This window comes from Streptomyces sp. NPDC052299 (assembly GCF_040679335.1).
GTDB lineage: Bacteria > Actinomycetota > Actinomycetes > Streptomycetales > Streptomycetaceae > Streptomyces.
The window spans coordinates 1-56282 of the sequence record NZ_JBFAUP010000004.1; the positions used below are offsets into that span (position 1 = coordinate 1).

At 71.4% G+C, this 56282-nt stretch carries 54 protein-coding genes and 1 pseudogene (1 of these 55 running past the window's edge); 27 read left to right on the forward strand and 28 right to left on the reverse strand.

What is annotated here, in order from left to right; all coding sequences use genetic code 11:
- The 5 genes from AB0L33_RS07780 to AB0L33_RS07800 form a co-directional block, all read left to right on the forward strand.
- Positions 1–1200 (forward strand): 2-oxoacid:acceptor oxidoreductase subunit alpha (locus tag AB0L33_RS07780; RefSeq protein WP_365678703.1); only part of this gene is annotated, 1200 nt, incomplete at its 5' end.
- Positions 1193–2251, forward strand: coding sequence for a 2-oxoacid:ferredoxin oxidoreductase subunit beta (locus AB0L33_RS07785; RefSeq protein ID WP_365678705.1), 1059 nt, complete (start codon positions 1193–1195; stop codon positions 2249–2251). The genes AB0L33_RS07780 and AB0L33_RS07785, both read left to right, overlap by 8 nt.
- 145 nt (positions 2252–2396) lie before the next feature.
- A complete protein-coding gene (locus AB0L33_RS07790; RefSeq protein WP_365678706.1) occupies positions 2397–3257 on the forward strand; it encodes an SDR family oxidoreductase in 861 nt (286 codons plus the stop codon).
- Positions 3258–3373: 116 nt separating this feature from the next.
- Complete coding sequence (gene rarD, locus AB0L33_RS07795; RefSeq protein WP_365678708.1) at positions 3374–4372, forward strand: EamA family transporter RarD; 999 nt, start codon at positions 3374–3376, stop codon at positions 4370–4372.
- The gene (locus tag AB0L33_RS07800; protein ID WP_365678710.1) at positions 4360–4818 is read left to right on the forward strand and encodes a VOC family protein; all 459 of its coding nucleotides are present in this window, start codon (positions 4360–4362) and stop codon (positions 4816–4818) included. The genes rarD and AB0L33_RS07800 overlap by 13 nt, the downstream gene beginning before the upstream one ends.
- Positions 4819–4866: 48 nt before the next feature.
- Here AB0L33_RS07800 and AB0L33_RS07805 read toward each other — a convergent pair whose 3' ends face one another.
- Both AB0L33_RS07805 and AB0L33_RS07810 read right to left on the reverse strand, forming a co-directional pair.
- On the reverse strand, positions 4867–5520 hold the full coding sequence (locus AB0L33_RS07805; protein WP_365678712.1) for a hypothetical protein: 654 nt from the start codon (positions 5518–5520) through the stop codon (positions 4867–4869).
- A 56-nt stretch (positions 5521–5576) separates the two neighbouring features.
- Positions 5577–6428: a sigma-70 family RNA polymerase sigma factor gene (locus AB0L33_RS07810; RefSeq protein WP_365678714.1), complete on the reverse strand. Its 852-nt coding sequence runs from the start codon at positions 6426–6428 to the stop codon at positions 5577–5579.
- 87 nt (positions 6429–6515) lie between these two features.
- Here AB0L33_RS07810 and AB0L33_RS07815 point away from each other — a divergent pair, with 87 nt between their 5' ends.
- The 3 genes from AB0L33_RS07815 to AB0L33_RS07825 all read left to right on the forward strand — a co-directional run bounded on the left by AB0L33_RS07815 (position 6516) and on the right by AB0L33_RS07825 (position 7763).
- Positions 6516–6974 carry a carboxymuconolactone decarboxylase family protein gene (locus AB0L33_RS07815; protein ID WP_365678716.1) on the forward strand — a complete coding sequence of 153 codons (459 nt, stop codon included), beginning with the start codon at positions 6516–6518 and terminating at the stop codon, positions 6972–6974.
- A 331-nt stretch (positions 6975–7305) separates the two neighbouring features.
- Positions 7306–7461, forward strand: coding sequence for a hypothetical protein (locus AB0L33_RS07820; RefSeq protein WP_365678718.1), 156 nt, complete (start codon positions 7306–7308; stop codon positions 7459–7461).
- Positions 7458–7763, forward strand: a complete 306-nt coding sequence (locus tag AB0L33_RS07825; protein WP_365678720.1) for a hypothetical protein — start codon at positions 7458–7460, stop codon at positions 7761–7763. Before AB0L33_RS07820 ends, AB0L33_RS07825 begins: the two co-directional genes overlap by 4 nt.
- 182 nt (positions 7764–7945) lie before the next feature.
- Here the strand turns inward: AB0L33_RS07825 and AB0L33_RS07830 are convergent, their stop codons facing one another.
- Together AB0L33_RS07830 and AB0L33_RS07835 are read right to left on the reverse strand one after the other, a co-directional pair.
- Positions 7946–8107, reverse strand: a complete 162-nt coding sequence (locus AB0L33_RS07830; protein ID WP_365678721.1) for a hypothetical protein — start codon at positions 8105–8107, stop codon at positions 7946–7948.
- Entirely contained in the window at positions 8104–8343 is a 240-nt protein-coding gene (locus AB0L33_RS07835) for a hypothetical protein (RefSeq protein ID WP_161206722.1), read from the reverse strand. Before AB0L33_RS07835 ends, AB0L33_RS07830 begins: the two co-directional genes overlap by 4 nt.
- Positions 8344–8449: 106 nt before the next feature.
- Here AB0L33_RS07835 and AB0L33_RS07840 point away from each other — a divergent pair, with 106 nt between their 5' ends.
- The 3 genes from AB0L33_RS07840 to AB0L33_RS07850 are packed head-to-tail and all read left to right on the forward strand — an operon-like array spanning position 8450 to position 9716.
- The gene (locus AB0L33_RS07840; RefSeq protein WP_365678723.1) at positions 8450–9277 is read left to right on the forward strand and encodes a helix-turn-helix transcriptional regulator; all 828 of its coding nucleotides are present in this window, start codon (positions 8450–8452) and stop codon (positions 9275–9277) included.
- Positions 9274–9483 carry a DUF397 domain-containing protein gene (locus tag AB0L33_RS07845; RefSeq protein ID WP_365678725.1) on the forward strand — a complete coding sequence of 70 codons (210 nt, stop codon included), beginning with the start codon at positions 9274–9276 and terminating at the stop codon, positions 9481–9483. Before AB0L33_RS07840 ends, AB0L33_RS07845 begins: the two co-directional genes overlap by 4 nt.
- A gap of 23 nt (positions 9484–9506) precedes the next feature.
- Positions 9507–9716, forward strand: a complete 210-nt coding sequence (locus tag AB0L33_RS07850) for a DUF397 domain-containing protein (RefSeq protein WP_365678727.1) — start codon at positions 9507–9509, stop codon at positions 9714–9716.
- On the opposite strand, the gene AB0L33_RS07855 is transcribed toward AB0L33_RS07850, so the two are convergent.
- Positions 9713–10177, reverse strand: coding sequence for a MarR family winged helix-turn-helix transcriptional regulator (locus AB0L33_RS07855; RefSeq protein ID WP_365678729.1), 465 nt, complete (start codon positions 10175–10177; stop codon positions 9713–9715). The two genes, AB0L33_RS07850 and AB0L33_RS07855, sit on opposite strands and share 4 nt — an antisense overlap.
- Before the next feature lie 87 nt (positions 10178–10264).
- Between AB0L33_RS07855 and AB0L33_RS07860 the strand changes: the two genes are divergently transcribed.
- Entirely contained in the window at positions 10265–11191 is a 927-nt protein-coding gene (locus AB0L33_RS07860; RefSeq protein WP_365678731.1) for a zinc-binding dehydrogenase, read from the forward strand.
- Positions 11192–11265: 74 nt separating this feature from the next.
- Positions 11266–12072: an HAD family hydrolase gene (locus tag AB0L33_RS07865; RefSeq protein WP_365678733.1), complete on the forward strand. Its 807-nt coding sequence runs from the start codon at positions 11266–11268 to the stop codon at positions 12070–12072.
- 3 nt (positions 12073–12075) lie between these two features.
- On the opposite strand, the gene AB0L33_RS07870 is transcribed toward AB0L33_RS07865, so the two are convergent.
- The 5 genes from AB0L33_RS07870 to AB0L33_RS07890 all read right to left on the reverse strand — a co-directional run bounded on the left by AB0L33_RS07870 (position 12076) and on the right by AB0L33_RS07890 (position 17264).
- Complete coding sequence (locus AB0L33_RS07870) at positions 12076–12669, reverse strand: TetR/AcrR family transcriptional regulator (protein ID WP_365678735.1); 594 nt, start codon at positions 12667–12669, stop codon at positions 12076–12078.
- 190 nt (positions 12670–12859) lie between these two features.
- Complete coding sequence (locus AB0L33_RS07875; RefSeq protein WP_365678737.1) at positions 12860–13804, reverse strand: ABC transporter permease; 945 nt, start codon at positions 13802–13804, stop codon at positions 12860–12862.
- Positions 13791–14726, reverse strand: a complete 936-nt coding sequence (locus AB0L33_RS07880; protein WP_365678739.1) for an ABC transporter ATP-binding protein — start codon at positions 14724–14726, stop codon at positions 13791–13793. The genes AB0L33_RS07875 and AB0L33_RS07880 overlap by 14 nt, the downstream gene beginning before the upstream one ends.
- Before the next feature lie 78 nt (positions 14727–14804).
- Positions 14805–16037, reverse strand: a complete 1233-nt coding sequence (locus tag AB0L33_RS07885) for a DUF2092 domain-containing protein (protein ID WP_365678741.1) — start codon at positions 16035–16037, stop codon at positions 14805–14807.
- A gap of 216 nt (positions 16038–16253) precedes the next feature.
- Positions 16254–17264, reverse strand: coding sequence for a polyprenyl synthetase family protein (locus AB0L33_RS07890; RefSeq protein ID WP_365678743.1), 1011 nt, complete (start codon positions 17262–17264; stop codon positions 16254–16256).
- Between the two features lie 156 nt (positions 17265–17420).
- On the opposite strand from AB0L33_RS07890, the gene AB0L33_RS07895 reads away from it, so the two are divergent.
- The 10 genes and pseudogenes from AB0L33_RS07895 (at position 17421) to AB0L33_RS07940 (ending at position 29888) form a co-directional block, all read left to right on the forward strand.
- Positions 17421–18920, forward strand: a complete 1500-nt coding sequence (locus AB0L33_RS07895; RefSeq protein ID WP_365678745.1) for a peptide MFS transporter — start codon at positions 17421–17423, stop codon at positions 18918–18920.
- A 9-nt stretch (positions 18921–18929) separates the two neighbouring features.
- A complete protein-coding gene (locus AB0L33_RS07900; RefSeq protein ID WP_365678747.1) occupies positions 18930–20924 on the forward strand; it encodes a CocE/NonD family hydrolase in 1995 nt (664 codons plus the stop codon).
- A gap of 116 nt (positions 20925–21040) precedes the next feature.
- Positions 21041–22272: pseudogene (gene fahA / locus AB0L33_RS07905) on the forward strand (fumarylacetoacetase).
- 166 nt (positions 22273–22438) lie between these two features.
- Positions 22439–23209 (forward strand): GntR family transcriptional regulator, encoded by a 771-nt coding sequence (locus tag AB0L33_RS07910; protein ID WP_365678749.1) that lies wholly within the window; start codon positions 22439–22441, stop codon positions 23207–23209.
- 44 nt (positions 23210–23253) lie between these two features.
- Positions 23254–23481, forward strand: a complete 228-nt coding sequence (locus AB0L33_RS07915) for a ferredoxin family protein (protein WP_018101329.1) — start codon at positions 23254–23256, stop codon at positions 23479–23481.
- Between the two features lie 13 nt (positions 23482–23494).
- The gene (locus AB0L33_RS07920) at positions 23495–24862 is read left to right on the forward strand and encodes an ABC transporter substrate-binding protein (RefSeq protein ID WP_365678751.1); all 1368 of its coding nucleotides are present in this window, start codon (positions 23495–23497) and stop codon (positions 24860–24862) included.
- Complete coding sequence (locus AB0L33_RS07925; protein WP_365678753.1) at positions 24859–25719, forward strand: ABC transporter permease; 861 nt, start codon at positions 24859–24861, stop codon at positions 25717–25719. The genes AB0L33_RS07920 and AB0L33_RS07925 overlap by 4 nt, the downstream gene beginning before the upstream one ends.
- Complete coding sequence (locus AB0L33_RS07930; protein ID WP_365678754.1) at positions 25716–26462, forward strand: ABC transporter ATP-binding protein; 747 nt, start codon at positions 25716–25718, stop codon at positions 26460–26462. The genes AB0L33_RS07925 and AB0L33_RS07930 overlap by 4 nt, the downstream gene beginning before the upstream one ends.
- Positions 26463–26473: 11 nt before the next feature.
- On the forward strand, positions 26474–29194 hold the full coding sequence (locus tag AB0L33_RS07935; RefSeq protein WP_365678756.1) for a fumarate reductase/succinate dehydrogenase flavoprotein subunit: 2721 nt from the start codon (positions 26474–26476) through the stop codon (positions 29192–29194).
- Positions 29195–29279: 85 nt separating this feature from the next.
- Positions 29280–29888, forward strand: coding sequence for a Uma2 family endonuclease (locus AB0L33_RS07940; protein ID WP_365678758.1), 609 nt, complete (start codon positions 29280–29282; stop codon positions 29886–29888).
- 21 nt (positions 29889–29909) lie between these two features.
- Here AB0L33_RS07940 and recQ read toward each other — a convergent pair whose 3' ends face one another.
- The 15 genes from recQ to AB0L33_RS08015 form a co-directional block, all read right to left on the reverse strand.
- Entirely contained in the window at positions 29910–31940 is a 2031-nt protein-coding gene (recQ, locus tag AB0L33_RS07945; RefSeq protein WP_365679416.1) for a DNA helicase RecQ, read from the reverse strand.
- A gap of 164 nt (positions 31941–32104) precedes the next feature.
- Entirely contained in the window at positions 32105–33769 is a 1665-nt protein-coding gene (gene nuoN / locus AB0L33_RS07950; RefSeq protein WP_365678760.1) for an NADH-quinone oxidoreductase subunit NuoN, read from the reverse strand.
- Positions 33766–35337, reverse strand: a complete 1572-nt coding sequence (locus AB0L33_RS07955) for an NADH-quinone oxidoreductase subunit M (protein ID WP_365678762.1) — start codon at positions 35335–35337, stop codon at positions 33766–33768. The genes nuoN and AB0L33_RS07955 overlap by 4 nt, the downstream gene beginning before the upstream one ends.
- A 4-nt stretch (positions 35338–35341) precedes the next feature.
- Positions 35342–37288, reverse strand: a complete 1947-nt coding sequence (nuoL, locus tag AB0L33_RS07960; protein ID WP_365678764.1) for an NADH-quinone oxidoreductase subunit L — start codon at positions 37286–37288, stop codon at positions 35342–35344.
- 14 nt (positions 37289–37302) lie between these two features.
- The gene (gene nuoK / locus AB0L33_RS07965) at positions 37303–37602 is read right to left on the reverse strand and encodes an NADH-quinone oxidoreductase subunit NuoK (RefSeq protein ID WP_018101339.1); all 300 of its coding nucleotides are present in this window, start codon (positions 37600–37602) and stop codon (positions 37303–37305) included.
- Positions 37599–38426 carry an NADH-quinone oxidoreductase subunit J gene (locus tag AB0L33_RS07970; protein ID WP_365678766.1) on the reverse strand — a complete coding sequence of 276 codons (828 nt, stop codon included), beginning with the start codon at positions 38424–38426 and terminating at the stop codon, positions 37599–37601. Before AB0L33_RS07970 ends, nuoK begins: the two co-directional genes overlap by 4 nt.
- Complete coding sequence (gene nuoI, locus AB0L33_RS07975) at positions 38423–39118, reverse strand: NADH-quinone oxidoreductase subunit NuoI (protein ID WP_365678768.1); 696 nt, start codon at positions 39116–39118, stop codon at positions 38423–38425. Before nuoI ends, AB0L33_RS07970 begins: the two co-directional genes overlap by 4 nt.
- Positions 39111–40514 (reverse strand): NADH-quinone oxidoreductase subunit NuoH, encoded by a 1404-nt coding sequence (gene nuoH, locus AB0L33_RS07980; protein ID WP_365678770.1) that lies wholly within the window; start codon positions 40512–40514, stop codon positions 39111–39113. The genes nuoI and nuoH overlap by 8 nt, the downstream gene beginning before the upstream one ends.
- Positions 40511–43018 (reverse strand): NADH-quinone oxidoreductase subunit G, encoded by a 2508-nt coding sequence (locus tag AB0L33_RS07985; protein ID WP_365678772.1) that lies wholly within the window; start codon positions 43016–43018, stop codon positions 40511–40513. Before AB0L33_RS07985 ends, nuoH begins: the two co-directional genes overlap by 4 nt.
- Entirely contained in the window at positions 43015–44379 is a 1365-nt protein-coding gene (gene nuoF / locus AB0L33_RS07990; RefSeq protein ID WP_365678774.1) for an NADH-quinone oxidoreductase subunit NuoF, read from the reverse strand. The genes AB0L33_RS07985 and nuoF overlap by 4 nt, the downstream gene beginning before the upstream one ends.
- Positions 44379–45194, reverse strand: coding sequence for an NADH-quinone oxidoreductase subunit NuoE (nuoE, locus tag AB0L33_RS07995; RefSeq protein ID WP_365679418.1), 816 nt, complete (start codon positions 45192–45194; stop codon positions 44379–44381). Before nuoE ends, nuoF begins: the two co-directional genes overlap by 1 nt.
- 29 nt (positions 45195–45223) lie before the next feature.
- Positions 45224–46546: an NADH-quinone oxidoreductase subunit D gene (locus AB0L33_RS08000; RefSeq protein WP_365678776.1), complete on the reverse strand. Its 1323-nt coding sequence runs from the start codon at positions 46544–46546 to the stop codon at positions 45224–45226.
- A complete protein-coding gene (locus AB0L33_RS08005) occupies positions 46546–47256 on the reverse strand; it encodes an NADH-quinone oxidoreductase subunit C (RefSeq protein ID WP_365678778.1) in 711 nt (236 codons plus the stop codon). Before AB0L33_RS08005 ends, AB0L33_RS08000 begins: the two co-directional genes overlap by 1 nt.
- The gene (locus AB0L33_RS08010) at positions 47253–47807 is read right to left on the reverse strand and encodes an NADH-quinone oxidoreductase subunit B family protein (protein WP_073964532.1); all 555 of its coding nucleotides are present in this window, start codon (positions 47805–47807) and stop codon (positions 47253–47255) included. The genes AB0L33_RS08005 and AB0L33_RS08010 overlap by 4 nt, the downstream gene beginning before the upstream one ends.
- An 18-nt stretch (positions 47808–47825) precedes the next feature.
- A complete protein-coding gene (locus AB0L33_RS08015) occupies positions 47826–48185 on the reverse strand; it encodes an NADH-quinone oxidoreductase subunit A (RefSeq protein WP_003967084.1) in 360 nt (119 codons plus the stop codon).
- Between the two features lie 770 nt (positions 48186–48955).
- On the opposite strand from AB0L33_RS08015, the gene AB0L33_RS08020 reads away from it, so the two are divergent.
- Positions 48956–49789 (forward strand): C40 family peptidase, encoded by an 834-nt coding sequence (locus tag AB0L33_RS08020; protein WP_365678781.1) that lies wholly within the window; start codon positions 48956–48958, stop codon positions 49787–49789.
- 117 nt (positions 49790–49906) lie between these two features.
- On the opposite strand, the gene AB0L33_RS08025 is transcribed toward AB0L33_RS08020, so the two are convergent.
- Positions 49907–51190 carry a geranylgeranyl reductase family protein gene (locus AB0L33_RS08025; RefSeq protein ID WP_365678783.1) on the reverse strand — a complete coding sequence of 428 codons (1284 nt, stop codon included), beginning with the start codon at positions 51188–51190 and terminating at the stop codon, positions 49907–49909.
- 97 nt (positions 51191–51287) lie between these two features.
- On the opposite strand from AB0L33_RS08025, the gene AB0L33_RS08030 reads away from it, so the two are divergent.
- Positions 51288–51806, forward strand: a complete 519-nt coding sequence (locus tag AB0L33_RS08030) for a GNAT family N-acetyltransferase (RefSeq protein ID WP_365678785.1) — start codon at positions 51288–51290, stop codon at positions 51804–51806.
- A gap of 3 nt (positions 51807–51809) precedes the next feature.
- Here the strand turns inward: AB0L33_RS08030 and AB0L33_RS08035 are convergent, their stop codons facing one another.
- Together AB0L33_RS08035 and AB0L33_RS08040 are read right to left on the reverse strand one after the other, a co-directional pair.
- The gene (locus tag AB0L33_RS08035) at positions 51810–54137 is read right to left on the reverse strand and encodes a zinc-ribbon domain-containing protein (protein WP_365678787.1); all 2328 of its coding nucleotides are present in this window, start codon (positions 54135–54137) and stop codon (positions 51810–51812) included.
- A gap of 170 nt (positions 54138–54307) precedes the next feature.
- Positions 54308–55000, reverse strand: a complete 693-nt coding sequence (locus tag AB0L33_RS08040; RefSeq protein ID WP_365678789.1) for a demethylmenaquinone methyltransferase — start codon at positions 54998–55000, stop codon at positions 54308–54310.
- Between the two features lie 145 nt (positions 55001–55145).
- Between AB0L33_RS08040 and AB0L33_RS08045 the strand changes: the two genes are divergently transcribed.
- Both AB0L33_RS08045 and AB0L33_RS08050 read left to right on the forward strand, forming a co-directional pair.
- Positions 55146–55655 (forward strand): SigE family RNA polymerase sigma factor, encoded by a 510-nt coding sequence (locus tag AB0L33_RS08045; protein ID WP_365678791.1) that lies wholly within the window; start codon positions 55146–55148, stop codon positions 55653–55655.
- An 11-nt stretch (positions 55656–55666) separates the two neighbouring features.
- Positions 55667–56282 carry the 5' portion of a hypothetical protein gene (locus tag AB0L33_RS08050; RefSeq protein ID WP_365678793.1) on the forward strand. Its footprint extends 272 nt past the window's final position, so only the first 616 of its 888 coding nucleotides appear in the window; the start codon lies at positions 55667–55669; its stop codon lies off the right edge, out of view.

Sequence of the window (56282 nt, forward strand, 5' to 3'; positions counted from 1 at the left end):
AGCTACGAGGTCGCCCCGGCCTCGCAGACCTTCCCCACCGGCACCTACCGCAACATCTCGGGGAACCTGGCCCTGTCCTACGGGCTGATCGCCGCGTCCCGCCAGGCCGACCTGCCCCTCTACCTCGGCTCCTACCCCATCACCCCGGCATCCGACATCCTGCACGAACTGTCCAAGCACAAGAACTTCGGCGTGCGCACGTTCCAGGCCGAGGACGAGATCGCGGGCATCGGGGCCGCGCTGGGCGCAGCTTTCGGCGGCTCCCTCGCGGTGACCACGACGTCCGGGCCGGGTGTGGCGCTGAAGTCGGAGACGATCGGGCTGGCGGTTTCGCTGGAACTGCCGCTGCTGATCGTGGACATTCAGCGGGGTGGTCCGTCGACCGGGCTGCCGACCAAGACCGAGCAGGCCGACCTGCTGCAGGCGATGTACGGGCGCAACGGTGAGGCCCCGGTGCCGATCGTGGCCCCGCGCACCCCGGCCGACTGCTTCGACGCCGCCCTGGACGCGGCCCGCATCGCCCTGACCTACCGCACCCCGGTCTTCCTGCTCTCCGACGGCTACCTCGCCAACGGCTCCGAACCCTGGCGCATCCCGGAGCTCGACCAGCTGCCCGACCTGCGCGTCCAGTTCGCGAACTCCCCGAACCACGAACTGGCCGACGGCACCGAAGTGTTCTGGCCCTACAAACGTGACCCGCAGACACTGGCCCGCCCGTGGGCGGTCCCGGGGACGCCGGGGCTGGAGCACCGTATCGGTGGTATCGAGAAGCAGGACGGCACCGGCAACATCTCCTACGACCCCGCCAACCACGACTTCATGGTCCGCACCCGCCAGGCCAAGGTCGACGGCATCCAGGTCCCCGACGTCGAGGTCGACGACCCGGCAGACGCCGACACACTGGTCCTGGGCTGGGGCTCGACCTACGGCCCCATCACGGCGGCGGTACGCCGCCTGCGCGCCTCGGGACGGAGTATTGCCCAGGCCCACCTGCGCCACATCAACCCGTTCCCGCGGAATCTGGGCGAGGTCCTGGCACGTTACGACAAGGTGGTCGTCCCCGAGATGAACCTCGGCCAGCTCGCCACCCTCATCCGCGCCACGTACCTGGTCGACGCACACAGCTACAACCAGGTCAACGGCATGCCGTTCAAGGCCGAGCAGCTCGCGGCAGCTCTTGAGGAGGCCATCGATGCCTGAGGTGAACGAACTGCTCCAGCTGGTGCCCAAGGCCGAGGCGAAGCAGTCCATGAAGGACTTCAAGTCGGACCAGGAGGTGCGCTGGTGCCCCGGCTGCGGTGACTACGCGGTCCTCGCCGCCGTGCAGGGCTTCATGCCCGACCTCGGTCTGGCCAAGGAGAACATCGTCTTCATCTCCGGCATCGGCTGCTCCTCCCGATTCCCGTACTACATGAACACCTACGGGATGCACTCCATCCACGGCCGCGCCCCCTCCATCGCCACCGGCCTGGCCACCTCCCGACGCGACCTCTCCGTCTGGGTCGTCACCGGCGACGGCGACGCACTCTCCATCGGCGGCAACCACCTCATCCACGCCCTGCGCCGCAACGTCAACCTCAAGATCCTCCTCTTCAACAACCGGATCTACGGCCTGACCAAAGGCCAGTACTCCCCCACCTCCGAACTCGGCAAGATCACCAAATCCACGCCGATGGGCTCACTCGACGCCCCGTTCAACCCGGTCTCCCTCGCCATCGGCGCGGAAGCATCCTTCGTCGCCCGGACCGTCGACTCCGACCGCAAACACCTCACCAGCGTGCTCCGCGCCGCCGCCGACCACCCCGGCACCGCACTCGTCGAGATCTACCAGAACTGCAACATCTTCAACGACGGCGCCTTCGAAGTCCTCAAGGACAAGGACCAGGCCCAAGAAGCGGTCATCCGCCTCGAACACGGCCAGCCCATCGTCTTCGGCACCGACGGCTCCAAGGGCGTCGTACGCGACCCCCTGACCGGCGACCTCCACGTCGTCGCCGTCACCGAGGACAACAAATCCCAGATCCTCATCCACGACGCCCACACCCCCAGCCCCACAACCGCCTTCGCACTCTCCCGGCTCGCCGACGCCGACACCCTCCACCACACCCCCATCGGAGTGCTGCGCAGCGTCCAGCGCCCGGTCTACGACACCACCATGGCCGAACAACTCGACACGGCCGTCGAACGCCACGGCAAGGGCGACCTCGCCGCACTCCTCGCCGGAAACGACAACTGGACGGTCGTCGGCTGACACCTTGGGCCGGAGCGCGCCGGATCTGCCCCTCACGGGCGGGGTCCGGCGCGCTTTTGCATGCCCTGACCAGCACACTTTCTTTTAGTTAGCGCATTCCGTAAGGTGGTGTAAGAACGAAGCGACCGAACGAGGAGAAACCCCCATGAGCATCGTCGTCACCGGAGCCACCGGAGCACTCGGCCGGCTCGTCGTGGAGCACCTGCTGACCACCGTCCCCGCCTCCGAGGTCGCCGCGGTGGTCCGCGACAAGGAGAAGGCCGCCGGTCTCGCCGCCCGGGGCGTGGAGCTGCGCATCGCCGACTACAGCCGCCCCGAGACCCTGGCGGACGCCTTCCGCCCCGGCGACCGGGTCCTCCTCATCTCCGGCAACGAGATCGGCAGCCGCATCCCCCAGCACGCCGCGGTCATCGACGCGGCCAAGGCGGCGGGCGTCGTCCAGCTCGCGTACACCGGGATACTCGGCGGGCCCGAGGCGGACTTCACGCTGGCCGACGAGCACCGGGCGACCGAGCAGCTGATCCTGGACTCCGGCCTCCCGTACACCTTCCTGCGCAACGGCTGGTACACGGAGAACCAGACCGAGAACCTGGCCCCGGTCCTGGCGCACGGCGCGGTCGTCGCCAGCGCGGGTGACGGACGCATCGCCTACGCCTCCCGCGACGACTACGCGGCCGCCGCCGCTGCCGTCCTGACCGGCGAGGGCCACCTGAACCGCGCGTACGAGCTCAGCGGCGACACCGCCCTGTCCTACGCCGACTACGCGGCCGAGGTCGCGAAGGCCACCGGCAAGGAGATCGTCCACAAGGACGTCCCGGCCGCCGTCCACCAGGAGATCCTGACCGGCGCCGGGCTGCCCGAGGGCTTCGCGGCAATCCTGGTCGACGTGGACCAGGCCGTCCGGCGCGGGAAGCTGGCCGGCACCAGCGGCGACCTGGCCCGCCTGACCGGCCGCCCGACGACGCCGGTGTCGGAGACCGTCGCCGCCGCGGTCGCCGCGCTCTGAGCCGCACCCCACCCGGTGTCATGACCGTCTGACGATACGGGTATGACACCGGGCGCGGGCGACGCTACCTTCATGTGGTTGACGGTCGTACGACCACCACCCACAAGGAGGGGCCCGTGGAAGGGACGAATGAGCAGCGGGCCGGACTCCTCTCCGGCTTCGCCGCGTACGGCATGTGGGGCCTCGTCCCGCTGTACTGGCCGCTGCTGAAGCCCGCCAGGGCGGTCGAGATCCTGGCCCACCGCATGGTGTGGTCGCTCGGTGTGGTGGCCGTCCTGCTGCTGGTCCTGCGCCGCTGGTCCTGGATCGGCCCGCTCCTGCGGCAGCCGCGCAAGCTGGGGATGCTCGGGATCGCGGCGACCACGATCACCGTCAACTGGGGCCTGTACATCTGGGCCGTGAACAGCGGCCACGTGGTCGAGGCGTCCCTCGGCTACTTCATCAACCCGCTGGTCACCATCGCCATGGGCGTCCTGCTCCTCGGCGAGCGGCTGCGCCCGGCGCAGTGGGCGGCGGTCGCCACCGGCGTCGCGGCGGTGCTCGTGCTGGCCATCGGTTACGGGAAGCCGCCGTGGATCTCGCTGATCCTGGCGTTCTCCTTCGCGACGTACGGCCTGGTCAAGAAGAAGGTCGACATGGGCGGCCTGGAATCGCTCACCGTCGAGACCGCCGTTCTCTTCCTGCCCGCGCTCGGCTATCTGATCTGGCTGGGCGCGCAGGGCACCTCGACCCTGACTTCCGAGGGCTTCGGCCACACCGCGCTCCTCGCCTCGACCGGGGTGGTCACGGCGGTGCCGCTGATCCTGTTCGGGGCCGCCGCGATCCGCATCCCGCTCTCGACCATCGGGCTGCTGCAGTACATGACCCCGATCGCCCAGTTCCTGCTGGGCGTCGCCTACTTCCACGAGGAGATGCCGCCGGAGCGGTGGGCCGGGTTCGCCCTGGTGTGGGCGGCGCTGGCCGTCCTCACCTGGGACGCGCTGCGGACCGCCCGGCGCAACCGGGCCCGGGCGCAGGCGGCCCGGTCGGCCGCGCCGGCCGCACCGGCGGGCGCGGAGCGGATCGAGGCATCACCCGGCGAAAGCGCGGGCGCCGGGACAGAATGCCGGTCATGACCCTTGAGTGGAAAGTCGTCATCGACGCCGCCGACCCGCACGCGCAGGCCGGCTTCTGGTCCCGGGCCCTCGGCTACGAGATCGAGGACAACAGCCCCCTGATCGAACGGCTCCTGGGAGCCGGGGCCGTGCCGGAGGCAGTCACCACCACGGCGCACGGCCGCCGCGCCTGGCTCGACCTGGCCGCTGTGCGGCATCCGGACGACCCGTACGACGAGGACAGCGGCGCCGGGCACGGACGCCGGCTGCTCTTCCAGCGCGTCGCCGAGCCGAAGACGGTGAAGAACCGCCTCCACCTCGACCTCCACGCGGGCCCGGAGCGCCGCGAGGCCGAGGTGGCGCGGGTGGTCGCGCTGGGCGCGAAGGTCGAACGCGAGGTCGAGGAGCCCGGGGGCCGGTGGACGGTGCTCACGGACCCGGAGGGCAACGAGTTCTGCGTGCAGTAGGGCCGGGCTGGGCGTCACCGCGGCTCGGGCGGCCGGGCACCGGAGGGCTCAGGCCGTCCGGTGCCGGGCCGCGCGCAGGCGCATGCCCCGGGCGCCGAGGGCGGCGAGCAGGAGCAGCACGACGCCCACGCTCGGGATGAGGACCGGAAACGTGATCGGCGCGTGCCCGCTCGCCACGTTCACCAGGTCCTCGGGGTCGCGCAGGACCTCGAAGCGGTCGCCGGGGCGGGTGGCCGGGCCGCACTCACCGAGGTTCTGGACCCAGAAGGTGTCCCCCCGCACTTCGAGCTTGCAGTTGTCGTTGTCGGAGCTGGTGTACGTGGAATGCGGACGGCGCACCTCGACGACCGTGGCCGTCACCCACTCGCCCCGCGCCTCCAGGACCGCGCTGCGGAACCCGTTCGGGGCCCCGACGGCGAGGACGACGCCGAGCACGAGCAACGCCGTGAAGCGCGCCCCCGAGTGGAGGCCGAGCGCACTCAGGACCACCACGGCGCCGACGCCGACCACCAGGCAGCCGACCTGGTAGTACGCGGGCGCGCTGTGCGCCACCTCGTACGCGACCCCGGCCCCCACCGCCGCGACTCCCGCGCCGAGCCCGATCACCGCCCCCACCACCCGCGGCCACCGAGGCGCCCGGAACGCCCCCCGCACCCGCTCGACGACCCCGGCCACCATCCCCGCCCCCGCCCCAGACGTCACCCGACTCGCCTACCCAGGAGCGGAGTTCACACACACCGTGGTTCCTCGGCGGCCCGTCACACCCGCCCCGGCAAGTTCATCCGCGCCAGTTCCGCCGGGTCCGCCTGGGCCGTGATCTCCGTGATGCGGTCGTCGGTGACCGTGAAGGTGAGGAGGGAGAGCGGGGTGCCGTCCGGGGTCCAGGAAAGGATCGCCGGGAGGCCGTTGGCGGTGGCCGGATGGCCGTGGGCCGCGGCGGCGGCCATGCGGGCCCGGGTGGCCACCTCCGTGGCGCCGAGGGTGACGAACGTGCCGTCCGGAGTGTGCGCGGTCAGCTTCACCTCGGGGTGCAGGACCTCCAGCAGCCGCTCGAAGTGGCCGTCCCGGGCCGCCGCCAGGAAAGCCTGGACCACCTCGCGCTGCCGCCGGTCCGGGCTCGCCGGCCGCTGCGCCCCCTGGACCTTCCTCCGCGCCCGGCTCGCCAGCATCTTCGTCGCGTCGGCCGACTTGCCCAGGATCGGGCCCACCTCCGCGAACGGCACCGCGAACACGTCGTGCAGCACGAAGGCGAGGCGTTCGTCCGGCCGCAGCGAGTCCAGCACCGTCAGCAGCGCGAGGCCCACGGAGTCCCCGATCGCCGCCACGTCCTCCGGCGCGGGGGCGTCGTCCAGGGTCACGGCGTACTCCGGCCCGTCGTCGTACGACACCTCCGGCCGCCTCCGGCCCGACCTCAGCACGTCGAGGCTGATCCGCCCCACCACCGTCGTCAGCCAGCCGCCCAGGTTGTCGATCGTGCCGGGCTCCTGGCGCGACAGCCGCAGCCACGCCTCCTGCACCACGTCCTCCGCGTCGGCGTGCGACCCGAGCATCCGGTACGCGACCGCCCTCAGCCGGTCGCGGTGCGACTCGAAAGCGTCGGCGAGCGTCATCTTGTTACCTCCGTGGCAGCGGCTCCGTCATAGGGGTGACGCACACCAGCGCCGCAAGGTAACCCTACGAAGGAGCTTTCCCCTCTCATGGAAAACCGCCTGAAGGACAAGAACGCCGCCAACCCCGACCTGTGGACCGCCGTCCGGCACCTCCACAAGGCCATTGCCGCCGGCGGCGTCGACCCTCAGCTGCTCGCCCTCGTCCATCTGCGCGTCAGCCAGATCAACGCCTGCTCGGCCTGCGCCTACGCCGCCGTGGCCGCCGGGAAGAAGGCCGGTGACACCGACGAGCGACTGCACAGCGTCGCGGCCTGGCGCGAGGCCCCCTTCTTCACCGACGCCGAACGCGCGGCCCTCGCCCTCGCGGAGGGCGCCACCCGGCTCCAGGACGGTGCGCCCGGCGTCACCGACGAGATCTGGGACGAGGCCAACGCCCACTTCACCGAGGCGGAGATCGGCGCCCTCAACCTGGAGATCGCCATGACCAACTTCTTCAACCGCATCAACCGCACGATCAAGGAGCCCGCCGGCAAGACCTGGGGCTGAGCGCGGGCCGCGCAGCCGTGTTCCGCCGCCACGTGCCGCCCGCGCACCGACCCGGGTGTGTGTCACCCGGGTCGATGCGTCGGCCGCCGCCCGCTCAGCGAAGCGCGACCGCGACACGTCTCGGGAAGAGACGGAAGGTTCCGCCCGTTCAACATCACCGAGTCTCTGTTCGCTTTTGCCCCCAGGTGATTCGCCATGCGCGCACAAGCGCGAAGGCTCGTCACGGCCTTCCTGGCCTTCGTTCTCCTCGTGATAGCGGCTGCCGCCCCGTCGTGGGCGGCGCCCCGGGACCAGCCGGCCGGGGCCGGGGCCGGCGTGGCCCGGGGCCGGCGTGGCCCGGGTCGAGGCCCGCACGGCCGAGGACCTGCCTGATCCGCCCAAGGCGATGACGCCGGCCGAGCGCCGCAAGCAGGTCGCCAAGGACAGGCACGAACTGTCGCCCATGATCACATTCCTGGCGCGAGCGAACTGGGGGGAATCCCCGTGACAGCATCACTGACGTGCAGGAAGACTCACTCTCTGGAAGCGGGATACGTCTACGCCTGGGAAACCGCGGAAGGTGTCACCGGACACGTTCTGATCGACCGGGATGAATCAGTCGCCCACCCCTGCACGCCGGAGGGAATAACCCTCGGCGACATGCTCCTCGACAAAAGAATCGGGAATGTGGAAAATCCCGACCCGGACCCGAAACTCCGCCGCGCTTTCCTGATCGCGGCATCGGTGATCTTCCAGGAAGGGGAGCGGCAGGGGCGACTGCCTGACGACGTCACGCGTACCTACTGGTAGGCGCCCACGTCACCACCCGAGAGGCCGAGCTCTCCCCGAGCCCGGCCTCTCGGCCTGCCACGAGGGGCGCGCAGTCGCGTCATTCCGTCCACAGCGGGCACGGGCGTCCCACCGGGGCGAAGACCACACCAAGCGTCGTACGCTCCGTGGCCTCCACCGGCACAGCCCCTCCCGCCGCGAACTCATGTGCGCTTGCCGTGTTCCGCCGCCATGTGCCGCTTGCGCAGCACCCGGGCGTCCGTCTCCCGGCTCCCGTCCCGCTCGCTCCGGGCGACGGCCTCCGCGAGGTCGAACTCCTGGCACGTACGGCACGGTTCGGGCTCCTCCGGGGCCGGGGCGCTCACGCGACCTCGCCCCGGCTGCGGGCGTTCTCCCTCGCGGTACGCGCGGCGAGCCGTTCGGCGGGGGTCGCGTCCCGGGTGTGCTCGGGCCGCACCTCCCACTCCGTGCCGCCCTTCGGCGACCGGAGCGTCCAGTAGGGGCCGGCGACTCCTCGGAACTCGCCCACGAGCGGCTGGTCCCACCGGCCGACGTCCACGACGATCGCCCCGATGGCCGGAACCTGTTCTTCTGCGGACATGGCAATCCCTCTCCGTAGTCGTTCCACTACCAAGCGGATTCAGCGTGACCTAGAGTGCGGATGTCCTCAACTTGCACGAACCGCACGGAGAGTTGGGCGCTGGGCCATGAATCGCAAGCAGTTGAACCCCGAGGATTCCCCGGTCGCAGCCTTCGGCGAGCGTCTTCGCAGGTTACGAGATGAGCGCGGCTGGACCCAGGACGAGCTGGGGGCGGTCATGGGGTATTCGGGGACCCACATTTCCGCCGCCGAAACTGGTCGTCGACCTCCAACTCCCCGTTTCGCGAACAGAGCTGACAGGGCGTTCGGCACCGGAGACATGTTCGAGCGCCAGGCCCGAGCGGCGCGAGACACGGCGCTCCTGGAGGGGTTCCCGGAGTACGTAGGACACGAGGCCCGGGCTGCCGAGATCCGGCTCTACGAAGTGGGCGTCATGCCCGGTCTGCTCCAGACCCCGGAGTACGCGACAGCCCTGGCAGAGGGCGCCGTGAAGCGGGGGGCGATCACGCCCGAACAAGCCCTCCAGCGAGTGGAGCTCGTTGCCGAGAGGCAGGCTTCCCTGCTGCGGCCGAACCCTCCGCTGGTCCTGGTGGTACTGGACGAGAGCTGCATCCGCCGCCCAGTCGGCGGGACCGACGTCATGAACGCACAGCTGGATCGCCTTCTCGAATTCGCGGAGCTGCCGAACACCGTCTTCCAGATCGCTCCATTCACCATGGGGGCCCGCCGCCCGTTCGACCTGCCGCTCTACATACTGACGATGCCTGATCGGTCACTGGTGTCCTATGCCGAGTCGGCGCAGCAGGGCCACCTGGAGCGGGAAAGCACGTTAGTGCTGCCGCTACTGACGGCCTACCATCAACTTCAGGCCGAGTCGGACTCTCAGTCGGCGTCCGTGGCCATGATCGAGCAGTTACGAAAGGGCACTCCGTGACGACCGAATCCCCCCGCTGGCACACCTCCTCGTACAGCAATAACGGCGGCGCCTGCGTCCAGGTCGCCACCAACCTGGCTCCGACCACCGGCACCGTCCCGGTCCGCGACTCCAAGAACCCGACCGGCCCTTCCCTCGGCCTCCACGCCGACGCATACGCGGCCTTCGTGACGGGCATCAAGGACGGCAGGTTCACTGCCATCTGATCCGCCCTACAAAGGGAAGCCCCGTGACGACCGAATCCCCCCGTTGGCACACCTCGTCGTACAGCGACAACGGCGGCGCCTGCGTCGCGGTCGCCACCAACCTCGCCGCCACCACCGGCACCGTCCCCGTCCGGGACTCCAAGTTCCCGGACGGGCCCGCCCTCGCCCCCCGCTCCGACGCGTTCACCGCCTTTGTGGCGGGCGTCAAGCGGTGCGGGTTCGGCCCCGCCTAGTCGCTCCCGGCCCCGACGACCCGGCGCAGCATGTCCAGGAACCGGACCCGTTCGTCGGGGCTCAGCGGGGCCAGGAGTTCCGCGTTGGCGCGGCCGCCCGCCGCCGTGCACTCCTCCAGGCGGCGGCGCCCCGCCTCCGTCACGCTCACCGCGTTCTTGCGGCGGTCCTTCGGGTCCGGGGCGCGGACGATCAGGGACTCCGCCTGAAGGTCGTTCAGGATGCCGACCAGGTCCTTCGGGTCGAGCGCCACCGCGCGGCCCAGGTCCGCCTGGGCGACGGGCTCCAGGTCCTCGACCGCCGCCAGCACCACGTGGTGCCACATCTTCATGCCGTGCGCGGCCAGCGCATCCGCCACCAGTGACCGGCCGCGCGCCGCCGCCCGGCCCAGGAGCCAGCTCGGGAGCGGGCGGATGCGGCTCGGGGCCGTCGTCGCCGCTGCCTTGTCTGCCATGCCCCGCATCGTATCCAGGAATCGTTGGACTTCCCCACGACTTTGAGCTTACCGTTGGGATTCCCAACGAATCCTGGTCGGTCGGAGGTCACCGCCATGCGGCGCATTCGGTACGAACACAGCGGCGGGCCCGAGGTGTTGTTCGAGGAGGACGCGCCCGTCCCCACGCCCGGCCCGGGCGAACTCCTCGTCAAGGTCGAGGCGGTCGGCGTCACCCTCCCCGTGGTGCGGAAGGTGCGCGAGAGCCGGGAGCCCATCCCGCTCGGCGGCGAGATCGCCGGTGAGGTGGTGGCGCGGGGGGACAGCGCGTGCGCGCACGCCGTCGGCGACCGGGTCACCGGCCTCTGCTTCGGGCACGGATACGCCGAATACGCCCTGCTCGACCAGGCCATGGCGTCCGCCGTCCCCGCCGGGGCCACGGCCCAGGACGCGGTCGCGCTCGTCCGCAGCGGCGTCGTCGCGCTGGGGGCGCTGGAGTCGGCGCGACCCGAGAAGGGCGAGTCGGTCCTCGTCACGGCCGCCGCAAGCGGCGTCGGGCACCTGGCCCTCCAGCTCGCCCGGCTCCGGGGCGCGTCCCGGGTCGTGGCGGCCGTGGGCGATCCGGTGAAGGCGGACTTCGTGCGGTCGCTGGGGGCCGACGAGGTGGTGACGTACACCGACGAGAGCTGGGGCGAACCCTGCGACATCGTGCTGGACGCGGTCGGCGGCGGCCTCCTCCCCCGGGCCGTCCGCGCAACCGCCCCCGGCGGCCGGCTCGTCGCCTACAGCTCGGGCGGCGGCACGATCGAGGCGTACGACCTCCTCGTCGGCGGCAAGTCGGTCATCGGCTTCCAGGTGGCGCGCATCGCCCGGACGCAGCCCGCGCGGTACGCCGCCTGGATCGCCGAGCTGTGGGCGCTGTACGCGGAGGGCGGCCTCCGCCCCGCCGTCCACGCGGCCCACCCGCTGGCGGACGCGGCCCTCGCCCACGCGGCGATCGAGAACCGGGCCAACCAGGGCAAGGTCGTCCTCACGGTCCCGTAGCCGCTCTACCCCACGCCCCCGCCCCGCCACAACTCCGCCGGGGGCTTCCGAATCCGGCGCCTACGCTTGCTGCCATGCCCATCCCACCCGCATATGCCCTCGTGGCCACCGACCTCGACGGCACCCTGCTGCGCGGCGACGACACCGTCAGCCCCCGCACCCGCGCCTCGCTCGCCCTGGCCCGCGCGGCGGGCGCCCGCCACCTCGTCGTCACCGGGCGGCCCGTACCGGGCGTGCGGGCGCTGCTGGACGGGCTCGGGTACGAGGGGCTGGCCGTCTGCGGGCAGGGCACGCAGGTGTACGACGCCGGGGCGCGGCGCACCGTGCGGGCCGTCACGCTCGACCGGGAGGCGGCCGGGACCGCGCTCGGGAAGATCGAGGCCCAGGTGGGGCAGGTCTTCGCCGCCGTCGACCAGAGCGGGGCCGAGGGGCGGACGCTCATCGAGCCCGGCTACCGGCTGCCCCACGCCACGCTGCCCGCGCAGCGCACCCGGCACCGGGACGAGCTGTGGGCCGAGCCCGTGATCAAGGTGCTCATCCGGCACCCCGAGCTGAGCGACGAGGCACTGACCGCCGAGGCCCGCGCGGTCGTCGGGGACCTCGCCACGGTCACGCACTCCGGGCCCGGGACCGTCGAGCTCCAGCCGTACGGCGTCGACAAGGGCGCCGGGATCGCGCTCGCCGCCGAGGAACTGGGCGTGGACCCGCGCACGGCGATCGCCTTCGGCGACATGCCCAACGACCTGCCGATGTTCCGCAGCTGCGGCTACGGCGTCGCCATGGGCAACGCCCACCCGGAGCTGCGCGCGGCGGCCGACGAGATCACGCTGTCCAACGAGGAGGACGGGATAGCGGTCGTCCTGGAGCGCGTCTTCGGCTGAGCCTCAGCCCTCCGGCGTCGCCCCCAGCGCCCGCAGCACGTGGTCCACCAGCTTTCCCACGTCCTCCGCGTCCTGCATCGGCTTGCGGAGCACATGGCGGTAGTACAGCGGGCCGTAGAGCATCTCCACCGCGAGGTCGAGGTCCGCGTCCGGCGGGATCTGGCCCCGGTCCTGGGCGCTGCGGAGGCGGCCGACCGCCTCCTGGAAGCGGGGGTCGATGAGCTGCGTGCGAACTGTTTCGGCCAGTTGGTCGTCGTGGTGGAGCTCCGAGAGGATGCCCGCGTAGGCCGGACCGAAGGGGGGCACGGCGAGGACGTTCACCGCGCCCGTGAGGTGGGTGCGCAGGTCCTTCGCGATGTCGCCGGTGTCCACGAACGGGGTCGCCGACACCAGCATCTCCGTGAAGGCTTCCAGGAGCACCGCGCTCTTCGACGGCCACCAGCGGTAGATCGTCTTCTTGCTCACGCCCGCCCGCGCCGCGATCGCCTCGACCGTGACCCGCCCGTAGCCCCGCTCCGTACAGAGGTCGAGAGCGGCTTGCAGGGTCGCCCTGCGTGAGCTCTCGCTCCTGCGCAGTGAGCTCGGCGATGTGTTCATTCGGTGAGCATAGGACTGTTTGAGCCAAACGTTATTGACAGTGAGTCGCTACAAGTCGAACAATGCTCTGGCGGAAACGGAACGTACCGTGTCGGCTCGTTCCTTTCGTTTTCGCGCCGTTCGTGCCGTTCGTGCCGCGACGAGCCGATCGGGGGACGGCTCGCCGGCCGACGGTGCGGGCGCATCCCGGTCAGGCTGTGATGTCCTTCGTGGTGAACCGGGCCCAGGCCGCAGAGCCGAACACCGCCACGTAGAGCGCCTGGAGTTCGAGGTTCTTCACCAGCTCGTCCCAGTAGACGGGCTCCCGCAGCAGGTCCGCGAAGGACAGCCAGTAGTGCGGGAAGAGGTAGGGGTGGACCCCGCTCAGCTGGGGGATGGTGTCCACGATCTGGACGGTGATCAGCACACCGACCGTCGCCGCCATGGCCGCGATGCCGCTGTTCGTGAGCGTCGAGACGAACAGTCCGAGCGCCGCGAAGCCGGTCAGGGACGCCGCCACGAAGACCGCGACGATCCCCGCCCGCACCAGGCCCTCGCCGAAGCCGATCGTCGTCCCCGAGATCGTCGTGACCTCGCCCACCGGGAACAGCAGCGCCCCCACCGCCAGCGCGGACGCGGCCACGACGAGCGTCGCGACCAGGCAGAAGCCGAGCGTCGCGGCGTACTTCGCGAGCAGCAGCCGCGTCCGGCCGGCCGGGGCGACCAGCAGATAGCGCAGGGTGCCCGCGTTGGCCTCGCCCGCGACCGAGTCGCCCGCGATGACGCCGACGGCCATGGGCAGGAAGACGGGGAGCGTCGCGGCGAGCGCGGCGAAGACCAGGAAGAGCCCGTTGTTGGTCACCTGGGACAGGAACGCGGGCCCCGCGCCCCCGCCGCCACCGGGCCCGGCCGAGGAGCCGTCGGCGGTCTCGATGCGCACGGCGATCCCGATCAGGACGGGAACGGCGGCCAGCACGCCGAGCAGCGCGAGGGTGCGCCAGCGGCGCAGGGTGGTGGCGAACTCGGAGCGGAGGATGCCGAAGGTCCAGAGGGGGTTGCGGACGGCGTCCGCGCGGACGGGCCCCTCGGCTCCCGCAGGGGCCGCCCCCGCTTCCGGCTCCCCGGCGGCCCCGGCCGCCCCCTCAGCCTGCGACATCGAATCCCTCTCCCGTCAGGGCCACGAACGCGTCCTCCAGCGAAGCCCGTTCCACGCCGAATGCGCGCACCCGGACGCCCGCCCGCACCAGCGCCGCGTTGAGATCGGCCGCGTCCACCGTGCCCGGCGGGGCGTCCGCGCGGACCCGGTCGCCGTCCACCGTGATGCCCGTGACGCCCTGCTCCTTCAGCACCCGCGCCGCGTCCGCCGGGTCCGGCGTGGTGACCGCCAGGCGGCCGCCCGTGGCCAGGCCCGCGACCGGGCCCTGGGTGAGCAGACGGCCCCGGGCCATCACCGCCGCGTGCGTGCACACCTGCTCGATCTCGTCCAGGAGATGCGAGGACAGGAAGACCGTCGTGCCGTCCGCCGCCAGTCCCCGGACCAGGGCGCGGATCTCGCGCATGCCCTGCGGGTCCAGGCCGTTGGTCGGCTCGTCCAGCACGAGGAGCCTGCGCGGCCTGAGCAGCGCGGCGGCGAGGCCGAGGCGCTGCTTCATGCCCAGCGAGTACGCGCGCGCCTTCCTCCCGGCCGCCGGGGCGAGCCCCACCCGTTCCAGCGCGTCCCCGACACGGGCGGCGCGGGTGCGCGGGTCGGCGGTGGGGTCGGCCCGGTCGAACCGCAGGAGGTTGTCCCGGCCGCTCAGGAACCCGTAGAGGGCGGGCCCCTCGATCAGCGCGCCGACCTCGGGGAGCACGGTGCGCGAGGCGTCCGGCATGGGGCGGCCGAGGACGGCCGCGGTGCCGGAGGTCGGGGCGATGAGGCCCATGAGCATCCGGATGGTGGTGGTCTTGCCGGAGCCGTTGGGCCCGAGGAAACCGAAGACGCTGCCGCCGGGGACGGTGAGGTCCAGGCCGTCCACGGCGAGCCGGCCGTCCCGGTAGCGCTTGGTCAGGCCGCGCGTCTCGATGACGGGTGCCGCCATGGTTTCGCTCCCCACTGGTCGTACGGTCGCGCCCGCCCCGCCGCGCGACACGCACGGCGGGGCGGGCGTAAGGAAGCGTCAGCCCGCGTTCGCGGCGGCGACCAGCGCGTCCTTGGTGACCGCGCCCACGTAGACGCGGCCGTCGTCCGTCATCAGCGCGTTGATCAGGCGGGTCTTGAAGACCGTGCCCGAGCCGAACTTCCCGCTGACCTTGTCGCCGAGCGCGTCCAGGAACTGCTGGGCCTCGGCCGGGACGTCCTTCGACGCCTCGGACGGCAGGGCCGCGCCGCCGGGGGTCCTGAACTCGGCGATGCTGTTCCAGCCCTTGCCGATGATCTTCGGGGCGCCGGCGCCCTCCGCGTCCTCGAACTTGCCGAGGTCGCCCCGCGCCTTCTCGTGGCCCTTCGCCTCGGCGTCGTCGGCCTCGGTGATCTTCGCGCCCTTGGGCGGGGTGAAGGCGAACGAGGAGGCGGCGGGCTTCCCGAAGTCGACGGAGGTGAATCCGGCGTCCACGACCGCCTTGCCGCCGCTGCTGGGCTGAAGCGTGAACTTCAGCGGCACGCCGTTCTCCGCGTCCACGGCGACGGTGATGGAGCCGACCGTGGAGCCCTTCTGCTCGGGCTTCAGGACCAGGCGGTACGCGTCGCGCCCGGCGACCCGCGCGGTGCCGTCGACCGTGACGGACGTGGTGCCGTCGGCGGCCTTCAGCGCCTCCTCGGCGAGCTCCTTCGGCGTGGTCGGGACGCCCTCGGGTGCGGCCTGGTCCTTGCCGTGGGGCGCCTCGCCCTTGCCCTCCGCGTGGTAGACGGCGTTGGAGCCGCTGTCGTAGGCCCAGACCTCGTCGCCGTTGTGGATGAGGCTGTACTCGGACGCCTTGTCCAGGACGGACAGGCGCTGCTTGTCGGGGCCGTCGGCGGCCACCCGGAGGGTGTGCGTGCCGGAGGCCAGCTCGGTGAGCTTGCTCTGCGGGTCGGCGCTCGACGTGTCCTTGCCGCCGTCGCCGCCCTCGGCCGCGCCGGACAGGAAGGAGCCGGCCAGGCCGCCCATGGACGGGATGCCCAGGTCGGTGCTGATCTTCACCGTGCCGGAGAACTGCTCGGTGTCCGACGCGGCGATCTTCTCGATGAGTTCCTGAGCGGTGATCTTCGGCAGATCGGGGTCGCCCGAGCTGGCGAGCGCCGGGACCAGGCCGATGGTCGCGGCCGCCACCCCCGCCACCGCTACGGGGACGATGTAGCGCGCGGCCTTGCGGCGGCCGGCGGGTCCCCGGGCGGCCGTGCCGTTGGTCTCCGCGCTGTCGTTCGGTGCCATGTGTGCCCTACCTCCGTGGTCGGCGGCTTCCGTCGGGATGCACTCGTCCACTCCGTGCCGCCATTCTCACCCGTTTTGGTCAGGAGTGGTTGTTCTCCATCTGACCAAATCGGGCGGCCCGAAGCGTCAGCCCCCGGGAGCAACCTCGCGTACCTCTTCGGTATGACGGCGGAGGGTCATTCCTCCGCCGTCCAGTAGGGGTTGGGCCCGGGTCGGTCACCCGGCGCGGTGGACCACCGCGTCGCACATCTCCTCCAGGGCGAGCTTCGCGTAGCACTCCGGCAGCGGCTTCAGCACGGCCCGCGCCTCCTGGGCGTACCGCACGGTGTCGCGGCGGGCCTGCGCCAGCGCCGGGTGGGCGCGCAGCAGGCGCAGCGCCTCCGCGAGCCGGTCCGGGTCACCGAGGTCGCCGTCGAGCAGTTCCACGAGGGCCAGGTCGTCCGGCTTGCCCTCCGCCGCGGCCTGCGCCCTGAGGTGGAGGACGGGGAGGGTCGGGATGCCCTCCAGGAGGTCCGTGCCGGGGGTCTTCCCGGACTCGTGGGAGTCCGACGCGATGTCCAGGACGTCGTCGGCGAGCTGGAAGGCCACGCCGAGCCGTTCACCGTACTGGGTGAGGATGTCCACCGCGGTGTCGTCGGCGCCGGACATCAGCGCGCCGAAGCGGCAGGCGACGGCGATCAGGGAGCCGGTCTTGCCACGCATCACTTCGAGGTAGTGGTCGACCGGGTCGCGGCCGTCGCGCGGGCCCGCGGTCTCCAGGATCTGGCCGGTGACCAGGCGCTCGAACGCCTCCGCCTGGATGCGGACGGCCTCCGGGCCGAGGTCGGCCAGGATGTGCGAGGCGCGCGCGAAGAGGAAGTCGCCGGTCAGCACCGCGACCGAGTTGCCCCAGCGGGAATTGGCGCTGTCCACACCGCGCCGCACGTCGGCCTCGTCCATGACGTCGTCGTGGTACAGCGTCGCGAGGTGGGTCAGCTCGACCACGACGGCCGCGGGCACCACGCCCGGCGCCTCGGCGTCGCCGAACTGGGCGGCGAGCATCGCGAGGAGCGGCCGGAACCGCTTGCCGCCCGCGCGTACCAGGTGCTGGGCGGCTTCCGTGATGAAGGGCACGTCGCTCTTGGTGGCATCGAGCAGGCCCGACTCGACAGCAGCCAAACCGGCCTGGACACCGGCCTCAAGAGCCTGGTCCCGCACGCTCAGTCCGAACGGCCCGACGACGGTCACGAGGGGATCTCCTGTCTGCTGACGATCACACGGAATGTCGATGTGTCGTTGTCACCACTCAAGTCAGCGTATCCGGTCCCCTTTGGATCACCGTGGGCGCCTTCCCGCCACCGCCGGTATGTTCGGGATCAGCTCATACGATCAGGAGTTGCCGCTTTGTCCCACACCGCAGCAGACACCGAACCTGCGCAGCCTCCCCCGGCCGACGACCACGCCTTCTTCGGCCAGCCCCGGGGTCTGATGACCCTGTCCGGGCTGGAGGTCTGGGAGCGGTTCTCGTTCCTCGGCATGCAGGCGATCCTGGTCCTCTACTTCGCGGACACGGTCGCCAACGGCGGCATGGGCATGGAGGCCGGAACGGCCGCCTCCGTCTCCGCCGCGTACGGCACGCTCGTCTATCTGGTCTCGGTGGCGGGCGGCTGGCTGGCCGACCGCATCCTGGGCTCGTACCGGGCGGTGCTGTACGGCGGCATCCTGATCGCCTGCGGGCACTACGCCATGGCGGTGCCCACCGACGCGATGACCTGGGTCGGCCTCGGCCTGATCAGCGCCGGTACGGGGCTGCTGAAGCCCAATGTGGCGACGATGGTCGGCAAGCTCTACCGCACCGACGACGAGCGCCGGGACGCGGGCTTCGCCCTCTATTACATGGGCATCAACATCGGCGCGTTCCTCGGCCCGCTGATCACCGGCTGGCTCGGTGACCACGCCAGCTGGCACTGGGGCTTCTCGGCGGCCGCCTTCGGCATGACGCTCGGTCTCATCCAGTACGTGGCGGGCCGCCGTCACCTGGCCGGGCGAAAGCACGCCGCCGAATACGCGCTGGCCCCCGGGCCCATGCGCCGGGCGGTCCTGCTCATCGTCGCCGGGGCGGTCGTGGTCGCGGTGGTCGCGACCGCGCTGGCCCTGGCGGGGTGGCTGACCATGGACCGGTTCGTGGACCTGCTCACCCTGATCTCGGTGATCGCGCCCGTCGTCTACTTCGTGGTGATGTTCCGCAGCCCCCGGGTCACCGCCGAGGAGCGCGGCAGGCTGCGCCCGTACGTGGTGCTGTTCCTGGCGTCCGTGGTGTTCAACTTCATCCTCTTCCAGGCGTACTCGACGATGATGCTGCTCGCGTCGACCAACGCCCGCACGGAGATCTTCGGCTTCCACTTCCCGGCGAGCTGGTACGCCTCCGCGCTCGGCGCCTTCGAGGTGCTGCTCGCCCCGGTGGTCGCGGCCGTCTGGGCGAAGATGGGGCCGCGCCAGCCGCACGCGTCCAACAAGATCGCGATCGGGGTGATCCTCGGCGGTCTCTCGTTCCTGCTGATGGTCCTGCCCACCTCCGGGCACACCGGCGACACGTACAAGATGGCCGCCTGGTGGATCGTCGGCTCCTATCTGCTGCTCGGGCTCGGCGACATCCTGCTGGAGACCTCCGGCATGTCGGCGACGACCAAGCTCGCGCCGAAGGCGTTCGCCAGCCAGACCATGGCCCTCTGGTTCCTCTCGCTGGCCCTCGCCAACGGCATCCAGGCCCAGATCGTGAAGCTGTACGGCGAGGTGTCCAACCCCGCCTACTTCGGTGTCAACGGCGCCGTGGCGGTGGTGGCCGGTGTGGCCGTCATCGCCGCCGCCCCCTGGCTCAGGCGCACGATGCACCCCGTCCACTGAGGTACGCCCATGCACATCCAGACCGCGTTCCCGTACGAGACGACCCGCGAGGACCTCTACATCCCGTTGGCGGACGGCACCCAGCTGTACGCCCGGATCTGGCGGCCGGTCACGGACGAACCCGTGCCCGCGCTGCTGGAATACCTGCCGTACCGGCTGAGCGACTGGACCGCCCCGCGCGACTGGCAGCGCCATCCCTGGTACGCCGGACACGGCTACGCCTCCGTCCGGGTGGACGTGCGCGGGCACGGCAACAGCGAGGGCATGCCGGGCGACGAGTACGACGCGACGGAGCTGGCCGACGGGGTCGCCGTCGTCCACTGGCTGGCCCAGCAGGAGTGGTGCTCCGGCCGGGTCGGCATGTTCGGCATCTCCTGGGGCGGCTTCAACTCGCTCCAGATCGCCGCGCTGGCCCCGGAGCCGCTGAAGGCGATCGTCACGGTCTGCTCGGCGGACGACCGCTACGACAACGACGTCCACTACATGGGCGGCTCGGTCCTCGGCGTGGACATGCACGCCTGGGCGGCGACCATGCTGGCCTTCGTCTGCCGCCCGCCCGACCCGGCGGACGTCGGCGACGACTGGCGGCAGATGTGGCTGGACCGGCTCGAAGCGGTGGACCCCTTCATCCACACCTGGCTCTCCCACCAGACCCGCGACGCCTACTGGAAGCACGGCAGCGTCTGCGAGGACTACTCCGCGATCAAGGCGAACGTCCTCGCGGTCGGCGGCTGGCACGACCCGTACCGGGACACCGTGCTCCGGCTGGTCGAGCACCTGGACCCGGCGAAGGTGCGCGGGATCATCGGCCCCTGGTCGCACCAGTACCCCGACCGGGGGCTGCCGCCCGGACCGGGCATCGGCTTCCTCCAGGAGACCCTGCGCTGGTGGGACCAGCACCTGAAGGACGAGGACACCGGGGTGATGGAGGAGCCGCTGCTGCGCTCCTGGATCAGCGAGTCGCACCGGCCCGCCACGGTGTACGAGACGCTGCCCGGCCGCTGGGTCGGGGAGACCAGCTGGCCCTCGGAGAACGTCACCCCGGTCGCGTACGCCCTCCAGGGCGGGCCGCAGATCGTCCACTCGCCCCAGCAGACCGGGCTGGACGCCGGACGCTTCTTCCCCTTCGGCAACGACGCCGACCTGCCGCCCGACCAGCGCGACGAGGACGCCAAGTCGCTCTGCTTCGAATTCCCGGTCACCGACGCGCCGATCGAGATCCTGGGCAGACCCCGGGTGAGCCTGCGCATCACGATGGACGTGCCGCGCGGCCAGGCCGTCGCCCGGCTCTGCGACGTCGCCCCCGACGGCTCCTCCACCCTCGTCACGCGCGGCGCGCTCAACCTCGCCGCCCGGGGCGGCCGGGACCGCACCGAGGACTGGACGCCCGGCGCCACCGAGGACGTCACCTTCGAGCTGAACGGCATCGGGCACACCTTCCCGCCCGGTCACCGCATCCGGCTGGCCGTCTCGTCCTCGTACTGGCCCTGGATCTGGCCGCAGGCGGGATCGGCGGGCTTCACCCTGGAGGCGGACGGCAGCCTCCTCGAACTCCCGGTGCGGCGGCACACCGAGGACCCGGCGATCCGCTTCGAGGAGCCCGAGCAGTCCGAGCCGCTGGGCGTGGTGTACCCGGAGACGCTGGACGCGCCGCGCCCCGAACGGCTCGTCGTCCGCGATGTGGCCAAGGGCGAGTGGCGGCTCGAGGTGGACCCGCGCTACGGCGGCACGCGGGTCTACCCGGACGGGCTGGAATTCACCGAGGACGCGGTGGAGAAGTACACCATCCAGGAGGGCGACCCGCTCTCCGCGCGGACCCGGTCCGACTGGACGATCCGGCTGCACCGTCCGGAGATGGCGTGGGACGTGCAGATCGACACCCGCTCCGAGATCACCGCCGACGCGGACGACTTCCACACCGTCAACGAGGTCGTCTGCACCGAGGGCGGCGAGGTCGTCTTCCACCGGACCTGGGAGAAGAGCATCCCGCGCACGTCCGGGTGACGTCGCATGTGAAGCGTACTTTCCGGGGCATTGGGGGAGAGTTGGGGCACTGCCCTCCGGCAGTGTCCCGACGTAACGTTGACCCCAAGCGACCCCGGAAAGCGAGGCAGCGAACGATGCCCGAGCTGAGCAGTCCGCTCGACGTGCCCGAGGGCGACCCCTTCGGCCCGCACAACCTGCCGCACGGCGTGTTCTCCGCCCCGACCGCCCGGGCGAGCGGCGCGTCGGCGTCCGCATCGGCGACCACGTCCTGGACGCCGGGGCCGCCGCCCTCGCGCTCGGCTCGCCGTACGCCCGGCTGCTGGCCCAGCCCGACCTGACGGCTCTGCTCGCGGCCGGGCGCACCGCCTGGCGCGATGTGCGCCGGGCACTGACCGCGTGGGTCACGGTCCCCGCCCACCGCACGGACATGGAGCCCCTGCTGCACCCGCTGGACGCGGTCACGCTGCACCTGCCCTACCAGGTCGCGGACTACGTCGACTTCTACGCGAGCGAGCACCACGCCACCAACGTGGGCCGGATCTTCCGGCCCGACGCGGACGCGCCGCTCACCCCCAACTGGAAGCACCTGCCGATCGGTTACCACGGCCGCGCCGGGACCGTCGTGGTCTCCGGCACCGACGTGGTCCGCCCCGCGGGCCAGCGCAAGGGCCCGGCCGACCCGGCGCCCGTCTTCGGCCCGTCCGTGAAGCTCGACATCGAGGCGGAGGTCGGCTTCGTCGTCGGCACCCCGTCCGAGCAGGGGAAGCCCGTCGCCCTCGCGGACTTCCGCGAGCACGTCTTCGGGCTCTCGCTGCTCAACGACTGGTCGGCGCGCGACATCCAGGCGTGGGAGTACGTCCCGCTCGGCCCGTTCCTCGGCAAGTCCTTCGCGACCTCCGTCTCCGCCTGGGTCACCCCGCTGGAGGCGCTGGACGCCGCCCGCACCGCGCCGCCCACCCGCGACCTCCCCCTCCTCCCCTACCTGGACGACGCGGACGAGGACGAGCCCGGCGGCTACGACCTGCGGATCTCCGTCGCGATCAACGGGCACGTCGTCGCGGAGCCGCCGTTCTCCACGATGTACTGGACGGCCGCCCAGCAGCTCGCCCAGATGACGGTCAACGGCGCCTCGCTGCGCACCGGAGACCTCTACGCCTCCGGCACCGTCAGCGGCGCGGAGCCGTCCCAGCGCGGCTGCCTCCTGGAGCTGACCTGGAACGGCCGCGATCCGCTGGAACTCCCCGAGGGCAAGCGCACGTTCCTGGAGGACGGGGACACGGTGACGATCACCGCCTGGGCACCGGGGCCGGACGGCACGCGGGTGGGCCTGGGCGAGGTCTCGGGGCGGGTCGTGCCGACGGCCTGACCCGGGCGGGGACGGCCGGGCGCGGTCCGCATGGCGGACCCGCAGGTGGCGGATCTTCCCCCGGCCGGCCGCGTCACCGCAGGTCACGGGCGTCCCGCCGGGGCCCGTTGATGGCGCAACACTGCGGCAACACCAACTCCCGTACCCCGTCGGTATGGTCCACCGCATGCCAGCCGAACGCACCCGCGAGCACACCGTGCCCGTCGCCGCCGCCCGCCGGCGCCGGCTGCGTGCGGACGGCGCCCGGCTCCTCGCCGACCTGCTGCGCCACCAGGTGCGCACGGGCGCGTTCCCCGGCGGTGTCCTGCCGTACGAGGACACCATCGGGCGCGACTACCGCGTCTCGCGGAACACCGTGCGCCAGGCCCTCGACCTGCTGCGCGGCGAGGGCGTGGTCGAGCGGCAGCCGGGCGTCGGCACGGTCGTCGTCGCCGAGAAGTACCCGCACGCGCTCGACCGGCTCCAGGGTCTGGCGGAGACCCTGCGCGAGCACGGCCGGGTCACCAACGAGGTCCGTACCGTCGGGCCCGTCCCCGCCCCGGCCCCGGTCGCCCGGCGGCTCGGGCTCGCCGAGCACACCGACGTGCTCTACATCGAGCGCCGCCGCCTGCTGAACGGGCTGCCGCTCTCCCTCGACCTCACCTACGTCCCGATGGACGTCGGCGCCGGGCTGCTCGGCGCCGACCTGGAGAACACCGACGTGTTCCGGCTGCTGGAGTCCCTGACCGGGCAGCGGCTGGGCGACGCCGACATCACCCTGGAGGCCGTCAACGCCGACGCGCACTCCGCCGCCGTCCTGGAGGTCCCGCGCGGGTCCGCCGTCCTGATGCTGGAGCGGCTGACCCGGCTCGCCGACGGCCGGCCCGTGGACCTGGAGTTCATCCGCTTCCGCGGCGACCGCATCAGCATGAACGGCGTGCTGCACCGGGCCTGTTGAGCCCTCTGCCGGTCCCCTTCGACACCCTCCCCTGGAGCCCCGCCATGCCTCTGGCGCCCCAGCGGGCCGACGTGCCCGTGACCATCGACGAGTCCAAGTGCATCGACGGATGCACCCTGTGCGTCGACATGTGCCCGCTCGACTCCCTGGCCATCCACCAGGACAGCGGCAAGGCGTACATGCACGTGGACGAGTGCTGGTACTGCGGCCCGTGCGCCGCCCGCTGCCCCACCGGGGCGGTCACCGTCAACATGCCCTACCTCCTGCGCTGAAAGGCCCCCGACCATGCGACGCACAGCACCCGGCGCCCTGGCCGGTGCCGCGCTGCTCCTCACGCTCACCACGGGCTGCGGCGGCGGGGCGAGCGCGGACGACAGCGGCACGGTCACGGTGACCGTCGGCTACCAGTCCCGGACCATCAACACCGTCACCGCCGGAACCCTGCTGCGGTCCCTCGGCTACTTCGAGGACGAGCTGCGCAGACGCGGCGAGCGGGACGGCGTCACGTACGAGGTGAAGTGGCAGGACTACGCCACCGGCGCCCCGATCACCGCCCAGATGACCGCCGGAAAGATCGACATCGGCTCGATGGGCGACTTCCCGCTGCTGATCAACGCGGCCCGGGGCGTCCAGCTGAAGCGCCCCACCCGGCTCGTCTCGGTCACCGGCTACAACCTGTCGGGCGGACTCAACACCGTGGTCACCGGGCCCGAATCCAAGCTCCGCACGCTCACGGACCTGCGCGGCAAGAAGGTCTCCACGAGCGTCGGATCGGCCGCCGACGGCACCCTCGTACGCGCCCTGCAGCGGGCCGGGCTCGACCCCGAGAAGGACATCCGCAAGCTCAACCAGCAGCCCGCCGTGGGGGCTTCGGCGCTCCAGGCGGGCAGCGCGGACGCGTTGTCGCAGTTCGTGGCCTGGCCGGGGCTGCTCGCCTTCCAGGGCCGGGCCAAGGCGCTGTACGACGGCGCCGAACTGAACCTGCCGACCTTCCACGGCGTCACCGTCCGCGAGGACTTCGCCGAGAAGCGGTCCGCCGTGGTGGAGGACTTCCTGCGCGCCCAGGGCCGGGCGACGGACTATCTCCACGAACACCCCGTCGCCGCCTCGGAGTCCGTCGCCAAGGCCACCGGGCTCCCGGCGGAGGTCGTCCACCTCTACAACGGCGCCCAGGGCATCGCCACCTTCGACACCACGCTGAAGCCCGCGCTCATCGCCGCCCTGAAGAAGGACGTCCCGGTGCTGGCCTCGGCGAAGCTCGTCGGCGACGTGGACGTGGACGCCTTCGTGGACGACCGGTACGTCAAGCGGGTGTACGGCTCCGGCTATGCGAAGGCCCTCGCCGCGGGGCCGCCCGCCCGGCGCGGCGGAGAGGTGTGGCCGAAGGGCAAGGACGCCACCACGGCCTTCGCCACCTCCGCCGAAGTGCTGCGGTACGTGGCCGCGCACCGGGACGCGGTCCGGGCGGCGTACGTCCCCGACACGAAGACCGGCACGCTGTGGTTCGCGGACCGCGCGGTGTGGGTCGCGGACGGCCGGGAACTGCGGCCCTACGTCACCGAGTCGGCGGCCCACGCCGATGTCGCGGCACACCCCGGCGCCCGGACCGTCTCCTACGCCGACGCGCTGGAACGCGCCGGGTCCGCGTCATGACCGGGCGCTGGTCCCCCGTGCGACGGGTGCTCTCACTGGTCGCGGCGGTCGGGCTGTGGCAGGCGCTGACCACGTACGACGTCAATCTGTGGCTGCGCTTCGAGCAGTTCCCGACGGTGACCGAGGTCGGCCGCGCGTTCGCGGACCGGGTCTCCGGCGACGCGTACTGGCAGGACCTGACCGACAGCCTGACCCGGATCGTTACCGGCTTCGCGCTGGCCGCCGTCCTCGGGGTCACCGTCGGCACGGCCGTCGCCCGCTCCCGCGTCGCCGCCGATCTGCTGGGCCCGGTCCTCGAAGTGCTGCGGCCCGTCCCGGCCATCGCGCTGGTCCCGGTCGCGATCCTGCTCTTCCCGAGCAACGAGCAGGGCATCGTCTTCATCACGTGCACGGCCGCGTTCTTCCCGGTCATGGTCTCCACCCGGCACGCGGTGCGGGCGCTGACCCCGGTGTGGGAGGAGGCCGTCCTGACCATGGGCGGCGGACGGCGGCGCGTGCTGTGGTCCGTGGTGCTGCCCGGCGCGCTCCCCGGCATCCTCGGCGGCCTGTCCGTCGGGATCGGGGTGTCGTGGATCTGCGTGATCTCCGCCGAGATGATCTCCGGCGAGTACGGGGTGGGCTACCGGACCTGGCAGGACTACACGGTCGTGGACTACCCCGGGGTCTTCGTCGGCATGGCCACCATCGGCCTGCTCGGCTGGCTCACCTCCACCGCGGTGGAGCTCCTGGGCCGCAGGCTGACCCGCTGGCTGCCGCGCGCGGAGGGCCGCCCGGCCGCCCCCGCGCGCCGCCGCCCGGCAGCGGCGGCGACCGTCGCCCCCTCGGTCCGCACGGCACGGGAACGGGTGCGCTCATGACGGTTGACACGACTTACGGGTTGCGGCTCGCGTTGCGCGGCGCCACGCTCGGCCGGGCCGGGGCGCCCGTCCTCGACGGCATCGACCTCGATGTCGTACCCGGCGAGATCCTGGCCGTCGTCGGCCCGTCCGGCTGCGGCAAGTCCACGCTGCTGCGGACCCTGGCCGGGCTGCTCCCCCCGCTCGACGGCGAGGTAACGGAGGACGGCGCGCCCGTCACCGGACCCCGCGCCGAACGGGCCCTCGTCTTCCAGGACGACGCGCTGCTGCCCTGGCGCACGGTCCGGGCCAACGTCGAACTGCCCCTGGCCATACGGGGTGTGGGGCGCGCCGAACGGCGGGCCCGGGCCGTGGAGTGGCTGGCCCGGGTCGGGCTCGCCGAGCACGCGGGAAAGCTGCCGCACCGGATCTCCGGCGGGCAGCGCCAGCGCGTGCAGCTGGCCCGGGCGCTCGCGGCGGGGCCCCGGGCGGTCCTGATGGACGAGCCCTTCGGGGCGCTGGACGCCCAGACCAGGGCCGGTATGCAGCAGCTCCTGGTCGACGTGCTCCGGGGCAGCGGCGCCACGGTGGTGTTCGTGACGCACGACGTGGACGAGGCGCTGTTCCTCGGCGACCGGGTGGCGCTGCTGCCGGGCGGCCGGGTGCTGCCGGTGCCGCGCCCGCGCGAACGGGCCGCGCACACCGACCCGGTGACGGTCGCGCTGCGCCGCGAGGTCCTGGAATCCCTCACCCCCCTCTCCTGAAAGGCACCCCCGTGCAGATCCCCGCCCTCGCGGACGCCGAGGAACTCTCCTGCGACGTGCTGGTGGTCGGCGGCGGTACGGCCGGCACGATGGCGGCCCTCACCGCCGCCGAGCACGGCGCCTCCGTCCTCCTCCTGGAGAAGGCGCACGTCCGCCACTCCGGCGCGCTCGCCATGGGCATGGACGGCGTGAACAACGCGGTGATCCCGGGCCGCGCCGAACCCGACGACTACGTCGCGGAGATCACCCGCGCCAACGACGGCATCGTGGACCAGTCGACCGTCCGCCAGACCGCGGTACGCGGCTTCGGCATGGTCCGGCGCCTGGAGTCGTACGGGGTGAAGTTCGAGAAGGACGAACACGGCGAGTACGCGGTCCGGCAGGTCCACCGCTCCGGCTCGTACGTCCTGCCGATGCCCGAGGGCAAGGACGTCAAGAAGGTCCTCTACCGGCAGCTGCGGCGGCGCGAGATGCGGGAGCGCATCCGCATCGAGAACCGGGTCATGCCGGTGCGGGTGCTCACCGGCGACGACGGCCGGGCGATCGGCGCGGCCGGCTTCAACACCCGCACCGGGCAGTTCGTCACGGTCCGCGCCGGCGCCGTCATCCTCGCGACGGGCGCCTGCGGCCGCCTCGGACTGCCGGCCTCCGGCTATCTCTACGGCACGTACGAGAACCCGACCAACGCGGGTGACGGCTATGCCATGGCGTACCACGCGGGCGCCGAGCTGACCGGCATCGAGTGCTTCCAGATCAATCCGCTGATCAAGGACTACAACGGCCCGGCCTGCGCGTACGTCGCCAATCCGTTCGGCGGCTACCAGGTCAACCGGCACGGCGAGCGGTTCGTGGACTCCGACTACTGGTCGGGGCAGATGATGGCGGAGTTCGCGGCGGAGGTCGCCTCCGACCGGGGTCCGGTCTACCTCAAGCTCAGCCATCTGCCGGAGGAGTCCGTCAGCGCCCTGGAAACGATCCTGCACTCCACGGAACGCCCGACGCGCGGCACGTTCCACGCGGGGCGCGGTCACGACTACCGCACCCATGACATCGAGATGCACATCTCCGAGATCGGCCTGTGTGGCGGCCACTCGGCGTCCGGCGTCCGCGTCGACGACCACGCCCGCACCACGGTGGACCGGCTCTACGCGGCCGGTGACCTGGCGTGCGTCCCGCACAACTACATGATCGGCGCCTTCGTCTTCGGTGACCTGGCGGGCGAGGACGCGGCCCGTTTCACGGCGTACGAGGGCGAGTTGCCCGCCGACCAGCTGCGGGCGGCGCACGAGTTGATCTACCGGCCGCTGCGGAATCCGGACGGGCCGCCGCAGCCCCAGGTCGAGTACAAGCTGCGCCGCTTCGTGAACGACTACGTGGCTCCGCCGAAGTCCGGGGCCCGGCTGTCGATCGCCCTGGAGTCCTTCGAGCGGATGCGGACGGACCTCGCGGAGATGGGCGCGAAGACCCCGCACGAGCTGATGCGGTGCGCGGAGGTGTCGTTCATCCGCGACTGCGCTGAGATGGCCGCGCGCTCCTCGCTCGCCCGCACGGAGTCCCGCTGGGGGCTCTACCACGAGCGGACGGACCATCCGGAGCGGGACGACGCGGACTGGTTCCACCACCTGGACCTGTACAAGTCGGCTTCCGGGACGATGGAGTTCACGGCGCGCCCGGTGGCTCCGTACCTGGTCCCGGTGGAGGGCTTCGCCCCGGCCGGGGGCCCGGTCCGGCGGATCGGCGCGGTCGAGCCCGTGGGGGTGGGGACGGCGGGGGCGCGGGAGGCGGCACCGGTGTCGGTGTCGGCGCGGGTCCCCGTGGCAGCGGCCGCCGAACCGGCCGTCTCCACCTCGCCGCGCATCCTGGAGCTCCTGGCCCTGAGCGAGGGCGAACCGGAGCTGGCGTCGCTCACCCCGTATCTGGACGACCCGGACCCCGCCGTCCGCCGGGCCGCCGTCGCCGCGCTCACCGAGTCCACCCCGCCGGGCGCGGGCCCCGCGCTGGCCACGGCCCTGGGCGACCCGTCCGCCGCCGTGCGCGCGGCCGTCGCGGCGTCCCTGCGCGAACTGGTCGAGGTCCTGCCGCCGTCCCCGGAGCTCCGCACCCCGCTGGTGGCCGCGCTCTCCTCGGCCGACGCGGTGGTCCGCGCCGCCGCGCTGGACACCCTGCGGGCGCTGCGACTGGGCGACGCGGAGCTGTACGCGGGCACGTTGGGCGACCCGGACCCCGGCGTCCGGGTGGAGACGGTGCGCGCGCTGGTCTCGGTGGACGCGGTGGAGGGCCTTTCCCGCGCGGCGGGCGACCCGGCCCGTGAGGTCCGCGTCGCCGTGGCGAAGGGCCTGGCCGCCGTCCGCTCCCCCGCCCCGGCCCCGCTCGCCCCGCTCCTGGACGACCCGGACGCACTGGTCCGCGCGGCGGCCCTGAGCGCGCTGGCGGAGACGGGCTGCCCGCCTGCGTACGCCGACCGCGCGGTGACCGCCCTGACGGACCCGGCCTGGCAGGTCCGCGCGGGGGCGGCGAGGGGGCTGACCTCGGCGGACCCGGCCCGTGCGGTGGGCCCGCTGGCCGGTGCGCTGGCGGACCCGAACGCGGACGTCCGCAAGGCGGCGGTGCTGGCGCTGCTGCGTCACGGGGGCGCCCCTGGGGCGCGGGAGGCACTGGCGGGGGCGGTGGCGGACCCGGACGCGGATGTGCGGGCTTACGCGGGGCGGGGGGTGGCGGTCAAGGGCGCGTGAGTCGTTCACACGTCCAGGGGAACCGCTTCCGGTTCCCGGCGGATACGCTGAAAGCTCCCGCGAGACTCCGTCCATGGGAGCACTGATGAGCATCGAACCCGAGGCCCCCGAGCCGCGGTGGGCGGTCCCGCCCGAGGGCGGCTGGACCGCCGATGACCTGGACACACTCCCGAATCTGCCTCCGCATACGGAGCTGATCGACGGCAGCCTTGTTTTCGTGAGTCCGCAGAGCCTGTTCCATTCTCGGGCGGTTGACTTCTTCAACTGGCAGTTGCAGTCGCTGGCGCCGCCCGACCTGGAGGTCGTGCGTGAGTTCACGATCGACATCGACCGCTACAACCGGCCCGAGCCCGACGTGATCGTGGTGGACGGCGAGATCGTCCAAGACCCGAGTCAGACCCGTTTCCCCGCCGAATCCGTCCAGCTGGCCATCGAGGTCGTGTCGCCGGAGTCGAGGTCGCGGGACCGGGAGACCAAGCCGGTGAAGTACGCCCGGGTGAAGATCCCGCACTTCTGGCGCGTGGAGAACCACGACGGCCGTGCCGTGGTCTATGTCTTCGAGCTGGAGCCCGCCACCGGCGCCTATACCTCCACCGGCATCTTCCACGACCGGATGAAGGTGTCCGTGCCCTTCCCGGTCGATCTGGACCTCACCGCGATCAGCCCGCGCCGCCGGACGGCGGACCCGCAGTAGGTCCGCCGCGCCGGGTCGCTCTCACTCGTACTCCGGGGGCTCCTCGTCCCAGCCGAACTCGGCGTCGTCGTGGGCGGACGACCGAGCGGAGGGGGCCGGGCCGGGGGCGGGCTTGGCGGCTGTGGCCGGGGCCGGGGCGGCCGGGGGTTCGCTGGGTGCCGGGGCGTCGGGCGTTTCGAGGCCCGCCAGGACCTCCAGCACCCCCTCCCCGTACGTCGCCAGCTTTTTCTCGCCGAGGCCGCTGATGCCGCCCAGCTCCCCCAGCGTCGCCGGGCGGATCGTGGCGATCTCACGGAGGGTGGCGTCGTGGAAGATCACGTAGGCCGGGAGGCCCAGTTCCTTGGCCTGGGCGGCCCGCCAGGCGCGCAGGGCCTCGAAGACGGGGACGGCCGTCTCGGGGAGGTCGGCGGCGGCCGCCGCCTTCGACTTGCGCTCGCCCCGGGCGGACGACGACGACCGGGAGGCCGTCGGCTTCTTCGGCTCCTTGCGGAGCTGAACCTCCCGCTCACGGCCCAGGACCGCGCCGCTCGTCTCCGTGAGGACCAGCGTGCCGTACTCGCCCTCGACGGCCAGCAGGCCCTGGGCCAGGAGCTGGCGGACCACTCCGCGCCACTCCGCCTCGCTCAGCTCCTCGCCGATGCCGAAGACCGACAGCTGGTCGTGGTCGAACTGGATGACCTTGGCCGTGCGGCGGCCGAGCAGGATGTCGATGATCTGGCCCGCGCCGAACTTCTGGCCGCGCTCCCGCTTCAGCCGCACCACCGTCGACAGCAGCTTCTGGGCGGACACCGTGCCGTCCCAGGTCTCCGGCGGGGTGAGGCAGGTGTCGCAGTTGCCGCAGCTCGCGGCCGTGGGCTCCTGGCCGAAGTACGTGAGGAGCTGGGCGCGGCGGCACTGGGCCGTCTCGCACAGGGCGAGCATCGAGTCCAGGTGCGAGGCGGCCCGGCGGCGGAAGGCCTCGTCGCCCTCGCCGCCCTGGATCAGCTTGCGCTGCTGGACGACGTCCTGGAGGCCGTACGCCATCCACGCCGTGGACGGGGCGCCGTCGCGGCCGGCCCGGCCGGTCTCCTGGTAGTAGCCCTCGACGGACTTCGGGAGGTCCAGGTGGGCGACGAAGCGGACGTCCGGCTTGTCGATGCCCATGCCGAAGGCGATCGTCGCGACGACGACCAGGCCCTCCTCGCGCAGGAAGCGGGACTGGTGCGCCGCACGCGTCCCGGCGTCGAGCCCCGCGTGGTACGGGACGGCCTCGATGTCGTTACGGCAGAGGAATTCGGCTGTCTTCTCCGTGGACGCGCGGGAGAGGCAGTAGACGATGCCCGCGTCCCCGGCGTGCTCCTCCTTGAGGAAGGCGAGCAGCTGCTTCTTCGGGTCCGCCTTGCCCACGATCCGGTACTGGATGTTGGGCCGGTCGAAGCTGGCCACGAAGTGCTTGGCGTCGGGCATGCCGAGCCGCTGGGTGATCTCCCGGTGCGTGGCGTCCGTCGCCGTGGCCGTCAGGGCGATGCGCGGCACGTCCGGCCAGCGCTCGCCCAGGACGGACAGGGCCAGATAGTCGGGGCGGAAGTCGTGACCCCACTGGGCGACGCAGTGCGCCTCGTCGATCGCGAAGACGGAGACCTCGCCCCGGGCCAGCAGCGCGAGCGTGGAGTCCAGCCGCAGCCGCTCCGGAGCCAGATACAGCAGGTCCAGCTCGCCCGCGATGAACTGGGCCTCCATCGAGCGCCGCTCATCGAAGTCCTGCGTGGAGTTGATGAAGCCGGCCCGCACGCCGAGCGCCCGCAACGCGTCGACCTGGTCCTGCATGAGGGCGATCAGCGGGGAGATCACGACGCCGGTGCCCCGGCGGACCAGGGCCGGGATCTGGTAGCAGAGGGACTTGCCGCCACCGGTGGGCATGAGCACGACGGCGTCCCCGCCGGCCACCACGTGGTCGACGATCGCCTCCTGCTCGCCGCGGAACGCCTCGTAACCGAAGACGCGGTGCAGGGTGCGCCGCGCCTCGCTCTCGGCCGTGGCGGCGGCGCCGCCCGTACTCACATCCGTGGTCATGCCCGTCACGCCCGTCCCGCTCATCGCTCTGTCCCCCGATACCGGTCCCGCTGCGTCCCAGCGCTCCCCTGCCACGATAGGCGCCGCCTGTGACAACGCCGGACGGGCTTGACTTCCCGAGGGAAGGCCAAGCCCGTCCGGCGTTGTCGTACAGCCGTTTCCGGCTACCTCACGAACGTCCCCGCCTGGCCCGCGAGGTCCAGGAAGTACTGCGGGGCCACACCCAGGACCACGGTCACGGCCACGCCGATCGCGATGGTGGTCATCGTCAGCGGGGACGGGACGGCGACCGTGGGGCCGTCCGCCTTCGGCTCGCTGAAGAACATCAGCACGATGACCCGGATGTAGAAGAACGCGGCGATCGCCGAGGAGATCACACCGACCACCACCAGGCCGCCCGCGCCGCCGTCCGCCGCCGCCTTGAACACCGCGAACTTCCCGGAGAAGCCGGAGGTCAGCGGGATGCCGGCGAAGGCCAGCAGGAACACCGCGAAGACCGCGGCGACCAGCGGCGAGCGACGGCCGAGCCCGGCCCACTTCGACAGGTGCGTCGCCTCGCCGCCCGCGTCCCGCACCAGGGTGACGACGGCGAACGCGCCGACCGTCACGAAGGAGTACGTGCCGAGGTAGAAGAGGACGGACGAGATGCCGTCGGGGGTGGCCGCGATCACACCGGCCAGGATGAACCCGGCGTGCGCGATCGAGGAGTAGGCCAGCAGCCGCTTGATGTCGGTCTGCGTGATCGCGACGACCGCGCCGCCCACCATCGTGACGATCGCGACGCCCCACATGACCGGCCGCAGGTCCCAGGTGAGCCCGGGCAGCACCACGTACAGCAGGCGCAGCAGCGCGCCGAACGCGGCCACCTTCGTGGCGGCGGCCATGAAGCCGGTGACCGGGGTCGGAGCGCCCTGGTAGACGTCCGGGGTCCACATGTGGAACGGGACGGCGCCGACCTTGAAGAGCAGACCGGTCAGGATCATCGCGCCGCCGATGAGCAGCAGCGCGTCGTTGCCCATGGTGTCGGCGAGCGCCGGGTCGATCTTCTGGATCGTGCCGTCGACCACGGTCGCGATCCGCGCGTACGAAACGGAGCCCGCGTAGCCGTAGAGGAGGGCGATCCCGAACAGCAGGAACGCCGAGGAGAACGCGCCGAGCAGGAAGTACTTCACGGCCGACTCCTGCGACATCAGCCGCTTGCGGCGGGCGACGGCGCACAGGAGGTACAGCGGGAGGGAGAAGACCTCCAGGGCCACGAACAGCGTCAGCAGGTCGTTGGCCGCCGGGAAGACCAGCATGCCGGCCACCGAGAAGAGGACGAGCGGGAAGACCTCGGTGGTGGTGAAACCGGCCTTGACCGCGGCCTTCTCGCTGTCGCTGCCGGGCACGGACGCGGCCTGCGCGGCGAAGGAGTCGACCCTGTTCCCGTGGGACTCGGGGTCGAGCCGCCGCTCGGCGAACGTGAAGACCGCGACCAGGGACGTCAGCAGGATGACGCCCTGGAGGAACAGCGCCGGTCCGTCGACCGCGATGGCGCCCATCGCGGCGATGTGCGCCTTGGTCGTCCCGTAACCGCCGGCCGCGAGGCCGACCACCGCGGCGAACGCGGCGACCAGCGCGACGACGGTCAGGAAGACCTGCGTGTGGTACCGGGCCCGGCGCGGCACGAACGCCTCGACCAGGACGCCGACGACGGCGACGCCGATCACGATCAGGACCGGGGTCAGCTGGGTGTACTCGATGACCGGGGCCGTGAACTTCTCGTCCGGTGCGGCGGTTGTCACCCCGCCCGCCGTCGTCCACAGGCTGTGGACAGCTGTTGCGCTCACTTGGCGGCCTCCACCTCGGGCTGGGGGTCCTTCTTCTGTACGTCCGACATGGTGTGCCGCACCGCCGGGTTGACGATGTCCGTCAGCGGCTTCGGGTAGACACCCAGGAAGAGCAGCAGCGCGATCAGCGGGACGACGACCACGAGCTCACGGGCCTTGAGGTCCGCCATGCCCTGCACCTCGGCCTTGACCGGGCCGGTCATGGTGCGCTGGTAGAGGACCAGCACGTAGATCGCGGCGAGCACGATGCCGGTGGTCGCGATGATGCCGACCGCCGGGTACGCGGCGAACGCGCCGACCAGGACCAGGAACTCGCTGACGAACGGAGCGAGCCCCGGCAGCGACAGCGTGGCCAGGCCGCCGATCAGGAAGGTGCCGGCCAGGACCGGGGCCACCTTCTGCACCCCGCCGTAGTCGGCGATGAGGCGCGAACCGCGGCGGCTGATCAGGAAGCCCGCCACCAGCATCAGCGCGGCCGTCGAGATGCCGTGGTTGACCATGTACAGCGTCGCGCCCGACTGGCCCTGGCTGGTCATCGCGAAGATGCCCAGGATGATGAAGCCGAAGTGCGAGATGGACGCGTAGGCGATCAGCCGCTTGATGTCGCGCTGGCCGACCGCGAGCAGCGCCCCGTACACGATGCTGATCAGCGCCAGGACCAGGATCACCGGCGTCGCCCACTTGCTGGCCTCCGGGAAGAGCTGGAGGCAGAAGCGGAGCATCGCGAACGTGCCGACCTTGTCGACCACGGCGGTGATCAGCACGGCGACCGGCGCGGTCGCCTCACCCATGGCGTTGGGCAGCCAGGTGTGCAGCGGCCACAGCGGGGCCTTCACCGCGAAGGCGAAGAAGAACCCGAGGAACAGCCACCGCTCCGTGCTGGTCGCCATCGAGAACGTGCCGTTGGCCCGGGCCTCGGCGATCTCGGAGAGCGAGAACGAGCCCGCGACCACGTACAGGCCGATGACCGCGGCCAGCATGATGAGGCCGCCGACCAGGTTGTAGAGGAGGAACTTCACGGCGGCGTACGACCGCTGGGCCGCCGCGTTCTCGTCGCTGCCGGTGTGCGCCCGGTCCCCGAAGCCGCCGATGAGGAAGTACATCGGGATGAGCATGGCTTCGAACAGGATGTAGAAGAGGAAGACGTCGGTGGCCTCGAAGGAGAGGATCACCATCGCTTCGACCATCAGGATCAGGGCGAAGAAGCCCTGGGTGGGGCGCCAGCGCGAGGAGTTCGTCTCCAGGGGGTCGGCGTCGTGCCAGCCGGCCAGGATGACGAACGGGATCAGCAGGGCGGTGAGCGCCATGAGCGCCACGCCGATGCCGTCGACGCCCAGTTCGTAGCGGACGCCGAAGTCCTTGATCCAGGCGTGCGATTCGGTGAGCTGGAAGCGGTCGCCGCCGGGCTCGAAGCGGGCGAGCGCGATGCCCGCCAGGACGAGCGTGGCCAGCGAGACGACCAGCGCCAGCCATTTGGCGGCGGTGCGCCGGGCGGCCGGGACGGCGGCCGTGGCCACCGCGCCGATCGCCGGGAGCGCCGCCGTCGCTGTCAGGAGGGGAAAGGACATGTGATCAGACCGCCCTCATCAGCAGGGTCGCGGCGATGAGAACCGCCGTACCGCCGAACATCGAGACCGCGTAGGAGCGGGCGTAGCCGTTCTGCAGCTTGCGCAGCCGGCCGGAGAGCCCGCCCATGGAAGCGGCCGTGCCGTTGACGACGCCGTCGACCAGGGTGTGGTCGACGTAGACCAGGGAGCGGGTCAGGTGCTCGCCGCCGCGGACCAGGACCACGTGGTTGAAGTCGTCCTGGAGGAGATCGCGGCGCGCGGCCCGGGTGAGCAGCGAGCCGCGCGGGGCGGCCACCGGCACCGGCTTGCGGCCGTACATCGCCCAGGCGATGGCGACCCCGATGACGAGCGCCACCATGGTGGCCGCGGTGACGGTGGACGCGCCGATCGGGGCGTCCCCGTGGTCGTGGCCGGTGACGGGCTCCAGCCAGTGCAGGAAGCGGTCGCCGATCGAGAAGAAGCCACCGGCGAAGACCGAGCCGAAGGCCAGCACGATCATCGGGATCGTCATGGACTTCGGGGACTCGTGCGGGTGGGGCTCCGCGTGCTCGCCGCGCGTCTCGGCGGCGGGCTCGACGTCCGGCGCGTCCGGGGACGGCGTCGCCGTGCGGCGCCAGCGCTCCTCGCCGAAGAACGTCATCAGCATCACGCGCGTCATGTAGAACGCGGTGATCGCGGCGCCGAGCAGGGCCACGGAGCCGAGGATCCAGCCCTCGGTGCCGCCCTTGGCGAACGCCGCCTCGATGATCTTGTCCTTGGAGAAGAAGCCGGAGAGGCCGGGGAAGCCGATGATCGCGAGGTAGCCGAGGCCGAAGGTGACGAAGGTGACCGGCATGTACTTCCGCAGGCCGCCGAACTTCCGCATGTCCACCTCGTCGTTCATGCCGTGCATGACCGAACCGGCGCCGAGGAAGAGCCCGGCCTTGAAGAAGCCGTGCGTCACCAGGTGCATGATCGCGAAGACGTAGCCGATGGGGCCGAGCCCGGCGGCCAGGATCATGTAGCCGATCTGCGACATCGTGGAGCCGGCGAGGGCCTTCTTGATGTCGTCCTTCGCGCAACCGACGATCGCACCGAACAGCAGCGTGACCGCGCCGACCACCACGACGACCATCTGGGCGTCCGGGGCGGCGTTGAAGATCGCACCGGAGCGGACGATCAGGTAGACGCCGGCGGTGACCATGGTCGCGGCGTGGATGAGGGCGGAGACCGGGGTCGGGCCCTCCATCGCGTCACCGAGCCAGGACTGAAGCGGCACCTGGGCGGACTTGCCGCAGGCGGCCAGCAGCAGCATCAGGCCGATCGCCGTCAGCTTGCCCTCGCTCGTCTCACCGGTCGCCTCCAGGACGGGTCCGTACGCGAACGTGCCGAAGGTGGTGAACATCAGCATGATCGCGATCGACAGGCCCATGTCGCCGACGCGGTTGACCAGGAACGCCTTCTTCGCGGCGGTCGCCGCGCTGGGCTTGTGCTGCCAGAAGCCGATGAGCAGGTACGAGGCGAGGCCGACGCCCTCCCAGCCGACGTACAGCAGCAGGTAGTTGTCGGCGATGACCAGGATCAGCATCGCCGCCAGGAACAGGTTCAGATAGCCGAAGAAGCGGCGCCGGCGCTCGTCGTGCTCCATGTAGCCGATCGAGTAGATGTGGATCAGTGTGCCCACACCGGTGATCAGCAGGACGAAGGTCATCGACAGCTGGTCGAGCTGGAAGGCCACGTCGGCCTGGAAGCCCTCGACCGGAATCCAGCTGAACAGCTTCTGGTGCAGCGCCCGGTCCTCGGCGCCCTTCCCCAGCATGTCGGTGAAGAGCACCACGGCCACGACGAACGAGGCTGCGGCGAGCAGGGTGCCGAGCCAGTGCCCGGCGCGGTCGAGGCGGCGGCCGCCGCACAGCAGCACCGCCGCTCCGAGCAGGGGCGCCGCGACGAGCAGCGCAATCAGGTTCTCCACAGTGCAAACGCCCCTTACAGCTTCATCAGGCTGGCGTCATCGACCGAGGCCGAGTGGCGGGAACGGAACAGCGACACGATGATCGCGAGCCCGACCACGACCTCCGCGGCGGCGACGACCATCGTGAAGAAGGCGATGATCTGGCCGTCGAGATTGCCGTGCATCCGGGAGAAGGTCACGAACGCGAGGTTGCAGGCGTTGAGCATCAGCTCGACGCACATGAACACCACGATCGCGTTCCGCCGGATCAGGACCCCGGCCGCGCCGATGGTGAACAGCAGGGCGGCGAGATAGAGGTAGTTGACCGGATTCACTTGGCGACCTCCTCTTCTTCGGTGTCCCGGCCCAGCCGCTCACCGGAGCGCTGCTCCAGTGCCTTGAGGCCGGCCAGTGATTCCTGGGACACGTCACGCATCTGGCCGCGCTTGCGCAGCGTGCTCATGACGGTCAGCTCGGACGGGGTGCCGTCGGGGAGCAGGCCCGCGATGTCCACCGCGTTGTGCCGGGCGTAGACGCCGGGGGCGGGCAGCGGCGGTACGTGGTTGCTCCGCACGCGGTCCTCGGACATCTCCCGCTGGGTCTTCGCCCGTTCGGTGCGCTCGCGGTGCGTGAGCACCATCGCGCCGACCGTCGCGGTGATCAGCAGGGCGCCGGTGATCTCGAAGGCGAAGACGTACTTGGTGAAGATGAGGCTGGCGAGCCCCTCCACGTTTCCGCCGTGCGCGGTGTTGGCGGTGCCCAGGCCGTTGAAGCTCTTCAGCGAGGCGTTGCCGATACCGGCGATCAGCAGGACGCCCAAGCCGATGCCGCATCCGGCGGCCAGCCAGCGCTGGCCCTTGATGGTCTCCTTCAGCGAGTCCGCCGCCGTGACGCCGACGAGCATGACCACGAAGAGGAACAGCATCATGATCGCGCCGGTGTAGACGACGATCTGGACGATGCCGAGGAAGTACGCGCCGTTGGCGAGGTAGAACACCGCGAGGATGATCATCGTCCCGGCGAGGCTCAGCGCGCTGTGCACGGCCTTCTTCATGAGCACGGTGGACAGGGCGCCGATCACGGCGACCGTGCCGAGCACCCAGAACTGGAACGCCTCGCCGGTCGAGGTCTGCGAGGCCGCTGCGGCCAGGCCGGTCATGCGTCCACCTCCTGCGAAGCGCCGTTGCTCTGTGCCTCGTCGGACGGCTTCTCGCCCTTGGACACGGCGATCTGACGCTCCGTACCCGGGGCGGCCTCGGTGACCAGGCCCCGGTAGTAGTCCTGCTCGTCCATGCCGGGGAAGATCGCGTGCGGGCTGTCGACCATGCCTTCCTCCAGGCCCGCGAGCAGCTCGTCCTTGGTGTAGATGAGGCTTTCGCGGGTGGTGTTGGCGAGCTCGAACTCGTTGGTCATCGTGAGCGCCCGGGTCGGGCACGCCTCGATGCACAGTCCGCAGAGGATGCAGCGCGCGTAGTTGATCTGGTAGACGCGGCCGTAGCGCTCACCCGGGGAGTAGCGCTCCTCTTCGGTGTTGTCCGCGCCCTCCACGTAGATCGCGTCGGCGGGACAGGCCCAGGCGCACAGCTCGCAGCCGACGCACTTCTCCAGCCCGTCCGGATGGCGGTTGAGCTGGTGGCGGCCGTGGAAGCGGGGCGCCGTCACCTTCGGCGTCTCCGGATACTGCTCGGTGAGCCGCTTCTTGAACATGGCCTTGAAGGTCACGCCGAAGCCGGCCACCGGGTTGTGGAACTTGTCCTCCGAGGACTGGGAGGACTGCGACGCCGTCGACCCCGTCAGGCCGGTGGATTTCGCCGGCCTCCTGGACCCCGGCGAATCAGGCAGTTCAGACACCGTCGGCCTCCTTTCCGTCACTCGGATTTCCGTCACTCTGAGTATCCACCCCGCCACTGACAACGAGCTCCCGCTCGCGTCGCGGCCTGCGCCGGGGCACGGGCGGCAGGGTCTGTCCGGGCAGCGGCGGCACCGGGAATCCGCCCGCCATCGGGTCGAACGCCGGCTCGGGCCCGGCCTGCTCGGCGGCGGCCTTCTCCTTCTTGTCGCGGAAGATGTCGGCGACGAAGGAGATCAGCAGCACCGCGATCACGGCACCGGCCACGTAGAGCAGGATCTTGGAGAAGTCGTAGCCCTCGTTGCGCAGCGCCCGTACGGTCGCGACCAGCATCAGCCAGACGACGGAGACCGGGATCAGGACCTTCCAGCCGAGCTTCATCAGCTGGTCGTAGCGGACGCGGGGCAGCGTGCCGCGCAGCCAGATGAAGAAGAACAGCAGCAGCTGGACCTTGAGGACGAACCAGAGCATCGGCCACCAGCCGTGGTTCGCGCCCTCCCAGAAGGTGCTGACCGGCCACGGGGCCCGCCAGCCGCCCAGGAACAGGGTGGTGGAGACGGCGGAGACGGTGACCATGTTGACGTACTCGGCCAGCATGAACATCGCGAACTTGATGGACGAGTACTCGGTGTTGAAGCCGCCGACCAGGTCGCCCTCGGACTCCGGCATGTCGAACGGGGCCCGGTTGGTCTCGCCGACCATCGTGACGATGTAGATGATGAAGGAGACCGGCAGCAGGATGATGAACCAGCGGTCCTGCTGCGCCTCCACGATCTTCGACGTCGACATCGACCCGGAGTAGAGGAACACCGAGGCGAACGCGGCGCCCATCGCGATCTCGTACGAGATCATCTGCGCGCAGGACCGGAGCCCGCCGAGCAGCGGGTACGTCGAGCCGGACGACCAGCCGGCCAGCACGATGCCGTAGATGCCGACCGAGGCGACCGCGAGGATGTACAGCATCGCGATCGGCAGGTCGGTGAGCTGCATCGCCGTACGGTGCCCGAAGATCGAGACCTCGTTGTCCGAGGGCCCGAAGGGGATCACCGCGATGGCCATGAACGCGGGGATCGCGGCGACGATCGGAGCGAGGACGTAGACGACCTTGTCCGCCCGCTTGACGATGACGTCTTCCTTCAGCATCAGCTTGACGCCGTCGGCGAGCGACTGGAGCATCCCCCAGGGGCCGTGCCGGTTGGGGCCGATGCGCAGCTGCATCCAGGCGACGACCTTGCGCTCCCACACGATGGAGAAGAGCACGGTCACCATCAGGAACGCGAAGCAGAAGACGGCCTTGACGACGACGAGCCACCAGGGGTCGTTGCCGAACATCGACAGGTCCTCGGCGGCGAGCACCGAACCGTGCGGTGCCGCGGCCAGTTGAGCGAAGGCGGTCACGCCCGCACCTCCGGTGTGACGTCGGGAGTACCGGCAGCGGCGGGGCCGATCCGGACCAGGCCGCCGGGGCGGGCCCCGGTCGTGGCCGGCACGCCCCGCCCGGCCGAGTTCAGCGGCACCCAGACCACGCGGTCCGGCATGTCGGTGACCCGGAGCGGGAGTTCGACGCTGCCGGCCGGGCCGGACACCGCCAGCAGGTCGCCGTCCTTGACCCCGGTCTCCGCGGCCGTGGCGGCCGACAGCCGGGCCACCGCCTCGTGCCGGGTCCCGGCGAGGGCGGTGTCGCCCTCCTGGAGGCGGCCCAGGTCGAGCAGCATGCGGTGGCCGGCGAGGATCGCCTCGCCGTCGCCGGGCCGGGGCAGCGGCTGCGCGGAGACCCGGGGGTCGTCCGCGTACCCGCCCTGCCAGCCGCCGAGGCGGTCCAGCTCGCGGCGGGCGGCCCGCAGGTCCGGCAGCGCGAAGTGCACGTCCATGGCGTCGGCCAGCATGTGCAGGACGCGGGCGTCGCCCGGGGCGAGGTTCCGCGTCATCTGGTCGGGCTTCAGCGCGGCCTCGAACATCCGCGCCCGGCCCTCCCAGTTGAGGAAGGTCCCGGACTTCTCGGCGACCGCGGCCACCGGGAACACCACGTCGGCGCGGTCGGTGACCTCGCTCGGCCGCAGCTCGAAGGAGACCAGGAAGCCGACCCGGTCCAGGGCCTCCAGGGCCCGCGCCGGGTCCGGCAGGTCCTCCGTCCCGACGCCGGCGACGACCAGCGCGCCCAGCTCACCGGTGGCCGCGGCCTCGATGATCTGGCCGGTGTCGCGGCCGAAGCGGGACGGGAGTTCGGCGACGCCCCACGCGGCGGCGACCTCGTCCCGGGCGCGCGGGTCGGTGGCCGGGCGGCCGCCGGGCAGCAGCGACGGGAGCGCGCCCGCCTCCACCGCGCCGCGTTCGCCCGCCCGGCGCGGAATCCACACCAGCCGGGCCCCGGTCGCGGTCGCGGCCCGGACCGCGGCGGTCAGCCCGCCGGGCACCCCGGCCAGCCGCTCGCCGACCACGATCAGGGCGCCCTCGGCGCGCAGGGCCTCGGCCGCGGCGGCGCCTTCGCCCTCCAGGCCGACGCCGCCCGCGATGGCGTCCAGCCACTCCGTCTCGGTGCCGGGCGCGGCGGGAAGCAGCGCGCCGCCCGCCTTCGCCAGGCCCCGGGTGGCGTGCGAGGCGACGGAGAAGGTGCGCTGGCCGTGCTTGCGGTGGGCCTTGCGCAGCCGCAGGAAGACCCCGGGGGCCTCCTCCTCCGACTCGAACCCGACCAGCAGCACGGTCGGCGCCTTCTCCAACGAGGTGTACGTGACACCGCTGCCGTCCAGGTCCTTCCCGCGTCCCGCGACGCGCGAGGCCAGGAAGTCGGCCTCCTCGTCGCTGTGGACCCGGGCCCGGAAGTCGATGTCGTTGGTGTCCAGGGCGATCCGCGCGAACTTGCTGTACGCGTACGCGTCCTCGACGGTCAGCCGGCCGCCGGTGAGGACGCCGGTCCGGCCGCGTGCGGCGGACAGGCCCTCGGCCGCGGCGGCCAGTGCCTCGGGCCAGCTCGCCGGCTCCAGCTCACCGGACTCGCCCCGGACGAGCGGGGTGGTGAGCCGGTCGCGCTGCTGGGCGTAGCGGAAGCCGAAGCGGCCCTTGTCGCAGAGCCATTCCTCGTTGACCTCGGGGTCGTTGGCCGCGAGGCGGCGCATGACCTTGCCGCGCCGGTGGTCGGTGCGGGTGGCGCAGCCGCCGGCGCAGTGCTCGCACACGGAGGGCGTCGACACCAGGTCGAAGGGGCGGGAGCGGAATCGGTACGCCGCCGAGGTCAGCGCCCCGACCGGGCAGATCTGGATGGTGTTCCCGGAGAAGTACGACTGGAACGGGTCGCCCTCGCCGGTGCCGACCTGCTGGAGCGCGCCGCGCTCGATCAGCTCGATCATCGGGTCGCCCGCGACCTGGTTGGAGAACCGGGTGCAGCGCGCGCAGAGCACGCAGCGCTCACGGTCCAGCAGCACCTGGGTGGAGATCGGCACGGGCTTCTCGTACGTCCGCTTCCTGCCGTCGAAGCGGGAGTCCGGGTCGCCGTGCGACATCGCCTGGTTCTGAAGCGGGCACTCGCCGCCCTTGTCGCAGACCGGGCAGTCCAGCGGGTGGTTGATGAGCAGCAGCTCCATCACACCGCGCTGCGCCTTGTCGGCCACGGGCGAGGTGATCTGCGACTTGACGACCATGCCGTCGGTGCAGGTGATGGTGCAGGACGCCATCGGCTTCCGCTGGCCCTCGACCTCGACGATGCACTGACGGCAGGCGCCGGCCGGGTCGAGGAGGGGGTGGTCGCAGAACCGGGGGATCTCGATGCCGAGGAGTTCGGCGGCGCGGATGACCAGGGTGCCCTTGGGCACGCTGATCTCGATGCCGTCGATGGTCAGCGTGACCAGGTCCTCGGGCGGGATCGCCGCTTCGCCGCCCCCGGAGGGCGCACTCGTGGTGACTGTCATGCGTTCACCCCCTGGTGAGCGTTCTTGTCGTCGGCCCAGAGGGTCGACTTGGCGGGATCGAAGGGGCAGCCCTTGCCGGTGATGTGCTGCTCGTACTCCTCGCGGAAGTACTTCAGCGAGGAGAAGATCGGCGAGGCGGCGCCGTCGCCGAGGGCGCAGAACGACTTGCCGTTGATGTTGTCGGCGATGTCGCCCAGCTTGTCGAGGTCGGACATCCGGCCCTTGCCGGCCTCGATGTCGCGGAGCAGCTGGACGAGCCAGTACGTGCCCTCGCGGCAGGGGGTGCACTTGCCGCAGGACTCGTGCGCGTAGAACTCGGTCCAGCGGGTGACGGCCCGCACCACGCAGGTCGTCTCGTCGAAGCACTGGAGCGCCTTGGTGCCGAGCATGGACCCGGCCGCGCCGACGCCCTCGTAGTCGAGGGGCACGTCGAGGTGTTCGTCGGTGAACATCGGTGTGGAGGAGCCGCCGGGGGTCCAGAACTTGAGGCGGTGGCCGGGGCGCATGCCGCCGCTCATGTCGAGGAGCTGGCGCAGCGTGATGCCGAGCGGCGCCTCGTACTGGCCGGGGCCCGCGACGTGGCCGCTGAGCGAGTAGAGCGTGAAGCCCGGGGACTTCTCGCTGCCCATCGACTTGAACCAGTCCTTGCCCTTGTTCAGGATCGCGGGAACCGAGGCGATGGACTCGACGTTGTTCACCACGGTGGGGCAGGCGTACAGACCGGCGACCGCGGGGAAGGGAGGCCGCAGCCGGGGCTGGCCGCGCCGCCCTTCGAGGGAGTCGAGCAGCGCGGTTTCCTCACCGCAGATGTACGCCCCGGCGCCCGCGTGCACCGTGAGTTCCAGGTCGAGCCCGGAGCCCATGATGTTGGTGCCGAGATAGCCCGCCTCGTACGCCTCTCGGACGGCCTCGTGCAGCCGTCGCAGCACGGGGACGACCTCACCGCGGAGGTAGATGAACGCGTGCGACGACCGGATCGCGTAACAGGCGATCACGATGCCCTCGATGAGGCTGTGCGGGTTGGCGAAGAGGAGCGGGATGTCCTTGCAGGTCCCCGGCTCCGACTCGTCGGCGTTGACCACGAGATAGTGCGGCTTGCCGTCGCCCTGCGGGATGAACTGCCACTTCATGCCGGTGGGGAAGCCGGCGCCGCCGCGGCCGCGCAGACCGGAGTCCTTGACGTACGCGATGAGGTCGTCCGGGGACATGGTGAGGGCCTTGCGCAGTCCCTCGTAGCCCTCGTGGCGGCGGTAGGTGTCCAGGGTCCAGGACTCCGGCTGGTCCCAGAAGGCGGACAGGACGGGCGCGAGCAGCTTCTCGGGGCTGGTCCCGTTCTGGTTGAGTTCGGTGGCCAACGTCATCACTCCCCCTCCTCGGCCGCGGGTCCTGCCGGGTGGTCCGGGTCGGATGCCGAGGTCTGCTGCGGCGCGTCATGGGAGCTGAGGTGCTCGGCGCCCTTCTGCGGCCGGTCGGTGGGCGCCTCGCCGCGCGGGCTCACCACGCGGGCCTGCGGTGCGGCCTCGCCCTTGGCCAGCTTGAGGCCGATGAGCGAGGCGTGGCCGGCGCCGCCGGTGGCCGCGACGGCGCCGGGGCGCTCGTCGGGGAAGCCGGCGAGGATGCGCGCCGTCTCCTTGTACGTGCACAGGGGCGCGCCGCGGGTGGGTTCGACGGTGCGGCCGGCGATGAGGTCGTCCACCAGCTGGGTGGCGCTCTCCGGCGTCTGGTTGTCGAAGAACTCCCAGTTGACCATCACGACGGGCGCGAAGTCGCAGGCGGCGTTGCACTCGATGTGTTCGAGGGTGACCTTGCCGTCCTCGGTCGTCTCGTCGTTGCCGACGCCGAGGTGCTCCTTGAGCCGGTCGAAGATCGCGTCGCCGCCCATCACCGCGCAGAGCGTGTTGGTGCAGACGCCGACCTGGTAGTCGCCGCTGGGCCTGCGCCGGTACATCGTGTAGAAGGTGGCGACCGCGGTGACCTCGGCGGTGGTGAGGTCGAGCATCTCGGCGCAGAAGGCCATGCCCGTACGCGAGACGTATCCCTCCTCGGACTGCACGAGGTGCAGCAGCGGCAGCAGTGCGGAGCGGCTGCCGGGGTAGCGGGCGATCACCTCCTTCGCATCCGCTTCGAGCCTGGCGCGCACCTCGGCCGGGTAGGCGGGGGCGGGGAGCTGCGGCATCCCCAGACTGACTTCCTGACGTGCTTCGGTCACCGGTCGACGCCTCCCATCACGGGGTCGATGGATGCGACGGCGACGATGACGTCGGCGACCTGGCCGCCCTCGCACATCGCCGCCATGGCCTGGAGGTTGGTGAAGGACGGGTCGCGGAAGTGGACCCGGTAGGGTCGGGTCCCGCCGTCCGAGACGACGTGCACGCCGAGTTCGCCCTTGGGCGACTCGACGGCGGTGTACGCCTGTCCGACGGGGACCCGGAAGCCCTCGGTCACCAGCTTGAAGTGGTGGATCAGGGCCTCCATGGAGGTGCCCATGATCTTCTTGATGTGGTCCAGCGAGTTGCCCAGGCCGTCCGGGCCGAGCGCGAGCTGCGCGGGCCAGGCGATCTTCTTGTCGGCGACCATGACCGGTCCGGGTTCGAGCCGGTCGATGCACTGCTCGATGATCCGCAGCGACTGGCGCATCTCCTCCAGCCGGATGAGGAAGCGCCCGTAGGCGTCGCAGCTGTCGGCGGTGGGGACCTCGAAGTCGTAGGTCTCGTAGCCGCAGTACGGGTCGGTCTTGCGCAGGTCGTGCGGGAGGCCCGCCGAGCGCAGGATCGGTCCGGTGGCGCCGAGGGCCATGCAGCCGGTGAGGTCGAGGTAGCCGACGTCCTGCATGCGGGCCTTGAAGATGGGGTTGCCGGTGGCGAGCGCGTCGTACTCCGGCAGGTTCTTCTTCATGGTCTTCACGAACTCGCGCAGCTGGTCGACCGCGCCCGGGGGCAGGTCCTGGGCGAGGCCGCCGGGGCGGATGAACGCGTGGTTCATGCGGAGCCCGGTGATCAGCTCGAAGAGGTCGAGCACCAGCTCCCGGTCGCGGAAGCCGTAGATCATGATCGTGGTGGCGCCGAGCTCCATGCCGCCGGTGGCGATGCACACCAGGTGCGAGGAGAGCCGGTTGAGCTCCATCAGGAGCACGCGCAGGACGCTGGCCCGGTCGGGGATCTGGTCCTCGATGCCGAGCAGCTTCTCGACGCCCAGGCAGTAGGCCGTCTCGTTGAAGAACGGCGTGAGGTAGTCCATGCGCGTGACGAAGGTGGTGCCCTGCGTCCAGCTGCGGAATTCGAGGTTCTTCTCGATGCCGGTGTGGAGGTAGCCGATGCCGCAGCGGGCCTCGGTGACGGTCTCGCCGTCGATCTCCAGGATGAGCCGGAGCACGCCGTGCGTGGACGGGTGCTGCGGGCCCATGTTGACGATGATGCGCTCGTCGTCGGAGGCGGCGGCGTTCTCGACGATCTCGTCCCAGTCGCCGCCGGTGACTGTATATACAGTCCCCTCGGTCGTGGCGCGGGGCGTTGCGTGGGGAGTGGTCATCAGGAGTACGACCTCCGCTGGTCCGGAGCCGGGATCTGGGCGCCCTTGTACTCGACGGCGATGCCGCCGAGCGGGTAGTCCTTGCGCTGCGGGAAGCCCTGCCAGTCGTCCGGCATCATGATCCGGGTGAGGGCGGGGTGCCCGTCGAAGACGAGCCCGAAGAAGTCGTACGCCTCGCGCTCGTGCCAGTCGTTGGTCGGGTAGACCGGGACCAGCGAGGGCAGGTGCCGGTCGTCGTCCGGCGTGGAGACCTCGAGGCGGATCAGCCGGCCGTGCGTGATCGAGCGCAGGTGGTAGACGGCGTGCAGCTCGCGGCCCTTGTCGCCGGGGAAGTGGACGCCGCTGACGCCGGTGCACAGCTCGAAGCGGAGCGCCGGGTCGTCGCGCAGGATCCTGGCGACGGTGACCAGGTGCTCGCGGGCGATGTGGAAGGTGAGCTCGTCCCGGTCGACCACCGTCTTCTCGATGGCGTTCTCCGGGAGGAGGTCCTGCTCCTCCAGGGCGCCTTCGAGCTCGTCGGCGACTTCGTCGAACCAGCCGCCGTAGGGGCGGGAGGAGGCGCCGGGGAGCGCGACCGTGCGGACGAGGCCGCCGTAGCCGGAGGTGTCGCCGCCGTTGTTGGCGCCGAACATGCCCTTCCGTACGCCGATGACCTCGCCGTGCTCGTCGCGCGGGGCGGGGACGGCGGAGCCGCCCAGCTCGTCGCTCATCGCAGGAGCCCCTTCATCTCGATGAGGGGCAGGGCGTTGAGCGCCGCTTCCTCGGCCTCGCGGGCGGCTTCCTCGGCGTTGACCCCGAGCTTGGAGCCCTGGATCTTCTGGTGCAGCTTGAGGATCGCGTCCATCAGCATCTCGGGCCGCGGTGGGCAGCCCGGCAAATAAATATCAACCGGGACAATGTGATCGACACCCTGAACAATGGCGTAGTTGTTGAACATTCCGCCCGATGATGCGCAAACCCCCATGGAGATCACCCACTTCGGGTTCGGCATCTGGTCGTAGACCTGCCGCAGGACGGGCGCCATCTTCTGGCTCACCCGCCCGGCCACGATCATCAGGTCCGCCTGCCGCGGCGAGCCGCGGAAGACCTCCATGCCGAAGCGGGCCAGGTCGTAACGGCCTGCCCCGGTGGTCATCATCTCGATGGCGCAACAGGCGAGGCCGAAGGTCGCCGGGAAGACGGAGGACTTCCGCACCCAGCCGGCCGCCTGCTCGACGGTGGTCAGAACGAAGCCGCTCGGCAGCTTCTCTTCGAGTCCCATGGTGTGCCCCTCAGCCCCTCAGTCCCATTCCAGACCGCCGCGCCGCCACACATACGCGTAGGCGACGAAGACGGTGAGCACGAAGAGCAGCATCTCCACGAGCCCGAAGATCCCCAGGGCGTCGAAGCTGACCGCCCAGGGATAGAGGAAGACGATCTCGATGTCGAAGACGATGAAGAGCATCGCCGTCAGGTAGTACTTGATGGGAAAGCGGCCGCCTCCGGCCGGCGTGGGTGTCGGTTCGATACCGCACTCGTACGCTTCGAGCTTTGCCCGGTTGTACCGCTTGGGGCCGATAAGCGTGGCCATGACCACGGAGAAGATCGCAAACCCTGCCCCGAGGGCGCCGAGCACGAGGATGGGCGCGTAGGCATTCACGCTCCTCGCTCCTTCCAGTCGTCCTTGACCGTTGGACCGCATCGGGCGAACCGGCTCCCCGCCTCACCAAGATCGTGCACATGTGAGGCAGTTCACAAGCCCGACTGCCCCGCATCCTATGCCCGCCGTCCTGTGATCTGCGACACGGGGGTCACCAACGTCTTTGTGATCTCCACCACCTGACGAACGATCATGAAGTCGGATGAGCGGTGATCTTCGTACACGAAGCGGCCGAGTGATCACGAGAGGTGACATCTACTGCCGTTGTCGCTGGTCAAAGGGGTGTCGCACTATCAAGCCAGGGCGCTGCGCGCAAAATTGGCGATGGACGCGATGGGGTGATAAAGGGATCTGCCCCAATCCGGGGGCCACGGGCGGCGGATGGCCGGACGGGGTGACCGCTGGGCGCGACCCGGACGGAAGTCACTCGCGCGAGGGTTCACGCGGAACGAAGTGGACGCGGAGACCGCCACTTCCCGTGCCGGACCCTCGTATGCCCGTCACGGCAGGACCATGCTGTGAGCTGCGTCACTCCACATCGGCCGTTATAGAAGCGGGCTTGGCCAACAGTGTGAACGAGTGGTAAGCGAGGGGCAATTCGGGCGTATTGCAGAAAACCCATGATCACAGCCTTGATCGCGACTGTCCGATTTGCCCGTTACGGCGTCAATAAGGGCCGCCGGAAAGCGGATTCACAGATTCCGGACGTAACTGTGTCGCAACACACGTTTCTTGATGGGACCCGGCGCGCCCTGATAGCGCTAGTACCCATGTCCCACACCGCTCACATACCCAGCCACCGGAAGCCCCGCCGAAACGCCTCGACGACGGCGCTGCGGGCCGGAGTTGCCGGTGGCGTCCTCAGCACCATCGCGGTCGCGGGTGCCGCGGGCCCGGCCCAGGCCGAACCGGTGACCCAGACGATCGAGATGCCCACCATCACGGCGGGACTCTCCACCACCGTCGCCGCCTCCGCCGAGGCGACGCAGCAGGTCGCCCTGGACCTGGAGACGCAGGCGCAGGAGGACGCGGCGGCCAGCAGCGCCGCCAAGGACGCCAAGAAGGCCAAGGCCGAGGCCGTCCGCAAGGCCGAGGCCAAGAAGAAGGCCGAGGCGGCCGCCAAGGCCAAGGCGGAGGCCGCCGAGCGCGCCTCCCGCGACGCCGCGCGCACCACGCTCCAGAAGACCACCGGCTCCTCCTCGTCCGGCTCCACCAACGCCGCCACGACCTCGTACTCCTCCAACGCCACCGGCTCCGCGGCCTCCGTCGTCGCGTTCGCCCAGGCGCAGGTCGGCGACGCGTACGTGTCCGGCGGCACCGGCCCCAACTCGTGGGACTGCTCGGGCCTGGTCCAGGCCGCGTTCCGCACCGTGGGCGTCGACCTGCCGCGCGTCTCGCAGAGCCAGTCCACCGCCGGCACCCAGGTCTCGCTGAGCAACCTCCAGCCGGGCGACATCCTGTACTGGGGCAGCGCGGGCAGCGCGTACCACGTCGGGATCTACGTCGGCGGCGGCCAGTTCGTCGGTGCGCAGAACTCCTCCACCGGTGTGGTGCAGCGTCCGCTGGACTACGACATGCCGACCGGCGCGGTCCGCGTCCTCTAGGACCACTAGGACCACATCGCGTTCACGGATTCACAAGCGTGATCCGCACGTCAAGCACACGACGGAGCCGTCACTCCCCCGCTCGGGAGTGACGGCTCCGTCGTTTGTGAACGGGCGCTACGAGCTCGGCGCCACCTTCGCCAGGCCGTTGATGATGCGGTCCATCGCGTCGCCGCCCGTCGGGTCGGTGAGGTTGGCGAGCATCTTCAGCGTGAACTTCATCAGCAGCGGGTGCGTCAGGCCGCGCTGGGTCGCGAGCTTCATGACCTTCGGGTTGCCGATCAGCTTCACGAAGGCGCGGCCCATCGTGTAGTAGCCGCCGTAGGTCTCCTTGAGCACCTTCGGGTAGTTGTTCAGCGCCAGCTCCCGCTGCGCGGGGGTCGCACGGGCGTGCGCCTGGACGATGACGTCGGCCGCGAGCCGGCCCGACTCCATGGCGTACGCGATGCCCTCGCCGTTGAACGGGTTGACCATGCCGCCCGCGTCACCGACGAGCAGCAGGCCCTTGGTGTAGTGCGGCTGACGGTTGAAGGCCATCGGCAGGGCGGCGCCCCGGATGGGCATCGTCATGTTCTCCGGGGTGTATCCCCAGTCCTCCGGCATGGACGCGCACCACGCCTTCAGGACCTCGCGCCAGTCCAGCTCCCGGAAGGCGGACGAGGAGTTGAGGATGCCGAGGCCGACGTTGGAGGTGCCGTCGCCCATGCCGAAGATCCAGCCGTAGCCGGGCAGCAGCTTCTCCTGGGGCCCGCGCCGGTCCCACAGCTCCAGCCAGGACTCCAGGTAGTCGTCGTCGTGCCGGGGCGAGGTGAAGTACGTCCGCACGGCGACGCCCATCGGGCGGTCCTCGCGGCGGTGCAGGCCCATCGCGAGGGAGAGCCGGGTCGAGTTGCCGTCGGCCGCGACGACGAGCGGGGCGTGGAAGGTGACCGGGGTCTTCTCCTCGCCGAGCTTCGCGTGCACCCCGGTGATCCGGCCGGTGCGCTCGTCGGTGACCGGAGCGCCGACGTTGCACCGCTCGTACAGCCGGGCACCGGCCTTCTGCGCGTTCCGGGCCAGCTGCTCGTCGAAGTCGTCGCGCTTGCGGACGAGTCCGTAGTCCGGGTAGGAGGCCAGATCCGGCCAGTCCAGCTGGAGCCGGACGCCGCCGCCGATGATGCGGAGGCCCTTGTTCCGCAGCCAGCCCGCCTCTTCGGAGATGTCGATCCCCATGGCCACGAGCTCCTTGGTGGCGCGCGGGGTGAGGCCGTCGCCGCAGACCTTCTCGCGCGGGAACGCGGTCTTCTCCAGGAGGAGGACGTCGAGTCCGGCCTTGGCCAGGTAGTACGCGGTCGAGGAGCCGGCTGGGCCCGCCCCGACGACGATGACGTCCGCGCTGTGTTCGGACAGGGGTTCGGTCACGGTCGGTTCTCCCGAAGACTCGAATTCGCGTGCCGCGCGGCACAGGTCCAAGGCAGTCTATGGGGGCCTGCCGACCAACCCTCCGAAGGGCTGCCTCATGTCAATCGCGCCTGCCGCTCCGCCCGTCGTACAGCTGCGTGTCCCGACCGACGAGGACGCCGTCGCCTGGCACCGGGCCTTCGACGACCCGGAGGTGATGCGGTTCCTCGGCGGGCGGTCCGAGGAGCTGTCCATGTACGAGGAGTGGACCGCGCGGCAGCGCAGACACGACGCCGAACTCGGCTACTGCCTGTGGACCGTGCTCGACGGGGAGGGCCGGGTCGTCGGCTTCACGGGCGCGCAGCCGTGGGGGCCGACCGCCTACGGGCCGGTGGGCGAGACCGAGATCGGCTGGCGGCTGGCCCGCCCGGCCTGGGGGCTGGGTTACGCGACGGCCGCCGCGCGCCTCACGCTGGACCGGCTGCGCGCGGCGGGGACGGCACGGGTGGTGGCGGTGGTCGACGTGCTCAACGAGCGGTCCGCCGCGGTGGCCCTGCGCCTCGGCATGGAGCCGGCCGAGACCTTCACGACGCCTCGGCCGGGCCAGGAGGTGCGGGTCTTCCGGCTGGAGCTGTGACGGTCAGTCGATGTCGTTGAGCATCCAGGTGGACAGGGCGGTGTCGAAGACCTCGCGGGCACCGGCCCAGTCCACGTCCCGGTCGGTGACGTAGATGGCGTACTCGGTGCCGTCCTCGGCGATGTAGCTCTGGTCGATCGCGTGGACGGGCCGACCGCTCTTGTCCTCGTAGGTGTACTCCCACAGCGCGCCCGGGCGGCCCTGGAAGGTGTTGGCCGACAGCTGGACCTGCTGGTAGTTCCGCTGGTTGGCGGTGGCCGTCTTCTCCAGGGCCGTGAAGTTCTCGTACGAGGTGTAGGGGGCGTCCGCGATGACCCCGACCTTCAGCAGGCGGGTGTCGCCCGCGGACGCGGCGTAGGTCACCTGGTGGTTCTCCTCGCCCTGGCGCTCCCAGTCGTCCGGCAGGGCGAGCGCGAACCCCGCGGTGTCGGCGACGACGCCGTAGCCGGCCGGGATGACGGGCTCCGCCGGACCGGTGGAGGCGGTCGCCTCGGCGGAGGGGGACTCGGAGGGGGCCCCGCTCGTCCGGTCCTGGGCGGGCGTCGCCCGGTCGCTCTTCCCGCCCTTGTCGCTCTCCGAGGTGCCAGGGTCGTCGTCGTGGCGGTCCAGCAGGGCGAGGGCGCCCGCGGTGGCCCCGCCGCCGAGGACGAGCGCGGCGGTGAGCGTGGCCCCCCAGACGAGGACGGCCCTCCGGCGCCGGGGCGCGGGCGGCTCCGCGGCGGTGGACTGCGCGGGCGGGGTGTGCGGGCCCGGGCCGGGCTTCGGGGTGTACGGGCCGGGCGCCGGGCTCCGGCCGGGTGCGGGCGTGTACGGGCCGGGGGCCGGGGTGTAGGGGCCGGGGATGTGCGGGCCCTGGTTCGGCGGGCCGTACGGGCTCGGCGGGGCGGGGTACGCCGGGGAGCCGCCGCCCGGTCCGCCGCCGCCCGTCATCCGCGCGAGGTACGGCGCGACGAGCACCGCGCCGCCGACCCACAGCAGCCCGAACAGCAGCGCGTCGGCGACGCTGGGCGAGACGTCCAGGGTGCCGGAGCCGCCGATGTCCGCGACGTTGCCGGAGAACTCGGCGGACAGGCCGCTCATCGCGGTCAGCGCGAGGAACCCGAGCAGGAACAGGCCGCCGGCGGTGACCTGTTCGCGCCGGTCGGCGGAGCGGCGCCCGGCGAGCAGGCCGACGATGAGCGCGCAGACGAGTCCGGCGGCGAGCGCGCCGACGAGCGCCCAGTCGTTGGCGGCGTCGCTCAGCTCGCCGAGCCCGAACGCACCGTGCTCCGTCCCGTTGCCGATGAGGTCCGTCCGGCCCCGCATGTCGTACTCGACGGAGCCGCCCCAGCTCACCGAGAGCACCATCAGCGCGATGTTGGGCAGCAGCGGCAGGGCCATCAGCAGGGCGGTGCCGTTGACGTCGTCCAGGGTGGCGTACGTGATGTAGCCGATCAGGCCGCAGAGCAGGAGCACGGCGCCGAGCGCGCGGACGGCGGTCCCGGTGGCGCGTACGAAGCTCTGCGCGCCCGGCCGCTGGGCCAGCCAGGCGGCCGCGACGTCGCGTTGCAGCACGGCGCAGGTGGTGACGAGCGCGATGCCGAGGGCGCCCAGGGCCGCCAGGACCGGCGAGGAGTGGAGCGAGTAGTTCTCGATCTCCGGCTGGGCGTACAGCCCGAGGACCAGGACCGCGGCGGTGGCCACGACGCTGATCCGGACCGCCGCGTCGAGGCCGCCGCCCTGCCTGCGGACGCCCCGGGCGCCGAGGACGAGGGCGCCGATCCACAGCACGGTGACGGTGAGCGGGATCAGCGAGAGCGTCGTCTGGCTCTGCCCGCCCGGATCGAAGTCGCCGTACGTGTCCCCGTACGGCGAAGCGCCCCCGTATCCGCCGCCGCCCGGCATGACGGCCCGGACCTCGAAGCCGCCGCCGAATGCCTGGAGCAGCATCGCGAGCGCGATCCGGAACCGGTCGCTCCATCCGACGACGACGTCGTCCCCCTGCCCGTAGTCGGGGATGGCGAGCGCCACGGCTAGCCCGATGATCAGCCCGGTCGGCCAGACGGCCGCCCTCAGCGAGCCCGCCCAGTCCCCGCGCATCACCCGGCCGAAGAAGACCCCGACGGGCGAGGGCCCGGCCGGCACCGGCGCGTACCCGGGCGGCGGCGCGGCGGGCCGCGTCATGTAGGCGGGCATCGCGGGCGGTTCGACGGCCGGGGTCCCGGCGGGCGGCGGCGGGGCGGCGGGCTGCGGAGGCGCGGTGGGCGCGGCGGGGCGCTCCCGCCCGCACTTCATGCAGAAACGCGCCTCGTCGGGCGCCTGGGTTCCACAGAAGGGGCAGTACGAGGGCATGAGGGCTCCGCAGCGGTCCGGGGACGGGCGAGACGGTGACACACGGAAACGGGGAAGACGCGTGCCGTATCAACGGACACATCTTCCCCGCCCACCGGTTCCCGTCAACTCGGAATGCCCGCAACCGTTTTCGCGCGGTCCGCGCGTCCCGTCCGGGCCCGCCGGAGACGTCAGTCGCGCACGCCCCGGTGCAGGGCCACCACGCCGCCCGTGAGGTTGCGCCAGGCGACCCGGGACCAGCCCGCCTGCTGGAGCTTCTTCGCCAGGCCGGGCTGGTCGGGCCAGGCGCGGATGGATTCGGCGAGGTAGACGTAGGCGTCCGGGTTGGAGGAGACGGCGCGGGCGACCGGGGGCAGGGCGCGCATCAGGTATTCGATGTAGACCGTGCGGAACGGGGTCCAGACGGGCTGGGAGAACTCGCAGATGACGACCCGGCCGCCCGGCTTGGTGACCCGGTACAGCTCGCGCAGGGCCGTGTCCGTGTCCTGGACGTTGCGCAGGCCGAAGGAGATGGTCACCGCGTCGAAGGTCTCGTCGCGGAAGGGGAGCTTCGTGGCGTCCCCGGCGGTGAAGGGCAGCCATGCGTGGCGCTTCTTGCCCTCGCGGAGCATGCCGATGGAGAAGTCGCACGGCACGACGTACGCCCCGGTCGCGGCGAACGGCAGCGAGGACGTTGCCGTGCCGGCCGCCAGGTCGAGGACCTTCTCGGCGGGCCGGGCGTTCACCGCCTTGGCGACCTCCTTGCGCCACAGCCGGTCCTGGCCGAGCGAGAGCACGTCGTTGGTCAGGTCGTAGTTCGCCGCCACGCCGTCGAACATCGAGGCGACTTCGTGCGGCTGCTTGTCCAGGGATGCTCGGGTCACGCATCCCATTCAAGCAGCCCGCCCCGCGCCGCTTCGCGGCGGACGCCCCCGGCGAAAACCCGGCTTCAACCTTTTCCGCCCGACGGCACTCAGTAGTGACGGAGAGACCTCCGCGGAGAACCGGGAAGAACAGGAAAGGGGGCAGATGTTCACGGGTACCGGCCGGGGGGCCGACGGCTTCGAGGAATTCGCCCGCGCCGGTCAGCACCGGCTCTACCGCACCGCGTATCTGCTCTGCGGGGACGCCGACGCCGCGCGCGATCTGACCCAGACGACGCTGGCCAAGCTGTTCCAGCACTGGCACCGGGTGCGCGCCGCCGACCACCCGGACGCCTACGCCCGGACCGTGCTCACCCGCACCTACATCGCCGAGCGCCGCCGCCGTCTGCGCGACCTCCTCGCCCACACGCCGATCGCCGCGCCCGCCCCGGCGGTGGGCCCCGAGCTCACGGTCACGCTGCTCGCGGCCCTCGCCGAACTGCCGCCCCGTGCCCGGGCGATGGTCGTCCTGCGCTACTGGGAGGACCTGAGCGTGGACACCGTCGCCGAACTGCTGCGGTGCAGCCCGTCCACCGTCAAGAGCCAGTGCTCGCGCTCGCTGGCCACGCTGCGCGCCCGCCTGGGCGACGCGCACCTCTACACCGCCCGAGGCTGAGGAGTCACGCCGTGTACGTGTTCATGGACCCCGCTCCGGGCGACGAGCCCGGCCGCGACGAGGACGAGCTGCTGGTCCGGGCCGCCATGGAGCGGGCCACCGACGGGGCGCCGCCGGTGCCCGACCTGGTCCCCGGCGCCCTGGTCCGGGGCCGCCGCCGCCGGGCCCGGGCCCGCGCCACGATCGGGGCGGCGGCGACCGCGATCGTCGGCCTGGGCGTCCTGGGCGCCGCGCTGCCGGTGTGGGGCGGGGGCGGGGAGCCGGTACGCCAGTGGTCGGCGGCCTCGCAGACCTCGCCGGTTCCCACGCCCACGTCCGTCCCCGTCCCGGCCCTCGTGCACATCGAGCCGAGCCCCGGCGAGTCCTCCATGGCGGACCTGCCGCCGGACGAGCTCTCCCGGCAGCGGGTCTTCCAGTACGAGGCGGCGGGCGTGCTCGAAACCCTGCTGCCCAAGGCGCTCGCCCCGGTCCGGCCGGTCGACATCGCCGTCAACCGGTACCAGGGCGGGGCGGACGGCCCGGTCTTCCCCCTCACGTTCTCCGTCCGCCCGCTGGCCACGGGCAAGGCGGCCCGGGCCGATCCGCCCTGCCTCGACGTCGCGGTGAAGGGCCTCCGGTGCGACGAGG

Coding starts and splice junctions, on each gene's coding strand:
- AB0L33_RS07900 (WP_365678747.1), top strand. CDS start 18,930: ATGCACATCCAGACCGCGTTCCCGTACGAGACGACCCGCGAGGACCTC.
- AB0L33_RS07865 (WP_365678733.1), top strand. CDS start 11,266: ATGCCCATCCCACCCGCATATGCCCTCGTGGCCACCGACCTCGACGGC.
- AB0L33_RS08000 (WP_365678776.1), bottom strand. CDS start 46,546: ATGACCACTCCCCACGCAACGCCCCGCGCCACGACCGAGGGGACTGTA.
- recQ (WP_365679416.1), bottom strand. CDS start 31,940: ATGACCACGGATGTGAGTACGGGCGGCGCCGCCGCCACGGCCGAGAGC.
- AB0L33_RS07940 (WP_365678758.1), top strand. CDS start 29,280: ATGAGCATCGAACCCGAGGCCCCCGAGCCGCGGTGGGCGGTCCCGCCC.
- AB0L33_RS08005 (WP_365678778.1), bottom strand. CDS start 47,256: ATGAGCGACGAGCTGGGCGGCTCCGCCGTCCCCGCCCCGCGCGACGAG.
- AB0L33_RS07880 (WP_365678739.1), bottom strand. CDS start 14,726: ATGGCGGCACCCGTCATCGAGACGCGCGGCCTGACCAAGCGCTACCGG.
- AB0L33_RS07840 (WP_365678723.1), top strand. CDS start 8,450: ATGAATCGCAAGCAGTTGAACCCCGAGGATTCCCCGGTCGCAGCCTTC.
- AB0L33_RS07800 (WP_365678710.1), top strand. CDS start 4,360: ATGCCGGTCATGACCCTTGAGTGGAAAGTCGTCATCGACGCCGCCGAC.
- AB0L33_RS07985 (WP_365678772.1), bottom strand. CDS start 43,018: ATGACAGTCACCACGAGTGCGCCCTCCGGGGGCGGCGAAGCGGCGATC.
- AB0L33_RS07785 (WP_365678705.1), top strand. CDS start 1,193: ATGCCTGAGGTGAACGAACTGCTCCAGCTGGTGCCCAAGGCCGAGGCG.
- AB0L33_RS07915 (WP_018101329.1), top strand. CDS start 23,254: ATGCCTCTGGCGCCCCAGCGGGCCGACGTGCCCGTGACCATCGACGAG.
- AB0L33_RS07860 (WP_365678731.1), top strand. CDS start 10,265: ATGCGGCGCATTCGGTACGAACACAGCGGCGGGCCCGAGGTGTTGTTC.
- AB0L33_RS07855 (WP_365678729.1), bottom strand. CDS start 10,177: ATGCGGGGCATGGCAGACAAGGCAGCGGCGACGACGGCCCCGAGCCGC.
- AB0L33_RS07875 (WP_365678737.1), bottom strand. CDS start 13,804: ATGTCGCAGGCTGAGGGGGCGGCCGGGGCCGCCGGGGAGCCGGAAGCG.
- AB0L33_RS07910 (WP_365678749.1), top strand. CDS start 22,439: ATGCCAGCCGAACGCACCCGCGAGCACACCGTGCCCGTCGCCGCCGCC.
- AB0L33_RS07930 (WP_365678754.1), top strand. CDS start 25,716: ATGACGGTTGACACGACTTACGGGTTGCGGCTCGCGTTGCGCGGCGCC.
- AB0L33_RS07955 (WP_365678762.1), bottom strand. CDS start 35,337: ATGTCCTTTCCCCTCCTGACAGCGACGGCGGCGCTCCCGGCGATCGGC.
- AB0L33_RS08035 (WP_365678787.1), bottom strand. CDS start 54,137: ATGCCCTCGTACTGCCCCTTCTGTGGAACCCAGGCGCCCGACGAGGCG.
- AB0L33_RS07970 (WP_365678766.1), bottom strand. CDS start 38,426: ATGACCGGCCTGGCCGCAGCGGCCTCGCAGACCTCGACCGGCGAGGCG.
- AB0L33_RS07790 (WP_365678706.1), top strand. CDS start 2,397: ATGAGCATCGTCGTCACCGGAGCCACCGGAGCACTCGGCCGGCTCGTC.
- AB0L33_RS07920 (WP_365678751.1), top strand. CDS start 23,495: ATGCGACGCACAGCACCCGGCGCCCTGGCCGGTGCCGCGCTGCTCCTC.
- AB0L33_RS08010 (WP_073964532.1), bottom strand. CDS start 47,807: ATGGGACTCGAAGAGAAGCTGCCGAGCGGCTTCGTTCTGACCACCGTC.
- AB0L33_RS07835 (WP_161206722.1), bottom strand. CDS start 8,343: ATGTCCGCAGAAGAACAGGTTCCGGCCATCGGGGCGATCGTCGTGGAC.
- AB0L33_RS07925 (WP_365678753.1), top strand. CDS start 24,859: ATGACCGGGCGCTGGTCCCCCGTGCGACGGGTGCTCTCACTGGTCGCG.
- AB0L33_RS07885 (WP_365678741.1), bottom strand. CDS start 16,037: ATGGCACCGAACGACAGCGCGGAGACCAACGGCACGGCCGCCCGGGGA.
- nuoF (WP_365678774.1), bottom strand. CDS start 44,379: ATGACGTTGGCCACCGAACTCAACCAGAACGGGACCAGCCCCGAGAAG.
- AB0L33_RS07810 (WP_365678714.1), bottom strand. CDS start 6,428: ATGACGCTCGCCGACGCTTTCGAGTCGCACCGCGACCGGCTGAGGGCG.
- AB0L33_RS08020 (WP_365678781.1), top strand. CDS start 48,956: ATGTCCCACACCGCTCACATACCCAGCCACCGGAAGCCCCGCCGAAAC.
- nuoE (WP_365679418.1), bottom strand. CDS start 45,194: ATGCCGCAGCTCCCCGCCCCCGCCTACCCGGCCGAGGTGCGCGCCAGG.
- AB0L33_RS07870 (WP_365678735.1), bottom strand. CDS start 12,669: ATGAACACATCGCCGAGCTCACTGCGCAGGAGCGAGAGCTCACGCAGG.
- AB0L33_RS07815 (WP_365678716.1), top strand. CDS start 6,516: ATGGAAAACCGCCTGAAGGACAAGAACGCCGCCAACCCCGACCTGTGG.
- AB0L33_RS08045 (WP_365678791.1), top strand. CDS start 55,146: ATGTTCACGGGTACCGGCCGGGGGGCCGACGGCTTCGAGGAATTCGCC.
- AB0L33_RS08030 (WP_365678785.1), top strand. CDS start 51,288: ATGTCAATCGCGCCTGCCGCTCCGCCCGTCGTACAGCTGCGTGTCCCG.